Origin of the sequence: Simplicispira hankyongi (genome assembly GCF_003570885.1) — a bacterium.
Classification (GTDB): domain Bacteria; phylum Pseudomonadota; class Gammaproteobacteria; order Burkholderiales; family Burkholderiaceae_C; genus Simplicispira; species Simplicispira hankyongi.
In genome coordinates, this window is sequence record NZ_QXJC01000001.1 from 1 (window position 1) to 57,186 (window position 57,186).

47 protein-coding genes (1 of these 47 only partly in view) are annotated in these 57,186 nt (G+C 65.2%); 23 read left to right on the forward strand and 24 right to left on the reverse strand.

Going from position 1 to position 57,186, the window contains the following annotated elements; all coding sequences use genetic code 11:
• Positions 1 to 310: 310 nt before the first annotated feature.
• From D3F03_RS00005 to D3F03_RS00040, 8 genes are all read right to left on the reverse strand, one after another.
• Positions 311 to 991, reverse strand: a complete 681-nt coding sequence (locus tag D3F03_RS00005) for a GntR family transcriptional regulator (protein WP_245960439.1) — start codon at positions 989 to 991, stop codon at positions 311 to 313.
• On the reverse strand, positions 988 to 2,049 hold the full coding sequence (locus D3F03_RS00010) for an Ldh family oxidoreductase (protein WP_119107344.1): 1,062 nt from the start codon (positions 2,047 to 2,049) through the stop codon (positions 988 to 990). The genes D3F03_RS00005 and D3F03_RS00010 overlap by 4 nt, the downstream gene beginning before the upstream one ends.
• The gene (locus D3F03_RS00015) at positions 2,046 to 3,356 is read right to left on the reverse strand and encodes an FAD-dependent oxidoreductase (protein WP_119107345.1); all 1,311 of its coding nucleotides are present in this window, start codon (positions 3,354 to 3,356) and stop codon (positions 2,046 to 2,048) included. Before D3F03_RS00015 ends, D3F03_RS00010 begins: the two co-directional genes overlap by 4 nt.
• Complete coding sequence (locus tag D3F03_RS00020) at positions 3,353 to 3,634, reverse strand: 2Fe-2S iron-sulfur cluster-binding protein (protein WP_119107346.1); 282 nt, start codon at positions 3,632 to 3,634, stop codon at positions 3,353 to 3,355. Before D3F03_RS00020 ends, D3F03_RS00015 begins: the two co-directional genes overlap by 4 nt.
• On the reverse strand, positions 3,631 to 4,749 hold the full coding sequence (locus D3F03_RS00025; protein ID WP_119107347.1) for an NAD(P)/FAD-dependent oxidoreductase: 1,119 nt from the start codon (positions 4,747 to 4,749) through the stop codon (positions 3,631 to 3,633). The genes D3F03_RS00020 and D3F03_RS00025 overlap by 4 nt, the downstream gene beginning before the upstream one ends.
• A gap of 7 nt (positions 4,750 to 4,756) precedes the next feature.
• Positions 4,757 to 5,689 carry a 4-hydroxyproline epimerase gene (locus D3F03_RS00030; protein WP_119107348.1) on the reverse strand — a complete coding sequence of 311 codons (933 nt, stop codon included), beginning with the start codon at positions 5,687 to 5,689 and terminating at the stop codon, positions 4,757 to 4,759.
• A gap of 107 nt (positions 5,690 to 5,796) precedes the next feature.
• Positions 5,797 to 6,924: a branched-chain amino acid ABC transporter substrate-binding protein gene (locus D3F03_RS00035; RefSeq protein WP_119107349.1), complete on the reverse strand. Its 1,128-nt coding sequence runs from the start codon at positions 6,922 to 6,924 to the stop codon at positions 5,797 to 5,799.
• A gap of 117 nt (positions 6,925 to 7,041) precedes the next feature.
• The gene (locus D3F03_RS00040) at positions 7,042 to 7,956 is read right to left on the reverse strand and encodes a dihydrodipicolinate synthase family protein (RefSeq protein ID WP_119107350.1); all 915 of its coding nucleotides are present in this window, start codon (positions 7,954 to 7,956) and stop codon (positions 7,042 to 7,044) included.
• Positions 7,957 to 8,214: 258 nt separating this feature from the next.
• Between D3F03_RS00040 and alaS the strand changes: the two genes are divergently transcribed.
• Positions 8,215 to 10,836 (forward strand): alanine--tRNA ligase, encoded by a 2,622-nt coding sequence (gene alaS / locus D3F03_RS00045; protein ID WP_119107351.1) that lies wholly within the window; start codon positions 8,215 to 8,217, stop codon positions 10,834 to 10,836.
• A gap of 153 nt (positions 10,837 to 10,989) precedes the next feature.
• On the opposite strand, the gene D3F03_RS00050 is transcribed toward alaS, so the two are convergent.
• The 6 genes from D3F03_RS00050 to D3F03_RS00075 all read right to left on the reverse strand — a co-directional run bounded on the left by D3F03_RS00050 (position 10,990) and on the right by D3F03_RS00075 (position 16,807).
• On the reverse strand, positions 10,990 to 12,039 hold the full coding sequence (locus tag D3F03_RS00050) for a GGDEF domain-containing protein (protein ID WP_119108468.1): 1,050 nt from the start codon (positions 12,037 to 12,039) through the stop codon (positions 10,990 to 10,992).
• Positions 12,040 to 12,063: 24 nt separating this feature from the next.
• Positions 12,064 to 12,786, reverse strand: a complete 723-nt coding sequence (gene trmB / locus D3F03_RS00055) for a tRNA (guanosine(46)-N7)-methyltransferase TrmB (RefSeq protein ID WP_245960440.1) — start codon at positions 12,784 to 12,786, stop codon at positions 12,064 to 12,066.
• Complete coding sequence (gene gluQRS / locus D3F03_RS00060) at positions 12,783 to 13,733, reverse strand: tRNA glutamyl-Q(34) synthetase GluQRS (RefSeq protein ID WP_119107352.1); 951 nt, start codon at positions 13,731 to 13,733, stop codon at positions 12,783 to 12,785. The genes trmB and gluQRS overlap by 4 nt, the downstream gene beginning before the upstream one ends.
• Before the next feature lie 61 nt (positions 13,734 to 13,794).
• A complete protein-coding gene (locus D3F03_RS00065) occupies positions 13,795 to 14,898 on the reverse strand; it encodes an NAD(P)/FAD-dependent oxidoreductase (RefSeq protein ID WP_245960441.1) in 1,104 nt (367 codons plus the stop codon).
• A gap of 112 nt (positions 14,899 to 15,010) precedes the next feature.
• Complete coding sequence (locus D3F03_RS00070; protein WP_119107354.1) at positions 15,011 to 15,850, reverse strand: MinD/ParA family protein; 840 nt, start codon at positions 15,848 to 15,850, stop codon at positions 15,011 to 15,013.
• Positions 15,851 to 16,033: 183 nt separating this feature from the next.
• A complete protein-coding gene (locus D3F03_RS00075; protein WP_119107355.1) occupies positions 16,034 to 16,807 on the reverse strand; it encodes a GGDEF domain-containing protein in 774 nt (257 codons plus the stop codon).
• A 209-nt stretch (positions 16,808 to 17,016) separates the two neighbouring features.
• On the opposite strand from D3F03_RS00075, the gene D3F03_RS00080 reads away from it, so the two are divergent.
• The 3 genes from D3F03_RS00080 (at position 17,017) to D3F03_RS00090 (ending at position 19,792) form a co-directional block, all read left to right on the forward strand.
• On the forward strand, positions 17,017 to 17,532 hold the full coding sequence (locus tag D3F03_RS00080) for a BON domain-containing protein (protein WP_119107356.1): 516 nt from the start codon (positions 17,017 to 17,019) through the stop codon (positions 17,530 to 17,532).
• A gap of 36 nt (positions 17,533 to 17,568) precedes the next feature.
• The gene (locus tag D3F03_RS00085) at positions 17,569 to 18,816 is read left to right on the forward strand and encodes a PLP-dependent transferase (protein ID WP_119107357.1); all 1,248 of its coding nucleotides are present in this window, start codon (positions 17,569 to 17,571) and stop codon (positions 18,814 to 18,816) included.
• 178 nt (positions 18,817 to 18,994) lie between these two features.
• Positions 18,995 to 19,792: a DUF2189 domain-containing protein gene (locus D3F03_RS00090; protein WP_119107358.1), complete on the forward strand. Its 798-nt coding sequence runs from the start codon at positions 18,995 to 18,997 to the stop codon at positions 19,790 to 19,792.
• Positions 19,793 to 20,022: 230 nt separating this feature from the next.
• Here D3F03_RS00090 and D3F03_RS00095 read toward each other — a convergent pair whose 3' ends face one another.
• Positions 20,023 to 20,667, reverse strand: a complete 645-nt coding sequence (locus D3F03_RS00095) for an arylesterase (RefSeq protein WP_119107359.1) — start codon at positions 20,665 to 20,667, stop codon at positions 20,023 to 20,025.
• Between the two features lie 27 nt (positions 20,668 to 20,694).
• Between D3F03_RS00095 and D3F03_RS00100 the strand changes: the two genes are divergently transcribed.
• The 6 genes from D3F03_RS00100 (at position 20,695) to D3F03_RS00120 (ending at position 27,978) form a co-directional block, all read left to right on the forward strand.
• Positions 20,695 to 21,387 carry an ABC transporter ATP-binding protein gene (locus D3F03_RS00100; RefSeq protein ID WP_119107360.1) on the forward strand — a complete coding sequence of 231 codons (693 nt, stop codon included), beginning with the start codon at positions 20,695 to 20,697 and terminating at the stop codon, positions 21,385 to 21,387.
• A gap of 84 nt (positions 21,388 to 21,471) precedes the next feature.
• The gene (gene rlmB / locus D3F03_RS00105; protein ID WP_119107361.1) at positions 21,472 to 22,218 is read left to right on the forward strand and encodes a 23S rRNA (guanosine(2251)-2'-O)-methyltransferase RlmB; all 747 of its coding nucleotides are present in this window, start codon (positions 21,472 to 21,474) and stop codon (positions 22,216 to 22,218) included.
• A gap of 99 nt (positions 22,219 to 22,317) precedes the next feature.
• Positions 22,318 to 22,710 (forward strand): glutaredoxin family protein, encoded by a 393-nt coding sequence (locus D3F03_RS00110; RefSeq protein ID WP_119107362.1) that lies wholly within the window; start codon positions 22,318 to 22,320, stop codon positions 22,708 to 22,710.
• 79 nt (positions 22,711 to 22,789) lie between these two features.
• Positions 22,790 to 22,921, forward strand: coding sequence for a hypothetical protein (locus D3F03_RS17465; RefSeq protein WP_281271404.1), 132 nt, complete (start codon positions 22,790 to 22,792; stop codon positions 22,919 to 22,921).
• Positions 22,918 to 23,364, forward strand: coding sequence for a PaaI family thioesterase (locus tag D3F03_RS00115; RefSeq protein ID WP_245960442.1), 447 nt, complete (start codon positions 22,918 to 22,920; stop codon positions 23,362 to 23,364). The genes D3F03_RS17465 and D3F03_RS00115 overlap by 4 nt, the downstream gene beginning before the upstream one ends.
• Positions 23,365 to 23,622: 258 nt before the next feature.
• Entirely contained in the window at positions 23,623 to 27,978 is a 4,356-nt protein-coding gene (locus D3F03_RS00120; RefSeq protein ID WP_119107363.1) for a PAS domain S-box protein, read from the forward strand.
• A gap of 166 nt (positions 27,979 to 28,144) precedes the next feature.
• On the opposite strand, the gene D3F03_RS00125 is transcribed toward D3F03_RS00120, so the two are convergent.
• The 4 genes from D3F03_RS00125 to D3F03_RS00140 form a co-directional block, all read right to left on the reverse strand.
• Positions 28,145 to 29,053: a diguanylate cyclase domain-containing protein gene (locus D3F03_RS00125; protein ID WP_199665387.1), complete on the reverse strand. Its 909-nt coding sequence runs from the start codon at positions 29,051 to 29,053 to the stop codon at positions 28,145 to 28,147.
• A 203-nt stretch (positions 29,054 to 29,256) separates the two neighbouring features.
• Positions 29,257 to 29,859: a chromate transporter gene (locus D3F03_RS00130; protein ID WP_119107365.1), complete on the reverse strand. Its 603-nt coding sequence runs from the start codon at positions 29,857 to 29,859 to the stop codon at positions 29,257 to 29,259.
• Entirely contained in the window at positions 29,856 to 30,434 is a 579-nt protein-coding gene (locus tag D3F03_RS00135; RefSeq protein WP_119107366.1) for a chromate transporter, read from the reverse strand. Before D3F03_RS00135 ends, D3F03_RS00130 begins: the two co-directional genes overlap by 4 nt.
• Positions 30,435 to 30,546: 112 nt before the next feature.
• Positions 30,547 to 31,596 (reverse strand): AI-2E family transporter, encoded by a 1,050-nt coding sequence (locus D3F03_RS00140; protein ID WP_119108471.1) that lies wholly within the window; start codon positions 31,594 to 31,596, stop codon positions 30,547 to 30,549.
• A gap of 235 nt (positions 31,597 to 31,831) precedes the next feature.
• Between D3F03_RS00140 and D3F03_RS00145 the strand changes: the two genes are divergently transcribed.
• The 5 genes from D3F03_RS00145 (at position 31,832) to D3F03_RS00165 (ending at position 39,328) form a co-directional block, all read left to right on the forward strand.
• The gene (locus D3F03_RS00145) at positions 31,832 to 34,708 is read left to right on the forward strand and encodes a 2-oxoglutarate dehydrogenase E1 component (protein ID WP_119107367.1); all 2,877 of its coding nucleotides are present in this window, start codon (positions 31,832 to 31,834) and stop codon (positions 34,706 to 34,708) included.
• 51 nt (positions 34,709 to 34,759) lie between these two features.
• A complete protein-coding gene (gene odhB, locus D3F03_RS00150) occupies positions 34,760 to 36,034 on the forward strand; it encodes a 2-oxoglutarate dehydrogenase complex dihydrolipoyllysine-residue succinyltransferase (protein WP_119107368.1) in 1,275 nt (424 codons plus the stop codon).
• Between the two features lie 85 nt (positions 36,035 to 36,119).
• Entirely contained in the window at positions 36,120 to 37,547 is a 1,428-nt protein-coding gene (lpdA, locus tag D3F03_RS00155; protein WP_119107369.1) for a dihydrolipoyl dehydrogenase, read from the forward strand.
• A gap of 81 nt (positions 37,548 to 37,628) precedes the next feature.
• Positions 37,629 to 38,732, forward strand: coding sequence for a cell division protein ZapE (zapE, locus tag D3F03_RS00160; protein ID WP_119107370.1), 1,104 nt, complete (start codon positions 37,629 to 37,631; stop codon positions 38,730 to 38,732).
• Positions 38,732 to 39,328, forward strand: a complete 597-nt coding sequence (locus D3F03_RS00165; protein ID WP_119107371.1) for a hypothetical protein — start codon at positions 38,732 to 38,734, stop codon at positions 39,326 to 39,328. Before zapE ends, D3F03_RS00165 begins: the two co-directional genes overlap by 1 nt.
• 45 nt (positions 39,329 to 39,373) lie before the next feature.
• Here D3F03_RS00165 and D3F03_RS00170 read toward each other — a convergent pair whose 3' ends face one another.
• Positions 39,374 to 40,174 (reverse strand): PP2C family protein-serine/threonine phosphatase, encoded by an 801-nt coding sequence (locus D3F03_RS00170; RefSeq protein WP_119107372.1) that lies wholly within the window; start codon positions 40,172 to 40,174, stop codon positions 39,374 to 39,376.
• Between the two features lie 105 nt (positions 40,175 to 40,279).
• Here D3F03_RS00170 and yoaA point away from each other — a divergent pair, with 105 nt between their 5' ends.
• Positions 40,280 to 42,406, forward strand: coding sequence for a DNA repair helicase YoaA (gene yoaA / locus D3F03_RS00175; RefSeq protein WP_199665388.1), 2,127 nt, complete (start codon positions 40,280 to 40,282; stop codon positions 42,404 to 42,406).
• On the opposite strand, the gene D3F03_RS00180 is transcribed toward yoaA, so the two are convergent.
• Complete coding sequence (locus D3F03_RS00180) at positions 42,369 to 43,169, reverse strand: outer membrane protein assembly factor BamD (RefSeq protein WP_119107373.1); 801 nt, start codon at positions 43,167 to 43,169, stop codon at positions 42,369 to 42,371. The two genes, yoaA and D3F03_RS00180, sit on opposite strands and share 38 nt — an antisense overlap.
• Before the next feature lie 138 nt (positions 43,170 to 43,307).
• On the opposite strand from D3F03_RS00180, the gene dnaE reads away from it, so the two are divergent.
• The 3 genes from dnaE to clpA all read left to right on the forward strand — a co-directional run bounded on the left by dnaE (position 43,308) and on the right by clpA (position 49,681).
• On the forward strand, positions 43,308 to 46,805 hold the full coding sequence (gene dnaE / locus D3F03_RS00185) for a DNA polymerase III subunit alpha (protein ID WP_119107374.1): 3,498 nt from the start codon (positions 43,308 to 43,310) through the stop codon (positions 46,803 to 46,805).
• A gap of 101 nt (positions 46,806 to 46,906) precedes the next feature.
• Entirely contained in the window at positions 46,907 to 47,275 is a 369-nt protein-coding gene (clpS, locus tag D3F03_RS00190; protein ID WP_119107375.1) for an ATP-dependent Clp protease adapter ClpS, read from the forward strand.
• A gap of 57 nt (positions 47,276 to 47,332) precedes the next feature.
• On the forward strand, positions 47,333 to 49,681 hold the full coding sequence (clpA, locus tag D3F03_RS00195; protein WP_119107376.1) for an ATP-dependent Clp protease ATP-binding subunit ClpA: 2,349 nt from the start codon (positions 47,333 to 47,335) through the stop codon (positions 49,679 to 49,681).
• A gap of 606 nt (positions 49,682 to 50,287) precedes the next feature.
• Here the strand turns inward: clpA and D3F03_RS00200 are convergent.
• Entirely contained in the window at positions 50,288 to 50,998 is a 711-nt protein-coding gene (locus tag D3F03_RS00200) for a VIT1/CCC1 transporter family protein (protein WP_119107377.1), read from the reverse strand.
• A gap of 251 nt (positions 50,999 to 51,249) precedes the next feature.
• On the opposite strand from D3F03_RS00200, the gene D3F03_RS00205 reads away from it, so the two are divergent.
• The 4 genes from D3F03_RS00205 to D3F03_RS00220 are packed head-to-tail and all read left to right on the forward strand — an operon-like array spanning position 51,250 to position 54,699.
• The gene (locus D3F03_RS00205) at positions 51,250 to 51,483 is read left to right on the forward strand and encodes an antitoxin (protein WP_119108473.1); all 234 of its coding nucleotides are present in this window, start codon (positions 51,250 to 51,252) and stop codon (positions 51,481 to 51,483) included.
• On the forward strand, positions 51,480 to 51,878 hold the full coding sequence (gene vapC / locus D3F03_RS00210; RefSeq protein WP_245960444.1) for a type II toxin-antitoxin system tRNA(fMet)-specific endonuclease VapC: 399 nt from the start codon (positions 51,480 to 51,482) through the stop codon (positions 51,876 to 51,878). The genes D3F03_RS00205 and vapC overlap by 4 nt, the downstream gene beginning before the upstream one ends.
• Positions 51,879 to 51,928: 50 nt before the next feature.
• The gene (gene sbcB / locus D3F03_RS00215) at positions 51,929 to 53,380 is read left to right on the forward strand and encodes an exodeoxyribonuclease I (RefSeq protein WP_119107378.1); all 1,452 of its coding nucleotides are present in this window, start codon (positions 51,929 to 51,931) and stop codon (positions 53,378 to 53,380) included.
• A gap of 2 nt (positions 53,381 to 53,382) precedes the next feature.
• Positions 53,383 to 54,699 (forward strand): protein kinase domain-containing protein, encoded by a 1,317-nt coding sequence (locus D3F03_RS00220; RefSeq protein WP_119107379.1) that lies wholly within the window; start codon positions 53,383 to 53,385, stop codon positions 54,697 to 54,699.
• A gap of 39 nt (positions 54,700 to 54,738) precedes the next feature.
• On the opposite strand, the gene D3F03_RS00225 is transcribed toward D3F03_RS00220, so the two are convergent.
• Positions 54,739 to 56,085, reverse strand: a complete 1,347-nt coding sequence (locus D3F03_RS00225) for an ABC transporter substrate-binding protein (RefSeq protein ID WP_119107380.1) — start codon at positions 56,083 to 56,085, stop codon at positions 54,739 to 54,741.
• Between the two features lie 23 nt (positions 56,086 to 56,108).
• Positions 56,109 to 57,186, reverse strand: partial view of a methyl-accepting chemotaxis protein gene (locus tag D3F03_RS00230; protein WP_158606117.1) — the 3' portion only. It continues 614 nt past the right edge of the window; the window shows 1,078 of its 1,692 coding nt (coding positions 615-1,692); its start codon lies beyond the right edge, outside the window; its stop codon occupies positions 56,109 to 56,111.

Consider the following 57,186-nt stretch of genomic DNA (forward strand, 5'->3'; position numbering starts at 1 on the left):
ACGAGCTTGGCGCCGGTGGCGGGGTCATGGACGGCGAAGCGGCTGGCGCCGGCGATCCACTCTCCGTTGATGAGGGCGTCGGTCTTGAGGAGGCTGGGGTCTTTGAGGGTGGCGAGGGGCGAGGTCATGGGGGTTTCACTCCGGGGAAAAATGCAAACGGTAAAGACAAAGAGCGCAGGCGGGTGTCACGCAGGCGGTCTTTGCCAAGAGGGTAGAAGTTCTGAATGAATTTTGGTTCTAGCGCTTGACTGGAAAGCGCTGATAGCTATCAAAAATATAGCTTTCTGTGGCGTGAAAACGCGGTGTACGGTCATTGATCAATGATGCGCCGGGCAAAGTGTTCCAAGTAGTCCATCAACTGGTTGGCCCCGTCCATGGCGTGGGCTTCGTTCCCGGTGGCAATGCCTTGTGCCAGGTGCATGTGGGCACGCGCGCCTTCGGCCACATCGCCCTCGTGCTGGTAGGCGTACCAGAAGCGGCGGCATTGCACGATGAGCGGGGCCACGCACTTCACGGCGGAATGGTTCTGGCTGGCCTGGTGTACGACGATGTCGAGCTGGTGGTCGGCCAGCATGTAGTCGTCCAGGTCGCCGCGCTCGGCAGCCTGCACCATGGCCTCGCCGCAGCGCAGGATGGCAGCGCGCTGGGGTGCGGTGGCGCGGCGGGCTGCGCAGGAGGCGATCAGGCGTTCGAGCGCGCGGCGTGTCTGGATCACATCCAGATGGTCGGCCAAGTCGATGTTGGATACCTGTAGCCCTCGGCGTGGCAACTGCACGATCAGCCCGATAGACACCATGCGCAAGAGCGCCTCGCGCACTGGTGTGCGGCCCAGGCCGGTGTGTTCGGTGATGTCGGCTTCCACCACCGGGCTGCCGGGTTGAAGCGCGAGCGTGGAGATCATTGCTTCGATGGTGTCGTAGGCCACGTCGGCGGCACGCCGTTTGGGCAGCAGGGCGCTTGGGATCGATGTGGGCATGTCGGCGATGTTCATCGTGGTGTTCCCTGGTCGGATGGTAGGTCTGCCAAGGCCATGATGTCATGCCACAGCTCAACCGGGACTGCTATGCCCTGGCGTGCACTGGCCTCCCGGGCGGCAAAGCGCCGCTGCGAAGGCAGGCGCGCGCCCTGCGCGGTGATGGAATCCAGCAGCTGTTCCGCGCGCGCCGTTTGCGTCGCCTGATCCCCGTCGGCAAAGGCGGCGGGATCGAAGGCCAGCACCAGTTCCCCGTGGCACGGCGCCACGCCGGCGCCGTCGTCAAACGTGAGCGACTCGCGGCTGGTCCAGTCGCCAATCAGGGCGCCCGCCATCAGCTCCACCATGGTGGACAGCGCCGATCCCTTGTGCCCGCCAAAGGCGAGCATCGCCCCGCGCGCCACGGCGACAGGGTCGGTGCTGGGCTCGCCGTCGGCATCCACGCCGCAGCCTTCGGGCAGCGGCTGGCCAGCCCGGCGATGCAGTTCCAGGTCGCCGCGTGCGATGGCGCTGGTGGCAAAGTCGAATACGTAGGGATTGGGGCCGGGGCGGGGCCAACCGAAGGCGATGGGGTTGGTGCCAAAAAGCGGTTGGCTACCGCCCGCGGGCGCCACCCAGGCATGGCTGGGCGTGAGGGCCAGGGCCGCGAGGCCGTGCGCGGTAATGGCTTCGATCTCGGGCCACAGGGCCGAGAAGTGAAAGCAATGGCGAATGACGAGGGCGCCCAGGCCGTGGCGGCGCGTGGCCTCGACCAACGCCGGCAGGCCGCGCTCGAAGGCGAGCGGTGAAAAGCCGAACTGCGCATCCACCTGGACGATGGGGCTGCCGGTAGCGCGCACGGTGGGCTCTGCATCGAGCCGTACCTTGCCCGCGCGCACAGCATCGGCACAGGTGATCAGGCGGTACACCCCGTGCGACTGGCAGGCGTCGCGCTGGCCGGCCACGATGACCTTGGCGATGGCTTGGACATGGGCATCACTCAGGCCCATGCGGGCCAGGGCGCGCTGGACGATGCTTGTCAGTTCCGCTTCGGGAACCTGCACCATGGCGGGGAAATCGGCGGACGCAGAGGTCATATCCGAGGAACACTTTCGTGAGTGGGTTCGCTGCCGGCGTCGGCCAGCGTGGCGATGCGTGCGGGGGAAAGCAGGTGCCGCGCGGGCTGCGGCGCCCAGCCGTACAGCACCTGCGCGGCCGCGCCGCAAATGCGGCCTTGGCAGGCGCCCATGCCGCAGCGCGTGTGCAGCTTGGCGTCGATCCAACTGCTGCGTGCTTGCAGCGCGCCGTGTGCCACGTCTTCGCAGCGGCAGACGAACGTGTCGGGCCGGGGCAGGGCAGCGAGGGCCTCGGCGCGTAGCGGAAAGTGGCGGTGCAGGGCATCGGCAAACGCATTCCAGTGCGCGAGCGGGCGTTGCAGGGCTTGCGCAGCCTCGGAGTCGCCCGCAGCGGCGTGGCCCGCCATGGCGCCTTGCACCAGCGCACGTTCGCTGCCGCCAAAGCCCGTGCACTCGCCAGCGGCGTAGATGCCGGGCACGGTGGTCTGCATCAGTGCATCGACCTGCAGGCCGCTACGTTCTCCCAGGGCACAGCCCAGCATTTGCCCCAGATGCGTGTTGGGCACCAGGCCAAAGCCGCAGGCAATGCGCTCGCACGCCAACTGCTCCACGGTGTTGCCGCGCTGCAGGCGCACGGCTTCCACCTGGGTGCTTCCCAGTGCTTCCAGTACATGGGCGTTGGCGCGCAGGCCGGGGTGCAGCAGCGTGGGTGCCTGCCAGGCCTTGGCAGGCCAGCGAACCAGTTGCGCAGCGAAGACGCAGAGGGCAGCCCAGGACGTCATTTCGGCCACGCGCAGCACCTGCGCGCCGGCCTTGCGCGCCGTGCTCGCTGCCGCCAGCAGCAGCGGGCCGGTGCCTGCAACGACGATGCGCTGGCCGCGCACATTCAGCCCTGCCTTGATGAGCGCTTGCAGGCCGCCCGCGCCGGTGACGCCGGGCAGCGTCCAGCCGGGGAAGGGCAGCAGCAGTTCGCGCGCGCCGGTGCACAGGATCAGGCGGCTGGCGTGATGGGTCCAGCCGCGCGTGGCGCTCTCCAGAATCAAGGACGCTGCGTCGCCCGCGCTTGCGCGGTCGCCCAGGCCCACCACGCGGGTGCCGCTCAGGATCTCGATGTTGGTGTGGCGCGCCAAAGCCTGGCGGTGCTGGCGTGCCAGCGGCGGCAGTTGCACGTCCGGGCCATCGCGCCAGATCTGCCCGCCGGGTGCGGGGTTGTCGTCCACGACGGCGATGCGCATGCCGCTCGGCGCCGCCGCCAGCGCCGCCGCCATGCCGGCCGGGCCAGCGCCAACGATGAGCAGGTCGCAGCGTGTGGGTGTTGTCATGGTCATGCGGCACCTGCGGGTTGTGAGGAGCTGGTGGTGATGTGCATGCCGTCCTCGCAGACCGTCTGGCACGCCAGGCGCTCGCGGCCGTTGATGAGCACGCGGCATTCGTGGCACACGCCCATGCCACACAGCGGCGCACGCCATTGACCGCTGACGGACAGGCGCGTGCAGCCCGGTGGTTGCTGCGCGAGGGCGGCGGCCACGCTGCTGCCTGCGGGCACGCGCACAAGCACACGCGCCGCACCCACCTGCACTTCGACCATCGCTGCGGTGTTTTTCATGCGGCGCACTCCTGCACAAACCGGGTGGCTGCGTAGGGCGCCGGGTCTATGGGCGCCGCCATGCCCAGCATGCTCGATGCCATCAAACTGGCCGTGGCGGGGGCCGTGGTCACGCCCAGGCCTTCGTGTCCTACCGCCAGCCACAGGTGCTCGCGCTCTGGGTGCCGGCCGATGATGGGCAAGCCGTCCGGCGTGGCGGCGCGAAAACCCGTCCAGGTGCGGATCGCGTTGCGCTCGGCCAGCGACGGCACATACTCGATAGCGCGCCGCAGCATGCGTGCCAGCACGGCGTTGTCGACGGCCGGCTCCAGCGTGTCGAACTGGCGCGATGATCCCAGCAGCCACTGGCCCGTGGGGCGGGGCTGCAGGTTGAAGGCGACGGAGGTGCCCTCGGTCTGGTGGGCGTTCTTGACGTAACCCAGCTCGACGAGCTGGTGGCGCACGGTGGCGCTGCCCCGGTCGGTAATCGCCAGGTGCCCTTTCTTGGGGCGTATGGGCAGCTCGGGGCAAAACTGCGTGGCGTGGATGCCGGCTGCCAGCAGCACGGCACCGCCTTCCCTGATGCTGCCGCCCGCGCAGTGCACGCGACGGCCTTCAATGCGGCTGGCGCGCAGATTTTCGACCTGGATAGGGATCGAGGCATGGCCCAGCAGCCATTCGGCAGCGTTGGGCGCGTAGACCATGCTGTCGCCGCCCACGCGCAGCGCGCCGTGCAGGCCGGGGCGCAGCACGGGCTCCAGCGCGGCCAATTCGCGGGCACTGAGCAGTTCGCAGGCAATGCTATGGGCCTGCAGGCGTGCGCGCTTGTGTTCGGCCTCTTGCATTTCCTCTGCATCGGCCGCGACCCACAGGGTGCCGCATTGTGTGAAAGCAGTGCTTGGCGCCTCGGCCGCCATGCGCGGCGCCCAGGTGTGCCACTGGGCGAGCGAGGCCTGGCTGAGCGCCAGTTCGGCCGGGTTGTCGTCCATCACCACCAGGTGGCCCATGCCGGCGTTGGTGGCGCCGCCCAGGCGCGCGTCGAGCACCAGCACGCGCTGGCCCGCATTGGCCAGGGCATGGGCGCAGGCCGCGCCGACCATGCCGGCGCCGATGACGATCACGTCGTAAGTGGTCATGCGGGCTTTAGAGCTGAATGCCCCAGCCAAACGGGTCGTCCCGCTCGATCAGCAGCGTGGCCTCGGCGCTCATGAAGGCGCGGCCGCGCAGCGTGGGGATGAGCTGGTCGCCCTCCATGGCATAGCTGGCTTCGAACTGGCTGCCGATGATGCTGGCCTGGCGCCACACCTGGCCGGGCTGCAGCTTGCCGTCAGCGGCCAGGCAGGCAAGCTTGGCGCTGGTGCCGGTGCCACAGGGTGAGCGGTCGTAGGCGCCGCCGGGGCAGAGCACGAAGTTGCGGCTGTCGGCCTCTGCGTCGTCGGCGAACAGCTCGATGTGGTCAATCAGGCCACCGTCGCTGCCGCGCACACCTTGCACCTCCAGCGCCTTTTGTACGGCGAGGGCAAAGGTGGTAAGCGCGGCGAGGTTGTTGCTCTCCACGCGCTGCTGGTGCGCCGTGACCAGGAAGAACCAGTTGCCGCCCCAGGCCACGTCGCCGGTCACCGGGCCATAGCCCGGCACTTGCAATGTCATATGGTGGTGCAGGCGGCGGGCCGGCACGTTGCGCACGCTGACCGAGCCGTCGTCGTGCAGCGTGGTCTGCACCGTGCCCACGGGTGTCTCGATGCCGTGCACACCCGGCTGGATGCGGCCCAGATAAGCCAGCGACGCCACGAGGCCAATGGTGCCGTGCCCGCACATGCCCAAGTAGCCGCTGTTGTTGAAGAACACCACGCCGGCGGCATTGCGCGCATCCACGGGCGGGCACAGCAGGGCGCCCACGATCACGTCATTGCCACGAGGCTCCAACACGGTGGCGGTGCGCCACTGGTCGTGCTGCGCCGCCAGCAGAGCGCGGCGCTCGGCCATGCTGCCATTCCCCAGGTCGGGGAAGCCGTCCACCACCAGCCGCGTGGGTTCGCCGCCGGTATGGGAGTCGATGATCTTGATGCGTTGCATGGAAACAATCCAAAAAAATGGCCTGCAGATCGTGCAGGCCATGAAACCCCGTGGAGCACGGGGGTTGGAGACGACCGTTTACCTGCAGTATTTTTAACCTGCAGTATTCAATAGCTGGCGAGCGGCACGGGCACTGCGTTGCGGAAGGTGCTGACGGTGATGGGGGCCTGCTTCAGATTGCCCTTGGCATCGTACGCGTAGGTTCCCGCAACGCCCTTGTAGCTGTTGGCATACATGTATGCACCGACCTTTTGGGGATCAATCGAATCGGCCTTTTCCATGGCGTTGCCGATCAGCATGGTCTGGTCGTAGTACGAGGCGGCGTAGGCATCAGGATCGCGCTTGAAGTGCGCCTTGTACTTGGCCTTGAAGGCTGCGCCAGCGTCGATTTTGTCCAGCATGGTGCCGCCCTGGGCGCAGAACACGGTGTCGTTCACGGCATCGCCGCCGAGCTTGCCCACTTCGGGGCTGCACAGCGTGTCGCCGCCGAGCAGCTTGGCTTTCATGCCCAACTGCTTCATCTGGCGTGCCATGGGGGCTGCCTGCGGAGCGTAGCCACCGAAGAAGATGGCTTCGGGCTGCTTGGCCTTCAGGTTGGTCAGGATGGCGAGGAAGTCGGTCGACTTGTCGGTGGTGAATTCCTGGCCGACGATGTTGAGGCCCAGCTTCTTGGCTTCCTTGGAGAATTCGTCGGCAACGCCCTGGCCAAAGGCCGTGCGGTCGTCGATGACGGCGACGTTCTTCACCTTCATCACGTTGGCGGCGTAGGTGGCCATGTTCGAGCCGATCTGCGTGTCGCTGGCGATGATGCGGAACAGGTTCTTGTAGCCGTTGTCGGTCACCTTGGGGTTGGTGCCCACGGTGGACACCATGGTGCCGCCCTGGCTGTAGACACGCGATGCCGGAATGGCCACGCCGGAGCAGTAGGGGCCCATGACGAATTTCACGCCATCGTCGACGAACTTCTGTGCCACGCTGACGCCCGAGCGTGCGTCGCACTGGTCGTCTTCGGAGTCGAGTTTGAACTCAAGGGTCTTGCCGCCGACCTTGATCTTCTTGGCGTTGAGTTCTTCCACCGCCATGCGCACGCCGTTCTCGTTGTCCTTGCCAGCAAAGGCGTTGGCGCCAGAGAGCGGACCGCTGTGGCCGATGGTGACGACCTGGGTCTGCGCTTGGGCCGGACCGGCGAAGGCGAGGGCGACGAGGACCGCGGTACTGGAAATGGCAAATTTCATCGGAAATCCTTTCGTTGAGAATCTTTCAGGATACAGACAGTATTCGGTCAACATTCATTTTTAGAGCTTTCATTAGAAATGCTTTTACTGGTGAAGCGCTGATCACCCCGCCGAGCTTCAGGCGATGGACTGGTACTTGGCCGGGCGCGTCTCCAGCGCTCTTTTCACGATGCGTTCGATGGATGCACGCTCCTCGCCCACCAGGGGCATGCGGGGAAGGCGCATGTGCTCAGTGCCCGTGCCCGCCAGAAGGTCAATCAGCTTGAGGTTTTGCACCAGCTTGGCGGATACGTCCAGGTGCAACAGCGGTGTCATCCACTGGTAGAGCTTGAGGGCTTCGCCGTACTGGCCGGCCTTCATCAGGTCGTACAAGGCCACGGTTTCACGGGGGAAAGTGCAGCCCACGCCTGCCAGCAAGCCGTCACAGCCCAGCGCCAGACCTTCAAACGCCAGGTCGTCCACGCCCAGGAACAGCTGGAAGCGGTCGCCCAGCGCCAGACGCAGGTCGGTGATGCGGCGAATGTCGCCACAGCTTTCCTTGATGGCAACGACCCATTCGCAATCGGCCAGCTCGGCGAAGTGCTCGGGTTTGAGGTCGACGCGGTAAGCGATGGGGTTGTTGTAGACCATGACGGGCTTCTTCGCCGCCTCGGCGATGGCGCGGACGTTGGCGATGGCTTCGCGCGCATCGGCCACGTAGATGACCGAGGGCATGACCATGTAACCGTCTACACCCAGAGCATTGGCGCCCTGGACAAAACGCAGAGCTTCGCGGGTGGAGGTTTCCGACACATTGGCCAGCACGGGGATACGGCCCTTGGAAGTTTCTATGGCAATGCGCGTGACTTCGAGCTTTTCTTCCAGCGTCAGCGTGCTGAACTCGCCCAGCGAGCCGCAGGTGACGAGGCCATGGATGCCGTTGCGGATCTGGAAATCGATGTGGCGGGCCGTGCCTTGCGCATCAATGCTCTCGTCGGCGTGGAACTTGGTGGTGACGGCGGGGAAGATGCCTTGCCAGCGGGGATTGCTCATGAGGACTCCGGGACTGAAGAATTTGGGGGAGGAAAAACGGCGCTTGCGTGCGCAGGAGGAAATCACGTATGCATCTAATATATTAGAAAGATATCAAAATGCATACAAGGGTTCTCCCTGGATGGTGGCCGTGTGTGCCGTTGCCCACCGTGACAGACCGAAAAGTCGGCATCGCCTGGCATCGCTTTAAAATTACGGGTTGTCTCGCCTGCGCGCAGCGCGCGTCGCCCCCTTGATCCTTCCGCCGAGAACCACCCCATGACACGCCCCGCTTCCGTTGCCGACATTCGCAAGAGCTTTTTGGATTTTTTTGTGTCCAAGGGCCACACCATCGTGCCTTCCAGCTCGCTGGTGCCCGGCAACGACCCGACGCTGATGTTCACCAATTCGGGCATGGTGCAGTTCAAGGATGTGTTCCTGGGCACCGACAGCCGGCCCTACAAACGGGCGGTATCGGTCCAGGCCTGCCTGCGCGCTGGCGGCAAGCACAACGACCTGGAGAACGTGGGCTACACCGCGCGCCACCACACTTTCTTCGAGATGCTCGGCAACTGGAGCTTTGGCGACTACTTCAAGCGGGAATCGCTGAAATGGGCCTGGGAGCTGCTGACCGAGGTCTACAAGCTGCCGCCCGAGCGCCTGCTGGCCACGGTGTACCAGGAGGACGACGAGGCCTACGACATCTGGACCAAGGAGATCGGCCTGCCGCCCGAGCGCGTCATCCGCATTGGCGACAACAAGGGCGGGCGCTACAAGTCCGACAACTTCTGGATGATGGCCGACACCGGCCCCTGCGGCCCGTGCAGCGAAATCTTCTACGACCACGGCGACCACATCCCCGGTGGCCCTCCGGGCAGCCCGGACGAAGACGGCGACCGATTCATCGAAATCTGGAACAACGTGTTCATGCAGTTCGACATGGCCGAAGACGGCTCGGTCACGCCGCTGCCCGCGCCTTGTGTGGACACCGGCATGGGCCTGGAGCGCCTGGCCGCCATCTTGCAGCATGTGCACAGCAACTACGAAATCGACCTGTTCGACGCCCTCATCAAGGCTGCCGCGCGCGAGACGGGTTGCGGCGACCTCGCCAACCCCTCGCTCAAGGTGATAGCCGACCACATCCGCGCCACGGCCTTCCTGGTGGCCGACGGCGTCATTCCCGGCAGCGAAGGGCGCGGCTACGTGCAGCGGCGCATCGTCCGCCGCGCCATCCGCCACGGATACAAGCTGGGCAAGAAGACGCCGTTCTTCCACAAGCTGGTGGCCGACCTGGTAATTCTGATGGGCGATGCCTACCCCAAGCTGCGCGAGCAGGAGGCTCGCATCACCGAGGTGCTCAAGGCCGAGGAAGAGCGCTTCTTTGAAACGCTGGCCACGGGCATGGACATCCTGGATGCGGCCTTGCAAGGCGGGGTGCGGCAATTGCCGGGCGACGTGGCCTTCAAGCTGCACGACACCTATGGCTTTCCGCTCGACCTCTCGGCCGACGTGTGCCGCGAGCGCGGCCTCACGGTGGACGAGGCCGGCTTTCACGCCGCCATGGACCGCCAAAAAGCCCAGGCCCGCGCCGCCGGCAAGTTCAAGATGGACAAGGCGCTCGACTATGCCGGTGAGCTGAACCAGTTCACCGGCTATGAGCAGCTTTCGGAAACTGCAAAAATCGTAGCTATCTACGTAGATGGGACAAGCGCTGCAGCCCTGAAAACAGGTCAAAACGGCGTGGTGGTGCTCAGCAGCACGCCCTTCTATGCCGAGAGCGGCGGCCAGGTGGGCGACCAGGGCGTGCTCACCAGCGGCTCGGCCCGCTTTGCGGTGGACGATACGCAGAAGATCCGCGCCGACGTTTTTGGCCACCACGGCACGCTCGCCGAAGGCAGCCTGAACGTCGGCGACAGCGTCGATGCGCAGGTGAACGCGCAAGTGCGCGCCGCCACCATGCGCAACCACTCGGTCACCCACCTCATGCACAAGGCGCTGCGCGAAGTGCTGGGCGGCCATGTGCAGCAAAAGGGCAGCCTGGTCAACGCCGAGCGCACGCGCTTCGACTTTGCGCACAACGCGCCTGTGACGCCCGCGCAGATCCGCGACATCGAGCAGCGCGTGAACCAGGAAATTCTGGCCAACCAGGCGACGCAGGCGCGGGTGATGGACATTGAATCGGCGCAGAAGACCGGCGCCACCATGCTGTTTGGCGAAAAATACGGCGAAACGGTGCGTGTGCTCGACATCGGCAGCAGCCGCGAACTGTGCGGCGGCACCCACGTGCAGCGCACCGGCGACATCGGCCTGTTCAAGGTGGTGGGCGAGAGCGGTGTCGCCGCTGGCGTGCGCCGCATCGAGGCGGTGACGGGCAGCAACGCGCTGGCCTACCTGCAAAGCCTGGAAGACACCGTGAACCAGGCCGCCGGCGTGCTGAAGTCGCCCGTGGCCGAACTCACCGGCCGCATTGGCCAAGCGCTGGAGCATGCGCGCGCGCTGGAAAAGGAAGTCGCCGCGCTCAAGGGCAAGCTCGCTTCCAGCCAGGGCGACGAATTGCTCGGCCAGGCGGTGGAGGTCAAGGGCCTCAAGGTGCTGGCGGCCGTGCTGCCCGGCGCCGACGCCAAGACGCTGCGCGACACCATGGACAAGCTCAAGGACAAGCTGAAGACGGCCGCCATCGTGCTCGCAGCCGTCGAGGGCGGCAAGGTGCAGATCGCCGCTGGCGTGACGCCGGACGCGATGGGCCGCGTCAAAGCCGGCGAGCTGGTGAACTTTGTCGCCAGCCAAGTCGGCGGCAAAGGCGGCGGCAAGCCCGACATGGCCATGGCGGGCGGTACAGATGCGGCGGGCGTGCCTGCTGCGCTGGCATCGGTGGCGGGCTGGGTCGAGGCGCGCCTGTAAAACGGCGTGGCGCCGGCTTGGCCGCCGGCTTGGCCGCCGGCTTGGCCGCCGGCTTGGCCGCCGGCTGCGGGCGGTGTTGGAAGGCGCTATTTAAAATATAGCGCTTGACGCAGCATGGATAAGCGCTGAGGGCCAAAAACCCTAAAAATCAGCTTAGAAAAGCTCGACGTCTTCGTTGCTCACCTTGGCCGTCAGTTGGCCGCCGCTGATCAGGTCGTCGTAGTAGCACACGCGGTTGCGGCCATTTTCCTTGGCGTAGTACAGCGCCTGGTCGGCCTTGCCCAATATTTCCACGGGGGCACCGGTGTCGGTGGAAACGAAGCCCAGGCTCACCGTGATCCGGCCTACCTGGGGGAACGGGTACGACTCCACCGAGGTGCGAAAGCGATTGAAGACGCGGTGCGCTGTCTCCAGCGTGGTCGAGCGCAGCAGCACCACGAACTCTTCGCCACCGAAGCGGAAGATGCGGTCGTGGCTGCGAAAAGAGTTGCGCAGAATGTTGGCCACCAGGATCAGCACCTCGTCGCCGTACAAGTGGCCAAAGCGGTCGTTGACCAATTTGAAGTGATCGATGTCCACCACCGCCAGCCAATGCTGGGTGCCTGCCGTTGGACTCGCGCGGGGGTCCATGGTGCCATCGGGGCGCAGATGGGGCCGCGTCTCGGACGGCGCACTACCGGCTTGCCGGGCAAACTGCTCATCAAAAGTCTTGCGGTTGAGCAAGCCGGTCAGCGCGTCGCGCTCGCTGTAGTCGAGCAGGCTCTGGTAATTTTGGTAGACCTGAAGAATCCCGGTAATGACATGGAGCTTTTGTGCCGAGAACGGGCGCGACTGGGTAATTTCGAGGCAACCTGTAACCTTGTCTTGCATCCAGATCGGTAGCCACAGCCGGTGGCGCCCCTTGCCCAGGGTCGATTGCGCGCTGCCCTCATGCCGGGCAATGCACTCTTGCAGCTCGGGCAGTTCACTGAGTGGCACCCGGTGCGGGTCGTGTGCAGCGTCCATGGTGGCCGACAACCAGCGCCCGTTCTCCAGCCAGGTGCGCGGGCGCACGTGCAGTGCGTCATTGCAGGAAAACACCTCCAGCGCGCGCACGTCCAGAATTCCAGCCAACTCTTGCAGCGTGGACAGCACCGAAACTTCGAGCCGCAAGTGGTCGCGGTGCCCGGTCATTTCCACCAGGTTTTGCAGGATCGGGGACATGGTCAAGGCAAGAGCTCCTTTGCGTCAGGCGTGGCGCAAAAATACCAAATCCCACACCCCATGCCCCAATTTCAGGCCGCGGTTCTCGAACTTGGTGAGCGGCCGATAGGCCGGTTGCGGCGCGTAGCCTGGTGCGGTGTTGGTCAGCAGCGGCTCGGCAGAGAGCACTTGCAGCATTTGCTCGGCATAAGGCTGCCAGTCGGTGGCGCAGTGCAAATAGCCGCCAGGCGCCAGACGCGAGGCCAGCCGCGCCACCAAAGCGGTCTGGATGAGGCGGCGTTTGTGGTGCTTTTTCTTGTGCCAGGGGTCGGGAAAGAAAATGTGCACGCCGGCCAGGCTGCCGGGCGCGACCATGTGCTCCAGCACCTCGACGGCGTCGTGCTGGACGATGCGGATATTGGTCTGCCCCTGCTCGGCAATGCGCTTGAGCAGGGCCCCCACACCGGCCTCGTGCACTTCGCAGCAGAGGAAATTGTCTTGCGGCCGCACGCTGGCAATGTGGGCCGTGGCTTCGCCCATGCCAAAGCCGATCTCCAAGATGAGCGGGGCACTGCGCCCAAACACGGCGGCCGGCTCCAGCGTTGATTCCTGGTAGGGCACCAGCAGTTGCGGGCCCAGGCTCTCAAAGGCCCGCGCCTGCGCCGCTGTGGTGCGGCCAGCACGGCGCACAAAGCTCTTGATGGTTTTGGGATAGGCAACGCCAGGCGGAGCGCCGACGATTGCAGTATCTGGAACGTGTGGTGTCACGGGGTGGGATTGTAGAGAGCGCGCCAAGCCATCACCCAGTGTGCCAGTGCATCCGCGACGCGGGTTTGCGTTGGAACAGGGGGCAAGTCCAAGGTTTCCGCTGCGCGTTGCAGCGCATTCAGCGGTGCAGAGGTGTCCAGCGGTGGCGCGCCATGTTGCTTGGAGAGTTTCTCGCCGTCGGCACCGCGCACCAGCGGCGTGTGCAGATAGCGCGGGGTGGGGAGGCCGAGCGCCGCCTGCAGCAGCATCTGGCGCGGCGTGTTGTCGGCCAGGTCTTCGCCGCGCACCACATGGGTGATGCCCTGGGCGGCGTCGTCCACCACCACGGCCAGCTGGTAGGCCCACAGGCCGTCGGCGCGCTGGAGGACGAAGTCGCCCACCTCGGTGGGTACGTTCTGCGTTTGCATGCCCAGGCGGCGGTCGATCCAGGTCAGCAGGTTGTTTGCTATTGAAAAACTAGCTATTCGCGCTTTTCCACATTGCGTTAACTGCCATTTTGACCAATATTTTTCACAGGCAAAGCGCCAGGCGCGCGGTGCACGGCCCTGCAGGCCGATGCGGCATGTACCGGGGTAGGGCAGGGGGTGGTGGCGCGTCGGGATGCGACCCGCCGCCGCGTGCGCCGCAGCAATGTCGGCGCGCGAACAAGCGCAAGGGTAGGCCAGGCCCGAGCGCACCAGTGCGTCGAGCGCTTGTTGGTAGGCGGCGGTGTGCTGCGACTGCCACAGCGGCGCCTCGTCGGCCTGCAGGCCGAGGTCGGCGAGCTGGCGCAACAGGGTCTCACCCGCTTGTGGGCTACAGCGGGGGGTGTCCACGTCTTCGATGCGCACCAGCCAGCGGCCGCCAGCCGCGCGCGCATCAAGCCAGCTGGCCAGCGCCGCCACCAGGGAACCTGCGTGCAGCACGCCGGTGGGGGATGGGGCAAAGCGGCCCACGTAGGCGACCATGCTCAGAGATGGCAATGGTTTTCGTGATCGATGCGTGCGTGCAGACTTCGTCGGCGCTCTTTTACGCCACGGCAAGCGCCAGCTCCAGCCCGGAGATAAACGCGTCTTCCACGCGGTGGCCTAGGCACCAGTCGCCGCACATGCCCAGCGCTTCGGCGGCGTTCCAGACATGGCTGCAACCGAGCGGCTCCAGTGTTTGCGCCTGTTCCCAGCACACGGCGTGGGCGTAGTCGGGTTCGGCGTGGATGCCGGTGATTTCGGCAAACGCCTTGAGCAGCTTGCCTTTGACGCGCTGCTCATCGTCGTGCAGGTGCTCGCGCGACCATTCGGGGCTGGCCTGCACCGTCCAGCGTTCGACTTCGCTGCGGCGTGGCTTGGACGATTCGCGCGCCAGCCAGGCCACGCGGTGGTGGGTGCTGCGCGCGGCGCTCCATTGCGGCCCCAGCGTGGTGAGCCCCGGGCGCACGGCCTGGGGGTAGGCGAGCATCAAAGTCCAGCAAGGGGCGGTGCGCACGTCGGCCACCGCGGCGGCCAGGCCGGCATCGAGGTTGCTGGCGCGCAGCAAGGCGGCGGCGTGCTCGGCTGGCTGGGCCAGCAGCACGGCGTCAAAACCAGCGAACACCTGCGCTCCACCGTCGCTCGTGCTGGTGCGCACTTGCCAGCCGCGCGCCTGTACGCGGTCGTGCTCGATGCTGTTGACGCGTTGCTCGGTGTGCAGACGTCCGGCCTGCACCAGTGGCTGCGCCCAGGCGGTCACCAGGTCTTCCATACCGGGGCAGGCTACCCAGTGCGGCTCTGACACCGGCAGACTGGCTGCCGCCACGCGGCCTGCGGCGTCGAGCACCCGGATGGCGTTGGCGCCCCAGGGGCGGCATACCTGGGGTACGGTGGCCAACACCTCTTCGAACCGCGCATCACGCACGGTAAAGTATTGCGCGCCGGCATCAAAACTGCCAAACGGTGTTTGCAAGCTGGCCATGCGTCCGCCGGGACGGGCCGCTTTTTCAAACAGCGACACCTCGTGGCCAGCTTGCACCAGCGTGCGAGCGCAGACCACGCCTGCCATCCCGGCACCCACGATTGCAAAATGGCGCGGAGCTGTTGCCGGTGCTGTTGGGTGGGCGCTGCGTTTGGGGCGAGATGCGGAAGTAGATTGGGTGCGCATGCGGTTCCTTGGTGCGGTATGGGGTAAAGCCACTCTAACGCAGCGCAGAGGCGCTGAATGCAATGCTTGCGTAGAGCCTGTGCGTGGTGTAGGTTCGGCGCACAGAAGCGCACTATGGCGCGCGGTGCAGCAGCGCTTCTTCGACCTTGCCTGCCAGTTGCGAGATGGCCAGCGCCGCGGGGCAGCCCGGCATTTGCAGCAACAGCAACTGGCGCCGCATGACGGCCTCGCGCACACTGGGGTCCACCGGAATGTCGCTCAGGTGCATCAGCCGCATGGGCTTGCCCGATTCGGTGGTGACGAAGCGGTCCAGCACCTGCTGCAACTGGCTGGCAATGGCACGGCCATCGCCGGGGCGGGCCGCCTGGTTGACGATGAGGCGCACATGCTGGCGCTTTTGCTGCATCGCCAGCACCTTGATGGCAGCGTAGGCGTCGGTGAGGGAGGTCGGCTCAGGCGTGGCCACGATCAGCACTTCGGATGCCAGCGACACGGAAAACAGCACCACGTCGGAAATGCCGGCGCCGGTGTCGAGCAGGATCACGTCGTAGCGCGGCGCGAGCGTCTGGATGACGCTCAGAAACTGGTTGCGCACCTCGGGGGTGAGGCGCGAATACTCGACCATGCCGGAGCCCGCCAGCAGCACCGAGAAGCCGCCGGGGGCGGTGATGACGGCGTCGTCCAGGTTGGCTTTGCCGGTGAACACGTCGTGCAGCGTGATCTTGGGGTACAGGTTGAGCACCACGTCAAGGTTCGCCAGGCCCAGGTCGGCATCGAGTACCAGCACGCGCTGGCCGCGGCGGGTGAGCGCCGCCGCCAGATTGGCGGAGACAAAGGTCTTGCCAACGCCGCCCTTGCCGCTGGTGATCGCAATGATGCGCGCACCCGGCGTGCTGTTGGCGCCGGGCGCCGGGCCTGCGGCAGACGAAGGGGAGGATGGCGCTTCGCTCATCGTGAGCTTTCAGTGATCGATTGTGGCGTGCGCTTGCAGGAGCATGGCAATCTGCTGCAACCTGGCCCAGGGCCGCCGCGCACGGGCCGCCCTGCTGCACCGGCGGCGCCACCCTTCCCGCCGCGCGCAGCGATGCGGGAGAAGGTTGAAGTGGCGAGGCCGCTCAGGGGGGTGTCTGTCATTTCAGTAGGCGCTGTCGCTGGAGTTCATCGGGGGCAACTCGCCCCATCCCGAAGGAGTGTAGAGCGGCGCGAACAGCAGGTTTTTTTCTTCTGCGCTGACGGTACTGCTGGGTTGTTCTTCAATGCAGACGCGGTTGCGGCCTTCGGATTTGGCGCGGTAGAGCTGAGAATCTGCCCGATTCGTCCACAGGCCGGTGGTGGAGCGTATCCATTGCAGCGCAAAGGCGCCGCCAATGCTCAGCGTGACATGCAAAGTCGTGTTGGGGCCCAGTTTGATGGGTGTGGCCGCCACGACCCGGCGAATGCGTTCGGCGACGGCACGGCCAAATTCCGCCTGGCAGGCGGGCAGCACAATGGCAAATTCCTCGCCGCCGTAGCGCGCCAAGGTGTCCATCGGGCGGACGCAACTGGCCAATGTGCGCGCGACCACTTGCAATACCCGGTCGCCCGCCACATGGCCATAGGTGTCGTTGACGCGCTTGAAATGGTCGATGTCGAGCATCATCAGCAAGGCCGCTTCCCCGGAGCGGGCCACGCGGTCCACCTCGCGCTCGAGTGCGGCGTGGAAGTGGCGGCGGTTGGCCAGGCCGGAGAGAGGGTCGCGCAAGGAGAGCTCGCACAAGGAGTCGACCACCGTCTGAAGGTAAGCGGTCGGGCTCGCGGCAGCATGCGGCAGAGGCGCTGGCTGGTCAGTACCTTGCCCGATCAACGCCAAGGCCGTATCCAAACGCAATGCGCGCAGGTCAACGAGGGAGGGGGGCGCAGTATCGGACACGGAAGATAGGGAAGGGGCTGGTCCGAAGTGTAACGTGGGCGATCTGCTGCAAGGGCCGCTTCTTTGCGCCAGCCGGCGGTGCAGCGAAAGCGCGCCACTGGAAGGCCTTGCTGCGGCCTGGTCCTACAGCGCATTGGGCCGTCGCTGACGCGGCCGTGTCGCCAGCGTGCCTACAGTACGCAGCATCTGTAGGCATTGAGGACATCCCCATGACGAAAAATACTCCCTCTTCCAGCGCGCTGGCACGTCTTTCCGCCATCATTGCTGTCACCGCATTCTCTTTCGGGCTGGCGGCATGCGACAAGGCGCAAGAGTCCCCTACCGTGGGGCAGAAGCTCGACTCAGCCGTGCAAAAGGCCGATCAAGCCTCCGAGGACGCCAAGGCCAAGGCAGACCAGGCGCTCAAAGCCACCGAAAACAAGCTGGAGCAAGGCGCCAGCAAGGTTGAAAGTGCTGCCAACCAGGCCGGTGACGCGATGAAAGATGCCGCTCACTCGGCAGGCGCCTTGGCCGAGGACGCCTCTATTACGGCGAAAGTTTCCGCCGAACTGGCCAAGGATTCGGAACTGAGCGCCATCAAGATCGACGTGGACACCAAGGGCGGCGCGGTTCGCTTGAGCGGTCCGGCGCCCAGCCAGGCCGCCAAGGATCGGGCGAGCACCTTGGCCCAGAGTGTCGAAGGCGTCAAATCGGTTGACAACGAATTGGTGGTTGGCAAAAGCTGAGCGGCGCTGCCATGCAGTGCGCGCTAGGATGCGCGCATGAACCCTACCGCCTCCCCCGACACACCAGAATCGGCGCTCGACACCCGGCTCATTCACCACGCCTACCAGCCGCCCGGCGGCTTTGTGGCGCCGCAGCCGGCGGTGCACAAAGCCTCCACCGTCATTTTTCCGAACGTCGCCGCCATGCGCGCGCGCGAATGGAAGGACAAGAGCGGCTACACCTACGGGCTGCATGGCACGCCCACCACCTTTCTTCTCGAAGAGCGCTTGTGCGCCTTGGAGGGTGGTGCGCAGTGCCTGCTCGTTCCGAGCGGATTGGCGGCGATCAGCACGGTGTCGCTCGCGCTGCTGCGCACAGGGGACGAGGTCCTGTTGCCCGACAACGCCTACGGCCCCAATCGCGCGCTGACCGAGTCCTTGCTGGCCCAGTTTGGCGTGCGCCACGCGGTGTACGACCCCATGGATTTGGCCGACTTGGCGCAGCGCATCGGGCCGACCACACGGCTGGTCTGGCTGGAAGCGCCGGGCTCGGTCACGCTGGAGTTTCCTGATCTCGTGGGCCTGGTGCGCCTGTGCCGGGAGCGTGGCGTGCTGACGGCGCTCGACAACACCTGGGGTGCGGGCCTGGCGTTTTCGCCTTTCGATTTGCTGCGGGATGCCAGCGGCACTCTGGCGGTGGATGTCAGCGCGCACGCATTGACCAAATACCCCAGCGGCGGTGGCGACGTGCTCATGGGCAGCATCGTGACGCGCGAGCCGGCTGTGCATCTCAGGCTCAAATTGGCGCACATGCACCTGGGCCTGGGGGTGGGCGCCAACGACGTGGAAACCATTTTGCGAGCACTCCCCAGCATGGGCCTGCGTTACCGGGCGCACGACAAGGCGGCGCGCACGTTGGCGCGGTGGCTGGCAGAACAGCCGGCGATCGTGCAGGTGCTCCACCCCGCATTGGCAGGTTCGCCCGGCCATGCCCATTGGCAATCGCTGTGCGGTGCTGCCCATGCTGGCGAGGGCGCTGCGGCGGGTATTTTCAGTGTGGTGCTGGATGCGCGCTACAGCCAGGCGCAGGTGGATATGTTTTGCGATGCCTTGCGCTTGTTCAAGCTGGGGTACAGCTGGGGCGGCCCGATCAGCCTGGTGGTGCCCTACGACATCGCGAGCATGCGCAAGCGTGCGCCAGCGCACCTTGCTGCGGGAACGGTGGTGCGCTTTTCCGTGGGGCTGGAAGATGTGGCCGACTTGCGCGCCGACCTCGCGCAGGCGCTGCAGACGCTGGACCGCTAGCCAGACTGGCTCTTGCGGGGGGTGGTAGCAGGAGGGAGTGGGCAGAGGGGAGTGGCAAGGGGCAGTGTTTTCCACGATGCCTTGGCGCCGGTTTTGCAGGAGGATGCAAATTCCCTACTTAATTTGTGGTTTTGAATCCGCAGGCGCTTGGCCTCGTGGGTTTCGACCCCCCCGCCTGATGCCTCCTGCTCCTTTGCCTGCCGCGCCGTCCGAAGTCGCGGCGCCTGTTGTCGTCCTCCAGCCCTTGCATTTTTCCGATCCGTTGCGCTGGCTGCGTGCCGCTGGCCGCGACCTGTGGGCGGCGCCTGGCATTGCAGCGTTCTACGGCATCTGCTTCTGGCTCATGGCGCTGCTGCTGGGCTGGGTGTTTCGCACGCGGCCGGAGTACGCCATGTCGCTTGCCAGCGGCTGCCTGTTGGTGGGGCCGTTCATGGCGATGGGCCTGTACGACACCAGCCGCCGGCGCGAGGCGGGTCTTGCGGTCGGCCTGTCGCATTCGCTGACCTGCTGGGACCGGCATCTGGGCAGCATGGGCATGCTGGTGTTGGTGCTGATCGTGCTGGAACTGCTGTGGGGGCGCGCTTCGCTGGTGGTGTTTGCTGTATTTTTCAATACCGGCATGCCCTCGACCACGGGTGTCGTGCAGGCCGTTTTCAATCCACAGAACTGGACGTTTGTCGCTGTGTACACCGCGGTGGGTGGGGCATTCGCTGCTCTGGTGTTTGCTACCAGCGTGGTGTCTATCCCCATGGTTCTGGATCGGGACATTGACGCGCTCAACGCTGCCATCACCAGTATCCGTGTGGTCGTGGAAAACCCCGGCATCATGCTGTGGTGGGGCTTTTTGATCACCGCGCTGGTGGTGCTCTCCCTGATGGCTTGGGGCGCAGGCCTTGTTCTGGTGGGGCCGCTGCTCGGCCACGCCAGCTGGCACGCCTACCGCGCAGCCGTTGCGCGGCTGCCTACCCCGGCGTGAAAGTAAGGTCATGCAGGCCGCCTGTTACAGTGGCCGTTCATTTAAGAGGCACACACATTGGCAACACCCAACTACGGATACGAGAAGCGCCAGCGCGAGCTTGCAAAAAAGAAGAAAAAGGAAGACAAATTGCGTGCTAAGGCCACGGGAGCGCGGCAGGGTGGCGCAGATGCGCCGTACTCCCATGGAGATGCGCCAGCGCCAGCCGACAACCAGAACCCCACAGCTTCCTAACGCAGCAGTGGCTCCAGCGTTGGCCAGACGTTCTCCAGCATGCGGGGGTGCGCCTCTGCGCGCGGGTGGATGCGGTCGGCCTGGAACTGGCTGCTGGCATCGGGCCCGTCGGCAATGCCCTTGAGCAGGAACGGCACCAGCGCCGTCTGCTGCTCGCGCGAAACGTCCACGAACACGTCAGCGAACTTGCGCGCATAGCTTTGCCCATAGTTCGGCGGTACCTGCATGCCCAGCAACAGCACGCGGGCTCCGCTCGCCTTGGCGGCTTGCACCATGGCGCGCAGGTTGTCCGCGGTGCTCTGTAGCGGCAGGCCGCGCAAAGCGTCGTTCCCTCCGAGTTCAATCACTACGACTGTCGGTTGGTGCTGGCGCAGCAGTGCGGCCATGCGCGAGCGCCCGCCTGCCGTGGTGTCGCCGCTGATGCTGGCGTTCACCACTTTCCAGGGGGTTTTCCCCTTCGCCAGGCGCGCTTCCAGCAGTGCGACCCAGCCGCTGCCTCGGGCAATGCCGTATTCGGCGCTGAGCGAATCGCCCACCACCAGCACAGTGCGTGCCTGAACGCCGGCTGCGGCGTGTGCGGGCAGCCAAAGCCCCGCAGCGGCGCTTGCGAGCGCAGCCGAGATAAAGTCGCGTCGATGCATGCTGCAATTCAAAACCCGGGGCCTTTCATGTCTGAACCCTCCGCACTCTCCACACCCATTATTGCCGTGGAGAAGCTGTGCAAGTCGGTGACCGACTCCACCGGCACGCTGCAGATCCTGCGCGACATCGATTTCACCGTGGCACCGCGTGCCACCGTGGCCATCGTCGGGGCCTCGGGCTCGGGCAAGAGCACACTGCTGTCCCTCATCGCCGGGCTCGATACGCCCACCAGCGGAACGGTGCGCCTGGCCGGGCAGGATCTGTTTGCCCTGGACGAAGACGAGCGCGCCGCGCTGCGCGCCCGGCAGGTGGGCTTCGTGTTCCAGAGCTTCCAGCTCATGGCCAACCTCACAGCGCTGGAGAATGTCATGCTGCCGCTGGAACTGGCCAACCGGCCGGGTGCCCGCCGTGCGGCGCAGGAGATGCTGGCGCACGTGGGCCTGGCGCAGCGGTTGAACCACTATCCCAAGGTGCTCTCGGGCGGCGAACAGCAGCGGGTGGCGCTGGCGCGCGCCTTTGTCGTGCAGCCCTCGGTGCTGCTGGCCGATGAGCCCACCGGCAGCCTCGACTTCGCCACCGGCGAGACCATCATGGAACTGATGTTCCGCCTCAACCGCGAGCAGGGGACGACGCTGGTGCTGGTCACCCACGACCGCGGCATTGCCGAGCGCTGTGACACCAGCATCACCATTGAAGCCGGAGCAGTGGTAAAAACTTAAAGTCTTTTTGGCCTCTAGCGCTTATGGGGTAAGCGCTTGCAGCTATGAAAAATGTAGTTTATCCGCCGCCCGGATAATCTCCCCATGTCCAGCCCCAAAGTTCTCTTCGGCTTTCACGCCGTCGGTGTGCGCCTCAAGACGGCGCCGCAATCCATCGTCGAAATTTATTACGAGGCCACGCGGCGCGATGCCCGCATGCGCCAGTTTCTCGACCGGGCGCGCGAGGCGGGGGCCCGCCTGATCGAAGCCGACAGCCTGCGTATCGCCAAGCTGGCCGGCAGCCACGGCCACCAGGGCGTGGCCGCGCGCGTGCAGCCTCTGGCGCAGATCACATCGCTCGACGAACTGCTCGAAGACCTGGAGGCCAAGGGCACGGTCAACCCCTTGCTGCTGGTGCTCGACGGCGTGACCGACCCGCACAACCTGGGAGCCTGCCTGCGCGTGGCCGATGGCGCCGGCGCCCACGCGGTGATCGCCCCCAAGGACCACGCCGCCGGCATCAACGCCACGGTGGCCAAGGTGGCCAGCGGCGCCGCCGAGACCATGCCGTACTTCATGGTCACCAACCTGGCGCGCACGCTGGGCGAGCTCAAGGAGCGCAACATCTGGATCATTGGCACCAGCGACGATGCGCCGCGCACGCTCTACCAGGCGGACCTCAAAGGCCCGGTGGCGCTGGTGCTCGGCGCCGAGGGCGAAGGCATGCGCCAGCTCACGCGCAAGACGTGCGACGAGCTGGTGAGCATTCCCATGCGCGGCGTGGTAGAGAGTTTGAACGTTTCGGTGGCAAGCGGTGTCTGTCTGTACGAGGCGTTGCGCCAGCGGTCCTGATCGCCATTGCCTGGGGGCGCTGCGGCTGCCCCAGTCCCGATGGCTTCCCTGTCCTGCCGCTGCCCGTCCAGGGTACCGGCCATCCACTGAAATCCCACGATGAAATCTGTTGTCCGTTATTTTTTTAGAACCTTGCGCGTCTTGCTGGGCCCCGTCATGCTGCTCAAGGAAGCGCTCACGCGGCCGCAAGGCGTCGTGCGCACAAGCGCCGAGCAGGCGTCGGTGGATGCCGCGTGCCGTAGGCTGGCGCTCTACCAGTACAAGACCTGTCCTTTCTGTATCAAGACCCGCCAGGAGATGCGGCGCTTGTCGCTTGACATCACCAAGGTGGATGCGCAGCACGCCGGCCCGGCCCGAACCGAGCTGCTCCAGGGCGGCGGCCAGACCAAGGTGCCTTGCCTCAAGATCACCGACGCTGCGGGTTCCAGCCGCTGGCTCTACGATTCCGAAAAAATCATGGCCTACCTGCGCAGCCGCTTTGCTCCCGCTTGAGCTTCGTGGAGGCCGCTTGGGCAGGGCGATGGCACCTCGGGGACAGCCGCTGACAAGCGCCTTCACCGACACTTTCCGAATGACAGGCCAGCCTTCAGCGCCAGAGCAGATGACCGAAGACTTTCGCCGGCTCTCTGGCGAGCCGATGCGCGGGGCCATTGCGCAGGCGCCGGCCGATTTTCAGAAAGACATCGAGAGGGAGGCCTGGTGAGCGCTGAAGTACAGATTCCGGTGGGGTTCAGCCCCATCGAGGCGGGCGGCCCGTTCATGGACAGCAACGGGCCGCTCTATTTGCTGCACCAGGGCGACGTGGTGAAGTTCGGCTTTCGGGTGGAGCGCCGCCACGTCAACCCCATGAACAACCTGCACGGCGGCATGATGGCGAGCTTTTGCGACATGCTGCTGCCGCTCTCGGTGCACCGCAAGGACAGCACGGTGGGCATGCGCTTTTTGCCCACCATCAGCCTGCAGATCGACTACCTGGCCCCGGCGCCGCTTGGCTGTTGGGTGGAGGGCGAAGCCGAGCTGCTGCGCGCCACCCGTTCATTGGTGTTTGCACAGGGCCTGGTGCGCGCCGATGGCGTGCCCTGCGCGCGGGTCAGCGGGGTGTTCAAGATCGGGCCGGAGTTCACCCTGGAGACGGCGAAACCCTGAAGGCTGTTGATCCGTTTCACAAGGTGACGGCACGCCCGTGCCGGGCAGGCATTCGCCATTTGCTGCCGGCGCAACTGTGCTGACCGCGCGCAGCAAATTGGCGTCTCTTGCGCTGGCTCAAACAGACTCCGTATCCAGTGCGCCGCAAGCGCGCACCGCGTTGACGCCACCCATGGTGGCTGTCGATACTGGCTGTTGACCGCTGGCGGGGTTTGGGCCGTTTGGGCGCCTTTCCTGCTGCATGCAACAGGAGAGGCCATGGAGCAAGAACCAGGGGCAGGGGCGCAGTCTGCACTGCGACAGGACATCGAAGCGCTGGAGCGGGAGAACCGGGCCCTGACGGCGGCGCTGCAGAGCAGCGAAAACGCGCTCCAAGAGGCGCGCGCTACCTTGGTGCGCAGCGCGGCGTACAACAAGCGCGTTTATCAGGATTCTCCGGTGCCCATCGTCATCATCGACCCGGCCATCGGCATCGTCGATTGCAACCTGGCAGCGGTGCGCATCTACGGTTTTTCCTCGCGCGACGAGGTGCTGGGCAAGATGCCGCTGGATTTCTCGGCGCCCATCCAGTACGACGGCACCGACACGCAGTCTGCGGGAGAGGAGATCACACGTACCATCTTCGAGCACGGCATTGCCAATTTCCTCTGGCGTGCGCGCCGGGCCAATGGCGAGATCTTCGACGCTGAGGTCAACCTCATGGCCTTTGACTGTGGCGGGCGCATTTTGCTGCGTTTCACGGTGGACGATGTTTCGGAAAAGCGCCGCGCCCGGCAGGAGATTGACCGCCAGCAGGCCGAGATCGCCAAGCTGCTGCAGGAGCAGCAGGTGATCTTCGAGAACACCCCCAACGGGATTTGCTATTCGGCCGATGGCATCGTGCTGCGGGTGAACAAGCGTCTGTGCGAAAACTTAGGCATTGCGCGCGGCGATGTGCTGGGTCAGCCGGTGGCGCGCACGCTTTTCTCCAGTGAAGAAAACTACCAGGCTTTTGCCGCCATGGCGGCGCCGCTGCTCAGTGCCGGGAAAGAGGTCCGTACCGAGTGGGAGTTTCGCCGCAGCGATGGCACTTCTTTCTTGGCCATGGTCTCGGGCCAGGGCATCAACATTCCCGGCCACGAGCGCTCCGCCGTGTGGATCTACGAAGACATCACCGAGCGCAAGAAGCTTGAACTTGAGCGCCAGGACAACGAGGGCCGCCTGCTGCGCATTCTGGAGAACAGCCCCGTGGGCGTGGTGATTGGCACGCAGGAAGGGCGGCTGGTGTTTGCCAACCGCCAGCATGCCGCCATGATGGGGGTGCCTGCTGAGGATGTGCCGTCGTACAACACCTACCGTTCCTGGCGCAACCCGGCGGACCGCGACACCTTCATGGAGCAGCTGCGCCGGGACGGCAGCGTGAAGGCCTACCAAGCCGAACTGGTGCGCACCGATGGCACACCCATCACCGTGCTGCTGTCGTCCATGCTGCTGGATTTTTCGGATGGGCGCTACCTTATCTCGTGGCTCTACGACATCACCGAGCGCCAGATCGTGGAGCAGCGCATCGCGCGCAGCGAGGAGCGCCTGAACCTCGCCTTGCGCGGTGCCCACCTGGGCCTATACGACTGCAGCATCGATGCCCAGGGGCGTATCAGCGACGTGACGGTGAACGACATCTGGGCCGAAATGCTGGGCTACGAGAAAGAGAGCCTGCTGGCCCGCTACCCCGACCACCTGTCGTGCTGGCAAGACCTGATCCACCCCGATGATTTGCCGGAAGTACAGCAACGCTTGCAGCTTTTTCTGGACAACAAGGTGCAGGAGCACCAGGCCACCTTTCGCATGTGCACCCACTCCGGGCAGTGGCGCTGGATTCAGGACACCGGCGACGCCGCCCTGCGTGGCCCAGACGGCCGGCCGCGCCGCCTGGTCGGTATCAACCAGGACATCACCGACCAGAAAATGGCCGAGGCCAGCCTGCGCGACAGCGAGGCCAACAACCGCAAGCTGCTCGATGAGCAGCAAACGATCTTCGACAATGCCCCGAACGGCATCATTTACACCGCCGATGGGGTGATCCTGCGGGTCAACCAGCGCATGGGGGAATACCTCGGCTACGAGGCAAAGGATCTGATCGGTCAGCCGGGCAGCATCATTCACCACTCTGCCGAAAAATATGCCGAATTCGGCGCTCTGGTGGGGCCTTTGCTTGGTGCGGGCCGGGACGTGAATGAGGAATGGGAGTTTGCGCGCAAAGATGGGGGCACGTTCGTGGCCCAGGTGTCGGGGCGGGCCATCCACTCTTCTGACCACCGCAAAGTGACCATCTGGGTGTTCGAGGACATCGCCGAGCGCAAGGCGGCCGAACGTGCCATGGCCGAGGCGCGCCGCGTGGCCGAAGAAGCTACCCGAGCGAAAAGCGATTTTCTGGCCAACATGAGCCATGAAATCCGCACCCCCATGAACGCCATCATCGGGATGTCGCATCTGGCGCTGCAAACGCCGCTGGACGACCGCCAGCGCAACTATGTGGAGAAGGCGCACCGCTCGGCGGTGGGCTTGCTGGGCCTGATCAACGATGTGCTCGATTTTTCCAAGATCGAGGCGGGCAAGATGGTGATTGAGCAGACCGGGTTTCAGCTTGATGAGGTGATGGACCATCTCGCCAACCTGATTGGCCTCAAGACCGAAGACAAGGGGCTGGAGCTGCTCTTCCACGTGGCCCCGGACATTCCGGCGGGCCTGGTGGGCGACCCGCTGCGCCTGGGGCAGATTCTGGTCAACCTGGGCAACAACGCCGTCAAGTTCACCGAACACGGCGAGGTGGTGATCTCCATTGAAAAAACGGCTGAGGACGCGCAGGGGGTCGAGCTGTATTTCCGGGTGCGTGACACCGGCATTGGCATGACGCCGGAACAATGCGCCAAGCTGTTCCAGCCCTTCAGCCAGGCCGACAGCTCCACCACGCGCCGCTACGGCGGTACAGGTCTGGGCCTGGCCATCTCCCGCAATCTGGCCGAGCAGATGGGCGGGCGCATCTGGGTGGTCAGCACGTCGGGGCAGGGCTCTGAATTCCATTTCACCGCGCGGTTTGGTCTCCAGGACATCGCCACGACGGCACCCCGCCTGGGCCGCGAAGCACTTCAGGCCATGCGGGTTCTTGTGGTGGACGACAACGCCTGCGCCCGCGAGATCACGGCCAGCATTGCCCTCAGCCTGGGCCTGCAGGTGGATACGGCGATGGATGGCGCGGCTGCCCTGGCCGCCGTGGCCAGCGCCGAGCAGCAGCACCAGCCCTACAACCTGGTGCTGATCGACTGGAAGATGCCGCAGATGGATGGCATCGAAACCCTGCGGCGGCTGCACGAGCATGCGCTCCTGCAGGTGCCTGCCACCATCATGGTCACCGCCTATGGCCGTGAAGAGGCGCTGGGCGAAGCCGAGCGCTGCGGTGTCGCACTGCGCTCGGTGCTGACCAAACCGGTCATGGCCAACCAGTTGCTGGACGCGATTGGCCGCACGCTGGACCATATCGGGCTGGTCGAGCACCAATCGGGCCTGATGGGCCAGGATGCCCAGGCTGCCATGCACCAGTTGGCCGGCGCCCGCTTGCTGCTGGTGGAAGACAACGAGCTGAACCAGGAGCTGGCGCTGGAGCTGCTGCGCCATGCCGGTATGCAGGCCGTGCTGGCCACCAACGGCCAGGAGGCGCTGGATCTGCTCGCGCGCGATGCGCAATTCGACTGCGTACTGATGGACTGCCAAATGCCGGTGATGGACGGCTATGAGGCCACGCGGCGAATTCGTGCCCATCCGGCGCTGCGCCATCTCCCCGTGATTGCCATGACGGCCAACGCGATGGCCGGCGACCGCCAACGCGCTCTGGCCACGGGCATGAACGACTACATCGCCAAGCCGCTGGATGTGGGCAGCATGTTCCGCACCATCGCCCGCTGGGTAGGGGCGCGCTGCGCTGTGTCGGGCGCTACTGCACCAGCGGTGCCGGTGCAGGGACCGTTGCCGCCACCTGCCGCATCGGGCCTGCCGCAACTGCCGGGCATCGACACCCGGTCCGGACTGGCAACCACGATGCACAACGAGGGGCTGTACCGCTCGCTGCTGGGCAAATTCCACGCGGGCCAGGGCGCATTTGTGTCGTCCTTTCGGACTGCGCAAGGGTCTGGCGATGCGGGTGCCCCGGAGCGGCTGGCCCATACCCTTAAATCGGTGGCGGGCAGCATTGGCGCGCGGGGCGTGCAGGCGGCAGCCGCAGCGCTGGAAGGTGCCTGCAGACAGGGCGATGCGGCCTCGTGCATCGACACCTTGCTGGATACGCTGGCTGCTGAATTGGCCCCGGTTCTTGAAGGCCTGGACGCCCTGGGGGTGCGAGCCGTGGTGCCCGCCGCTCCTGCAGCCGCCCCCGCAGACCCGCAGCAGGTGCGTGCATTCCTGCACGGGTTGCAGGAGCTTTTGGCAGCGGGAGATTCCAGTTCGCTCGATTGGGTGGCCGCGCAGGCCGGGCTGCTGCAGGCGGCTTGCCCGCAGGCGCACCAGGCGATCGCCGCGGCGATCGAGGGCTTTGATTTCGAGTCCGCGCTGGCCCTGCTGCAGGAGAGCGCACCGGTGCAGTGAGTTAGGGCCATGCTGAACAAGTCCCTCACGCGCCGCGCATCCGTCCCTCGGGCGGTCTGCGGCGTTGCAAATCCTCGTCATTGCTGCGGCTATGGCTGCGGCTTGCGCTTTGCATCCCATCCCAAGGCACGGCGCGCGTCATCGCGGTGACTTATTCAGCATCGCCTTAGCGAATGCGTGCCACGAAGCGGTTGCGTCCCGCGCTTTTGGCCTCGTACAGGGCGGCGTCTGCCATGTCCACCAGGGCCTGCGCGGGCTCGTCCGTCTGGGGTATGGCCGTGGTCACGCCCAGGCTGATGGTGACATGGCCGTGCGTGGGCGACTGGGCGTGCTCCAGGCACAGCGCCTCAACGGCCGCGCGCATCTGCTCGGTCAGGCGGCTGGCGCCGCAGCTGTCGGTGGAGGGCAGCAGGCAGGCAAACTCTTCGCCGCCGCAACGCGCCACCAGGTCGGTGGGCCGCGTCACGCAGGCCGCCAGCGCTTGGGCGACCTGGATCAGGCACTGGTCGCCTCCGGGGTGGCCGTAGTGGTCGTTGTAGGCCTTGAAATGGTCGATGTCGATGGCAATGAGCGACATCGGTGTCTGCGCGCGCGCTGCGCGCTGCCACTCCAGATGCAAACGGTCGTCAAAGCGGCGCCGGTTGCTGATGCCGGTGAGGTGGTCTTGCGTGGTCAGGCGCTCCAGCAGGTCGCGGCTGCGCTTGAGTTCGATGTGGTTGCGCACCCGGGCCTGCACGATGGAAGGGCGTATGGGCTTGACGATGTAGTCGATCGCGCCCAGCGACAGGCCGCGGGCTTCATCTTCCTCGTCGTCGCGGGACGATACGAACAGCACGGGAATCCCCGCCGTGGCAGGGTTCTGCTTGAGCCGGGCGCAGACCTCGTAGCCATCCATGTCGGGCATCATCACGTCCAGCAAAATCAAGTCGGGCGGTTCCGCCGCAGAGGCCAGTGCCAGGGCGCGTTCGCCATTGATGGCCACCTTGACCTTGTAATCCTGCTTGAGCACGGCAGAGATCACCTGCAGGTTCTCGGGGGAGTCGTCCACCACCAGAATGGTTGCCTGTGCTTGCATCAGCGGACCCATGTTGCGTTGACGGACGGAAAAAACGGTTACAGAACGTATTTGCCGCCGAAAAGCATAGGGTGTTTCAGAGGAACTGGTGCCAGAAATCGGTCTCTGGCTGCGCTGGATCAAGGCAGGGAGTGCCCGTGGGCGATTTTGACCATAAGCCACCAGGCAGTCAGCCCCCAGTTGCCGGCGCGAAACGCCAGGCGCTACACCCAGCCCATCGCCCCCAGCACGGCGCCCGCGGCCAGCAGCCACAACAGGTGCAGCTGGGTGCGCCAGACCAGCAGGCCGCAGACCCCGCTCAGCAGCCACAGCGGCCAGTCGGTGGCAGCCACGCCGTTCGCGCGCCCCAGCACCCAGGTGGTGGCGCAGACCAGCCCGACCACAATGGGCGCCATGCCCAGCCGAAAGGCCCGCACGCTGCGGCGCTCGCGATTGCGTTGGGCCCAGCGCGTGGCCAGCAAGGTCAAGGTGGTGCTCGGCAGCATGATGCCCGCCATGCAGACCACTGCGCCCATCAGCGCCCAGGCCCAGGTCGCTGCCGGGCCGCTGCCCGCCTGCGCTGCAGCGTTGAGTCCCACATTCCAGCCCAGCAGGGCGATGAACAGCACGTTGGGACCTGGGGCGGCCTGCGCAAGCGCAATGCTGGCGCCAAACTGCGGGTCGCTGATCCAGCCGTGCTCAGCCACCAGGATGCGGTGCATGTCAGGCGCCGTGCTGATGGCACCGCCCACCGCCATCAGCGACAGTGCGAGGTAGTAGCCAAACAGATGCAGCCAGCTTGGCCAGTCCAGCGCCATTGCCGTCATGGCCGGCCCAACCTGTGCCAGCTGAGCACGCAGGCTGCGCCGCCCACGACCAGCAGCACCCAGGGAAGGGGAATGTGCAAGCCAGCGATGGCCAGGGCCGTGATCAAGGCCAGCGCGCAGGCCGTGCGCCAGCCCAGTGGGTGCTGGCGCAGCGCGGCGCCCAGCTTGATGGCCATGCCACCAATCAGCCCCGCCGCCACGGCGCCCATGCCGCGCAGGGCTCCCGCCATGGCGGGGTGGCCAGAAAACCGTGCATACACGGTGGCAACGACGAGCAGCAGTACCGTAGGCAACGCCAGCATTCCGGCAAGTGCCGCCAGTGCGCCGCGCAGCCCGAAGTAGCGGTCGCCCATCATCACGGCGAGGTTCACCACGTTGGGCCCTGGCATGACCTGGGCGACGGCCCAGTCCTCAATGAATTCCTCGTTCGTCAGCCAGTGCCGGCGCTCGACCAGTTCGCGCTGCACCACGGCCAGCACGCCGCCAAAGCCCTGCAGTGCCAGGGTGGTAAAGGCGAGAAACAAGGCACGGGGATTGTCCGGGCGGGAAGCCGGGGGCTGAGATGTTGTGGGCATCAGAAATCAAGTAAAAATGGCCTCTAGCGCTTATCTGTCTTGCGTGAGCAGCTATACATTTTGGGGTATTCAAGCGCGAGGGCGGATGTCAGGGGCGAACGTAGCCTCGCACCTACAAACCGTCTCCTGGCGCAAACAGGTCCCAGCAGGCCATGAAGAGCGCGGCAATCACGGGCCCGATGACGAAGCCGTTGAGGCCCAGCAGGGTCATGCCGCCCAGGGTTGAAATGAGAATCACATAGTCGGGCATTTTGGTATCGCGCCCGACCAGAATCGGGCGCAGCACGTTGTCCACCATGCCGATGACGGCGATGCCAAATACAGCCAACACCACCGCCTGCCATACAGCACCGGTGGCAAAAAAGTAGATGGCTACCGGCCCCCAGATGAGTCCTGCGCCGATGGCCGGCAGCAGGGACAAAAATGCCATCAGCACGCCCCACAAAATCGGTCCCTGCAACCCCAACACCCAGAAAATCAGGCCGCCCAGCAGGCCCTGCGTGGCCGCTACCATGAGGTTGCCTTTAAGCGTGGCGCGAATCACGGTGGTGAATTTGCTGCTGAGCCGCGTCTTGTGCCCCTCGTCGAGCGGAACCGCGCTTCTGATGCGTGCGGCCAGGGTGCGGCCATCGCGCAGCAGAAAAAACAGCAGGTACAGCATGACACCGAGGCTGACGACGAACTGCAAGGTGTTCTGGCCGATGTTGAACGCACGCGTTGCGATCAGCTGGCTGGCTTGCACGGATACTGAAGACAGCTTGTTCTGCAAAGACGGAATGTTGGTCAACTCCATGCGGTCCAGCCAGCCAACGGCCCAACTGGGCAGTGCTGCCATGACCTGCTGGAAGTAGGTGCCGAAGTTCAGTTGCCCCGAGCGCGTGCGCTCATACAGGTACGTGGCTTCTTGCACCAGCGAAATCGTCAGCAGGGTCATTGGCAAAATGACCAATACCAGGCACAGGATCAGCGTGGAGAGGGCCGCCAGATTGTGCCTGCCAGGCATGCGCGCGAGCAGCTTGCGGTGCAGCGGTGCAAACAAAATTGCCAGCGCGACGCCCCAGAACACGGCTTCGTAATAGGGCCACAAGATCGCCAGAAAGGCGATGGAGACGAGGATCAGGAGCAGCAAAAAAGTGCGGTCCTGCAGCTTGGAATGCGTCATGAGGCTCATGGTGGGACTGTAACGGTGCAGTCGGGATGGGTGGCATGGGCGGGCCAGGCCAAGAATGTACGCGAGAGCGTCCGCAAGCGCGCTGAAAGCCTATCGGTGGCACAATACCGCCCGTACCAAGGCCCTTCCCCAGCCACAGTCGCATCCGCCAATCGGTTCAGCCGTGTCGCGGAAGGTTTCTTAAACCACCTAATGCTTTCTGGAGAAAGCGAAAGGCCCGCGGAATATGAACGAGACGCCGTCCGTTTACCAAGCCTACCAAGGCAACACCTACCTCTTTGGCGGGAACGCGCCGTATGTCGAGGAGATGTACGAAAACTACCTCGCCAACCCAGGCAGCGTCCCCGACAACTGGCGCGATTACTTCGACGCCCTCCAGCATGTGCCCGCTGCGGACGGCAGCGATGCCCGCGATGTGCCGCACTTGCCCGTGGTCAACGCGTTTGCCGAGCGTGCCAAGCAGGGCGGCACCAAGGTGGTGGTCGCCAGCACGGATGCAGACATGGGCCGCAAGCGCACGGCAGTGCAGCAGCTCATTGCCGCGTACCGCAACGTGGGGCAGCGCTGGGCCGACCTCGACCCGCTCAAGCGCACCGAGCGCCCTGAAATTCCTGAACTCGAGCCAGCGTTCTACGAGTTCAAGGATGCCGACCAGGAAACGGTTTTCGACGCCAGCAACACGTTTTTCGGCAAGGAAAGCATGCCGCTGCGCGAGCTTATCAATGCGCTGCGCGAAACCTACTGCGGCACCATCGGTGCCGAGTACATGTATGCCACTGACCAGAACCAGAAGCGCTGGTGGCAGCAAAAGCTCGAAAGCATCCGCAGCAAGCCGGCGTTCAACGCCGAGCAGAAAAAGCACATTCTTGAGCGTCTCACGGCTGCCGAAGGCCTGGAGCGCTTCCTGCACACCAAGTATGTGGGGCAGAAGCGTTTCTCGCTCGAAGGCGGTGAGAGCTTCATCGTCGCCATGGACGAATTGATCCAGGTTGCCGGTGAGACGGGCGTGCAGGAAATCGTCATCGGCATGGCGCACCGTGGTCGTCTGAACGTGCTGGTCAACACCCTGGGCAAGATGCCCAAGGACCTGTTCGCCGAGTTCGATCACACGGCTCCGGAAGATCTGCCGTCGGGCGACGTCAAGTACCACCAGGGCTTTAGCTCCGACGTGAGCACGCGCGGCGGCCCGGTGCACCTCTCGCTGGCGTTCAACCCCTCGCACCTGGAAATCGTCAACCCGGTGGTCGAAGGTTCGGTGCGCGCCCGCATGGACCGGCGCGATGACCCGCACGGCAAGCAGGTCCTGCCCGTGCTGGTGCATGGCGATGCCGCCTTTGCCGGCCAGGGCGTGATCCAGGAAACGCTGGCACTGGCGCAAACGCGCGGTTACACCACCGGCGGTACGGTGCACATCGTCATCAACAACCAGATCGGCTTTACCACCAGCGACCCGCGCGACAGCCGCTCCACGCTGTACTGCACCGACGTGGTCAAGATGATCGAGTCGCCCGTGCTGCACGTGAACGGCGACGATCCGGAAGCCGTGGCGCTCGCCATGCAACTGGCCCTGCAGTTCCGCATGGAGTTCCGCAAGGATGTGGTGGTCGACATCATCTGCTTCCGCAAGCTCGGCCACAACGAGCAGGACACGCCCAGCCTGACCCAGCCGCTGATGTACAAGAAAATCGGCCAGCACCCCGGCACGCGCAAGCTCTATGCAGACCGCCTTGCCGCGCAGGGGCTTGGTGAAGGCCTGGGCGACGAAATGGCGCGCGACTACCGCGCCGCCATGGACGCCGGCCGCCACACGGCCGAGCGTGTGCTGACCAACTTCAAGAGCAAGTACGCCGTCGATTGGAGCCCCTTCCTGGGGAACAAGTGGACCGACGCGGGCGACACGGCCATCCCGCTCACGGAGTGGAAGCGCCTGGCCGAGCGCATCACCACCATTCCAGAGTCCGTCACGCCGCACCAATTGGTGAAGAAGGTGTACGACGACCGCGCCGCCATGGGCCGCGGCGAGCACCCGGTGGATTGGGGCATGGGCGAGCACATGGCCTTTGCCTCGCTGGTCGCCAGTGGTTACCCGGTTCGCCTGTCGGGCGAAGATTGCGGCCGCGGCACGTTTACCCACCGCCACGCCGTGGTTCACGACCAGAAGCGCGAAAAGTGGGACGTGGGCAGCTATACCCCGCTGCAGAACGTGGCCGAGAACCAGGCGCCGTTCACCGTCATCGACTCCATCCTGTCGGAAGAGGCCGTGCTGGCCTTTGAATACGGCTATGCGTCGAACGACCCGAATACCCTGGTCATCTGGGAAGCGCAGTTTGGCGATTTCGCCAACGGCGCGCAGGTGGTCATCGACCAGTTCATCGCCTCGGGCGAAGTGAAATGGGGCCGCGTCAACGGCATCACGCTGATGCTGCCGCACGGCTACGAAGGCCAGGGGCCGGAGCACAGCTCGGCGCGCCTGGAGCGCTTCATGCAGCTGTCGGCTGACACCAACATGCAGGTGGTGCAGCCGACGACGGCCAGCCAGATCTTCCACGTGCTGCGCCGCCAGATGGTGCGCAACCTCCGCAAGCCCCTGATCATCATGACGCCCAAGTCGCTCCTGCGGAACAAGGACGCGGCCTCGCCGCTGTCCGAGTTCACCAAGGGCGCCTTCCAGACGGTGATACCGGAACAGAACCAGGACGTGGTGAAGAACGCTGCCAAGGTCAAGCGCGTCATCGCCTGCTCGGGCAAGGTGTACTACGACCTGGTCAAGCGCCGCACCGAAATGGAAAGCCTGGACGTTGCCATCGTGCGTGTTGAGCAGCTCTACCCGTTCCCGCACAAGGCCTTTGCCGCGGAACTCAAGCGCTTCCCCAAAGCGACAGAGATCGTGTGGTGCCAGGACGAGCCGCAAAACCAGGGTGCCTGGTTCTTTGTGCAGCACTACATCCACGAAAACATGGTCGACGGCCAGAAGCTCGGCTACTCGGGCCGCGCCGCCTCGGCTTCGCCAGCGGTGGGCTATTCGCACCTGCACCAGGAGCAGCAAAAGTCCCTGGTGGACGGTGCATTCGGCAAGCTCAAGGGGTTTGTGCTGACCAAGTAAGTCAGCGATCCGACTCCCCCACAAACCCCCAAAATTTCCCGAAAGATTGATATGGCTATCGTAGAAGTCAAAGTCCCGCAGCTGTCCGAGTCCGTGGCGGAAGCCACGCTGCTCGCCTGGAAGAAGAAGGTCGGCGAGGCCGTCGCCATCGATGAAATCCTGATCGAAGTCGAAACCGACAAAGTGGTCTTGGAAGTGCCCGCTCCCGCAGCAGGCGTGCTCACCGAGATCGTGCAAGGCGACGGCGCCACCGTGGCGGCCGAGCAGCTGATTGCCCGCATCGACACGGCAGCGGTCGCAGGGGCGTCAGCGCCAGCGGCGTCAGCACCGGCTGCCGCGGCAGCACCCGTCGCTGCGGCGTCGGCCCCCGCCACTGCCGGCTCCGGCAAGGGCGACGTTGCCATGCCTGCGGCGGCCAAGCTGCTGGCCGACAACAACCTGTCGACGGCCAGCGTCGCCGGCACCGGCCGCGACGGCCGCGTCACCAAGGGCGACGTGCTGGGCGCCCTGGCCTCCGGCACAGCGAAGGCCGCGCCCGCCGCTGCGCCGAGCAGCATTCCAACGGGGGCGCCAACCAAGTCCCTGCCGCAGGTGGCGGCGCCCGCCAGCAAGACGAACCTGGGTGAGCGCCCGGAGCAGCGCGTGCCCATGAGCCGTCTGCGCGCGCGCATTGCCGAGCGCCTGCTGCAGTCGCAAGCGACGAATGCCATCCTGACCACGTTCAACGAAGTGAACATGGCTCCCGTGATGGAGATGCGCAAGAAGTTCCAGGACGCGTTCACCAAGGAGCACGGCGTCAAGATTGGCTTCATGAGCTTCTTCGTCAAAGCGGCGGTGCACGCGCTCAAGAAGTACCCGGTCATCAACGCCAGCATCGATGGCAACGATGTGGTGTACCACGGCTATTTCGACATCGGTATTGCCGTGGGCAGCCCGCGCGGCCTGGTGGTGCCGATTTTGCGCAACGCCGACCAGATGAGCTTTGCCGACATCGAGAAGAAGATCGCCGAGTTTGGCCAGAAGGCCAAGGATGGCAAGCTGGGTATCGAAGAGATGACTGGCGGCACCTTCTCGATCAGCAATGGCGGCACCTTTGGCTCCATGCTTTCGACGCCCATCATCAACCCGCCGCAATCGGCCATCCTGGGCGTGCACGCCACCAAGGACCGCGCGGTGGTGGAGAACGGGCAGATCGTCATCCGTCCGATGAACTACCTGGCCCTGTCTTACGACCACCGCATCATCGACGGCCGCGAAGCCGTGCTCGGTCTGGTGGCGATGAAGGACGCGCTGGAAGACCCGTCACGCCTTCTCTTTGACATCTAGCCGCTGTGCGTGGCCAGCCCACCCGCGCCGTGCCTTGGAGGCGCTGCGCCCGGTGGGTTTTTTACCCTATTGAACGAGGTTTCTTATGAGCAAACAATTCGACGTCATCGTCATCGGCGGTGGCCCCGGCGGCTACATTGGCGCCATTCGCGCGGCGCAACTCGGCTTCAACGTGGCCTGCATCGACGAGTGGAAGAACGGCGTGGGCGGCCCTGCACCCGGTGGCACTTGCACCAACGTGGGCTGCATTCCCTCCAAGGCGCTGCTGCAGTCGTCCGAGCATTTCGAACACGCCAACAAGCACTTTGCCGAGCACGGCATCACGGCCACCGGCGTGAAGATGGACGTGGCGAAAATGGTCGGCCGCAAGGATGCGGTGGTCAAGCAGAACAACGATGGCATCCTGTACCTGTTCAAGAAGAACAAGGTCAGCTTTTTCCATGGTCGCGGCTCATTCGTCAAGGCGGTCGATGGCGGCTACGAGATCAAAGTGGCCGGCAGCACCGAAGAGACGCTGATGGCCAAGCAGGTCATCGTCGCCACGGGGTCCAACGCCCGTGCCTTGCCCGGCGTGGAGTTTGACGAAGAGCGCATCCTGTCGAACGACGGCGCGCTGCGCATCGGTGCCGTTCCCAAGAAGCTTGGCGTGATTGGTTCGGGCGTCATTGGCCTGGAAATGGGTTCGGTCTGGCGCCGCCTGGGCGCCGACGTGACCATCCTCGAAGGCCTGCCGACCTTTCTGGGCGCGGTGGATGAGCAAATTGCCAAAGAGGCCAAAAAAGCCTTCGACAAGCAAGGTCTCAAGGTCGAGCTGGGCGTGAAGATCGGCGAGGTGAAATCTGGCAAGAAGGGCGTCAGCATCGCCTACACCAGCGCCAAGGGCGAGGCCCAGACGCTGGACGTGGACAAGCTCATCGTCTCCATCGGCCGCGTGCCCAACACCATCGGCCTGAACGCCGAGGCTGTGGGCCTGCAACTGGGCGACCGTGGCGAGATCGTGGTCGATGCCGATTGCAAGACCAACCTGCCCGGTGTCTGGGCCGTGGGCGACGTGGTCCGCGGTCCCATGCTGGCACACAAGGCCGAGGAAGAGGGCGTGGCCGTGGCCGAACGCATGGCGGGCCAGCATGGCCACGTCAACTTCAACACCATTCCCTGGGTCATCTACACCAGCCCCGAGATCGCCTGGGTGGGCCGCACCGAGCAGCAGCTCAAAGCGGATGGCGTCAAGTACAAGGCCGGCACCTTCCCGTTCCTGGCCAACGGCCGCGCGCGCGCCCTGGGCGACACGACCGGCATGGTCAAGTTCCTGGCCGATGCGGCGACCGATGAAATTCTGGGCGTGCACATCGTCGGCCCGATGGCCAGCGAACTGATTGCCGAAGCCGTGGTCGCCATGGAGTTCAAGGCCAGCAGCGAAGACATCGCCCGCATCTGCCATGCGCACCCCTCGCTCTCCGAATCCGTGAAGGAAGCGGCCCTGGCAGTGGACAAGCGCACGCTGAATTTCTAACTTGAAATTTGTAGTGAAATAGGGCGCTAGCGCTTACTGGATAAGCGCTGGCAGCTATAAGTTTAGTAACAAAGGCGTTGTCTGTCTGATTCTGTAGTCACGGCCTACCGCGCCGAATTGGCGAGCAAGGGCTACCAGAGCGATCCGGCACAGGAGCGCGCGGTCGCGGCCCTGCAGCGTTGCGCGGACGATTGGGCCCAATACAAAACCAAGCGCTCCAGTGCGCTGAAAAAGCTCGTCAACCACCCGGACATCCCGCGTGGCGTGTACATGTACGGCGGGGTGGGGCGCGGCAAAAGCTTCCTGATGGACTGCTTCTTCAACGCCGTGCCGCTCAAGCGCAAGGTGCGCCTGCATTTTCATGAATTCATGCGTGAGGTGCACCGCGAGCTCGCCAGCCTGCAGGGCACGGCCGACCCGCTCGATGTGCTGGGTGCGCGCATTGCCAAGCGCTACAAGCTCATCTGTTTTGATGAATTCCATGTGGCGGACATCACCGACGCGATGATCCTGCACCGCTTGCTGGCGGCGATGTTTGCCAATGGCGTGGGTTTTGTCACCACGTCGAATTTCAAGCCCGATGAGCTCTACCCCAACGGCCTGCACCGCGACCGCATCCTGCCGGCGATCGCCTTGCTGAACGACCGGCTCGAAGTCATCAATGTGGACAACGGCACCGACTACCGGGGCCGCACCATGGAGCAAGTGCAGCTCTACCACACGCCGCTCGGCCCCCAGGCCGATGCCGCCATGTCGGCCGCGTTTGACCGGCTCGCCGAGGTGCGCGACGAAGACCCGGTGCTGCACATCGAATCGCGCGAAATCGTGGCGCGGCGCAAGGCGGGCGGAGTGGTCTGGTTCGACTTCAGGACGCTGTGCGGCGGCCCGCGCTCGCAGAACGACTACCTGGAGATCGCCACGCAGTTCCACACGGTCCTGCTCTCCGACGTGCCGCACATGCCCGTCAGCATGGCGTCGCCCGCTCGGCGCTTCACCTGGCTGATCGACGTGCTGTACGACCGGCGCGTCAAGCTCATCCTGTCGGCCGCCGTGCCGCCCGAGGCGCTGTATACGGAAGGGCCGCTGGTGCATGAATTTCCCCGTACCGTCTCGCGCCTCAACGAGATGCAGTCCAAGGAGTTCCTTGCGCTGGAGCGGCGCGATGTGGACACAGGTTTGACCTAATGCGCCACAACAAGCTTTTCCTCGTGCTGTGCAGTCTGCTGGTGGTGGCGGGCGCTGTTTCGGCCAAAGAGACCGACGAGGCGCAGCTGAAACAGGAACGCAGCGCCATTGACAAGCGCCTGGCGGCAGCGGAGGCAGCGTGCTACCAGAAGTTCGCTGTCAATGGCTGCCTGCGCAGCGCCCGTCAGCAGGCGCGCAGCGAGCGGGCAGCAGTGCAACAGCGGGAAAACGACCTGAAGGATGCAGCCCGGCGCGAGCGCACCGATGCGCACCGCCAGGAATTGCAGGACAAACAGGCCGCCGCAGCAGAAAAAGCGGCTCTTGGTGGCGCGCACCCAGCACCCACTGGCCCCCGGACGCACCGCCCCAATCCGCCGGCGCCCAGCGCACACCGCAGCCCGGCGAACCAGAGTGCATCTGTTGGCAACGCCGAGCAAGCGCGTGCGCGGCGCGCCCAGGATGCGGCGCAGGCCCGCCAGCGCCTGCTCGACAAGCAAAGCGCCGCAGCCGAGCGTGCACAGGCCCTGCGGCGCCACCAGGCACAGCGCGAGGCAAGCGGCCACCCGCAGGCTGCGCCGCTGCCAGATCCGCCCTGAAGCTGTCTTGCGAGGAAGGCCTGGCAGGCCTTCACCAGCGAACGCTCAGGTTTGGATGGGAAACGCCTTGAGCGGTGGCGGTGGTTGGTCGGCCAGCGCTTCCACCTTGACGATGGCGAGCGAGAGGTTGTCGCCGCCGCCGCGTGCACGCATGCGCGCCTTGTCGATCAAAAACTCCGTTGCTTCGCGTGGCGAGAGCGATTCCACCACCGAGGCCAGCTCGGACGGGGAAAAATAGTGCCAGACCCCGTCGCTGCAGGCGAGCAACACGTCGCCCGGTTGCAACTGCGGGATGAAATGCGTGGTCAGCGGTGGATCGCTTTCGGTGCCCAGGCAGCCCACCAGAATGTTGGAGTGCGGGTGCACGTTTGCTTCGGCTTCCGTGATCTCGCCACGATCGACCAGCGCCTGCACGTAGGAGTGATCGCTGGTGCGCTTGACGAGCAGTCCGCCACGGAAATGGTAGATACGGGAGTCCCCCGCGTGGACCCAATGGCAGTCGCCCCGCGGGTTGATCAGGAAGGCGGCAATCGTGCTGTGCGGTTCCTGCTCCGCCGTAATGGCGGTCAGCCGGATGACGATGTGCGCTTCCTGCACCATGTTGGCCAGCATGGCGGCCGCATCGTCTGAATCCGGTGCGTAGCGGTCGAACAGCTGCTGCGCCGACATCATGACCTGGTCGGAGGCTTTGCGTCCGCCGCTGCGGCCTCCCATGCCATCGGCCAGCACGGCCAGCACGCAGCCGTTGAAGCGCGGATGCGCCAGCAGCAGCACCTGGTCTTGCTGGTAGTCGCGGTCACCCTTGTGGATGCCAGTCGAGGCAATGAGGCGAAACGCTTTGGCCATGCGGGGGATTGTCGCGCAGTGTGGGTGCGCTGCACCGCTTGTGGTGCAGCCGCGCCTGTATTATCTGGCGCCGTGTGGGATTTTCGCCATGCCTGCGGCGCCTGCATGTCCACTCAAGCTTCGTCCTTGCCACCCAATCCCCCCTCGCTGACGGCGTCAGCGGCCACATCTGCGCTGTCCGAATGGGAGCAGGAGGTGGCCGATGCGTTTTCCGAAGTGGGTGTTTTGGCGCAAGCCCACACGGGCTTTCTCTTGCGCGCCGGCCAGACCGAGATGGCGCTCGCCGTCGCCAGCGCCATCTCGCAGGGCCGTGCACTGGTGGTCGAGGCCGGCACCGGGGTGGGCAAGACCTATGCCTACCTGGTGCCCGCCTTGCTCAGCGGTGAGCGTGTGCTGCTCTCCACCGCCACCAAAGCCTTGCAGGATCAGCTCTATGGCCGCGATCTGCCGCGTGTGCTGCAGGCGCTTGGCCTGCCCAAGCGCACGGCGCTGCTCAAGGGCCGTTCGAGCTACCTGTGCTGGCACCGACTGGTCAGTGCCCGCCAGCAGGCAATGGACAACGCCTTGGCATGCAGCCTGGGCGAAGTGGAGCAATGGGCGCAGGCCACGCAAACCGGTGACTTGGTGGAGCTGCCGCATCTCGACGAGCGCAGCAGTATCGCTACCTTGGTTACGTCCACGCGCGACAACTGCCTCGGCGCGGCCTGTGCCTACGCGCGGGACTGCCATGTCAACCTGGCGCGCCGCAATGCCCTTGCAGCCGATGTGGTGGTGGTCAATCACCACCTGCTATTTGCCGACATGGCGGTACGCGAGTCGGATATTGCGCCGTTGCTGCCGAGCGTGCGTGTGGTGGTGGTGGACGAAGCGCACCAGCTCAACGACATCGGCGTGCAGTTCCTGGGTGCGCAGCTGGGCAGTGCGCGCCTGCAGGATTTCGCGCGCGAATTGTTGGCCACGGGCCGCCAATCGGCGCTCGGCCTGGCCGATTGGCATGCGCTTGCCGCTGCACTCGATACTGCGGCGCGCAGCTTGCGCACGCTGCCCGGCGGCGATGGCGCTGCTGGGCGCCGGGCGTGGGAGGGCGGCGCACCGCAAGGGTACGAGGCCAGGGCCTGGACGGAAATGTTTGACAGCCTTCTGCTGCAGCTCGAAGGTATTTCGGCTGCGCTGACACACGCATCGGCTTACGCGCCTGAGCTTGACCGTTTGCTGGAGCGTGCCGAGGACTTGCTGGCTCTGGCACGGCGCTTTGCGGCGCCGGCTGCGGGTGAGCACGTGCGCTGGCTGGAGGTCTCGGCGAGTGAACTGCGTCTGATGGAATCGCCGCACGACGTGGCGCAGGCCCTGCGCTCGCGCCTGATGGGGCTGCCCGACCCAGAAGCGGAAGCCGTGCCCGCGCCCGCCCCCGCCGTGCAGGAAGGCCTTTCGGTGCCGCGCACCTGGATTTTCACCTCCGCCACCCTGGGTGACGATGAGCGCCTGTCGTGGTTCACCGAGCCTTGTGGCCTGCAAAACGCCCGTGTGCTGCGCGTCGCAAGCCCGTTTGACTACGCGGCGCAGGCTGCGCTCTATGTGCCGCAGCATTTGCCGGCACCGGGCGACGAAGCGCACAGCAGCGCTTTGGCCGTATGGCTGGCCCCCGCCGTGCAGCGCCTGGGCGGGCGCACTCTGGTACTGACCACCAGCCTGCGCGCCTTGCGTGCGATTGGCGCCGGGCTGCGTGAGGGCTTGCCTGCCCAAGCGGGTGTGGAGGTTCTGGTGCAGGGTGAATCGCCCAAGCGCTGGTTGATGGAGCGTTTTCGCTCCGGCAGCTCACGGGGGCAGGGCGGCTGCGTGCTGGTGGCCTCTGCCAGCTTCTGGGAGGGTTTCGATGTTCCCGGCGACACTTTGCAGCTGGTGGTGATCGACAAGCTGCCCTTTCCCCCGCCAGGCGATCCGCTGGCGCGGGCCCGCGGACAGCGCATGGAGGCGCTCGGCCGCAGCGCGTTTGCCCACTATGCGGTGCCTGAGGCCGCTGTTGCGCTCAAGCAAGGCGCAGGGCGTTTGATTCGCAGCGAAACCGATCGCGGCATCCTGGTCGTGTGCGACCGGCGCCTCACCGATAGGGGCTACGGCAAGCGATTGCTGCGTGCCCTGCCGCCCATGCGCCGCCTGCTGGACGCTCAGGCGTTTGACGAGGCTCTGGCCGAGCTCACCACAACACCCACCACGGTTTCGACGCCCCCTTGAAACCGTTGGCGATGAAGGTGCTGTTGGGATAGTTCTTGTCCAGCACGCGTCGCGCGTCGTCGCGCAACTGGGTCAAACCCAGGGCATCGTACGACTTGACCAGGATGTAGAGCGCCTCTTCGGTTGCCGGCACCGCATCGTAGTCGGCCACTGCGCGCTGTGCGCGTGCGATGGCGGCCACATAGGCGCCTCGGTCGTAGTAGTAGCGCGCCACATGCACTTCGTATTGGGCGAGCGAGTTGACGATGTACGTCATGCGCTGGCGCGCGTCCTGCGCGTAGCGCGAGTTGGGAAAGCGCGTGGTCAGCTCGCGGAAGGTTTCGAACGAATCCTTGGCCGCCTTTTGGTCGCGCTCTGAGAGGTCTTGCCGCGACAGCCAGGAGAACATTCCCAGGTCGTCGTTAAAGTTGATCAGACCTTTGAGGTAGAGCGCGTAATCGAGCGCTGGGCTGGCAGGGTGCAACTTGATGAAGCGCTCCAGTGTCGCCAGGGCCTGCGCTTTTTCCTGGCCTTTGTACTGGGCGTAGGCCTTGTCGAGCTGGGCCTGCTGGGCTTGGGGCGTGCCAGCGGCACGGCCTTCGAGCTTTTCCAGCAGGGGCACGGCCTTGTCGTAGCTGCCACCGTTCATCTCGTCGCGTGCCTCGGCGGCAATCTTTTCGGTCGACCAGTTGGCCGTCTTGTCTTCGACACTGCTCGCACAGCCCGCCACGAGCGCGGCGGCAGCCAGCAGGGCAGGAAGGAGGGCACGGGGCGCACGCAGCATGGCGAATGGCTTTCTGAGGAGCAGAGGTTGGGGCAGGGCAGTGGCAGTGGCCAGCGCCCTGTCGGCAAAAAAAGCATTCTAGCGGCCCGATACGAGCGGGCCGGCACTGGGCTGCAAGCGGCTTTCTACAATGACGGGATGTTTGTTCATTTGCGCCTGCACACCGAGTTTTCCGTCGTCGATGGAACCAACCGAATCGACGAGGCTGTGGCCAGCGCAGCGGCCGATCAACAGCCGGCACTTGCCATTACCGACCTGAGCAACCTCTTTGGCGCCGTCAAGTTTTACAAGGCAGCACGTGCCAAGGGGGTCAAGCCTTTGCTGGGCGCCGAGCTGCCATTGGAGGGTCTCGACGGCGCCGCGCCGTCGCGTCTGGTGCTGCTGGTGCAGGGCACGCAGGGGTACCTGAACCTGTCGGAAATCCTGGCGCGCGCCTGGACGCGCAGCGCCTCCAAAACCCAGGCGCTGGCGCGTTGGGAGTGGCTGGAGGAACTGGGCGAAGGGCTGATTGCGCTCTCGGGCGCGCAGGCTGGCCCAGTGGGTGCGGCGCTGGTGCGGGGTGATGAGACAGCCGCCGCCGATTGCGCGCTGCGCCTGGCACGCGTATTTCCCCACCGTTTTTACCTGGAAGTCCAGCGCGCCGGCCGGGCCGACGACGAAGTGCACGTGGTTGCCGCAGCACGCCTTGCCGCACGGCTCGAACTGCCGCTGGTGGCCACGCACCCGGTGCAGTTCGCCAGCCCCGACGATTACGAGGCGCATGAGGCGCGTGTCTGCATTGCCGAGGGTGAAATCCTCGGCAATGCCCGGCGCGTGCGGCGCTTCACGCGCGAGCAGTATTTCAAGACGGCTGCTGAAATGCAGGCGCTGTTTGCCGACCTGCCCAGCGCGCTGGCCAATACGGTGGAAATCGCCAAGCGCTGCAACCTCTCGCTGGTGCTGGGCAAGCCCCAACTGCCCGATTTCCCCACCCCAGGCGGCATCCCGATTGATGAATTCTTTCGAATTTCGTCCTTCGAGGGCCTGGAGCAGCGCCTGGCGCACTTGTACCCGGATGCGCAAGAGCGCGAGCGCCAGCGGCCTCGCTATGTCGAGCGCCTTGAGTTTGAGCTTAAAACCATCCTCAAGATGGGGTTTCCGGGCTACTTCCTGATCGTTGGTGACTTCATCAACTGGGCCAAGAAAAACGGCTGCCCTGTGGGCCCGGGGCGCGGCTCGGGCGCCGGCTCGCTGGTGGCGTACGCGCTCAAGATCACCGACCTGGACCCGCTGGAATACAAGCTGCTGTTCGAGCGCTTTCTGAACCCCGAGCGGGTGTCGATGCCAGACTTCGACATCGACTTCTGCCAGGCCAACCGCGACCGCGTCATTGACTATGTCAAGGAAAAATACGGTAAGGACGCGGTCAGCCAGATCGCCACCTTCGGCACCATGGCCGCCCGCGCCGCCATCCGCGATGTGGGCCGCGTGCTCGACATGAGCTACACCTTTTGCGACGGCATCAGCAAGCTCATTCCCAACAAGCCAGGCCAGCACATCACCATTGCCGGGGCCATCGAGGCCGAGCCTATTCTGGCCGAGCGCCTGGCCCGCGAAGACGAGGTGAAAACCTTGCTGGCGCTGGCGCAAAAGTTGGAGGGTATGACGCGCAACGTCGGCATGCACGCGGGCGGCGTGCTGATTGCGCCGGGCAAGCTGACCGATTTTTGCCCGCTCTATCAGCAGCCGGGCAGCGAGTCCGCCGTGAGCCAGTACGACAAGGACGACGTCGAGGCCGTCGGTCTCGTCAAGTTCGACTTTCTGGGCCTGGCCACGCTCACCATCCTGGAAATCGCGCGCGAATTCATCATGCGCCGGCACAAGGGCCAGCAGGACTTTGCCTTTGAGAACATTCCCTTGGACGATGCGCCCACGTACCGCTTGTTCCAGCAGGGCAAGACCGAAGCGGTGTTCCAGTTTGAAAGCCGTGGCATGCAGGGCATGCTCAAGGAGGCCAAGCCGACGCGGCTCGAAGACCTGATTGCCCTTAACGCCTTGTACCGGCCGGGGCCCATGGACCTGATCCCCAGCTTCGTCGCGCGCAAGCACGGGCGCGAGCCGGTCGAATACCCGCACCCGCTGGTAGAAGAAATGCTGTCGGAGACCTACGGCATCATGGTCTACCAGGAGCAGGTGATGCAGACCGCGCAGATTCTGGGCGGCTACAGCCTGGGCGGCGCCGATCTGCTGCGCCGCGCCATGGGCAAGAAAAAGGCCGAGGAGATGGCGCAGCACCGCGGCATCTTCCGTGAGGGCGCGGCCAAGAATGGCCTCTCCATCGAAAAGGCCGACGAAGTTTTCGACCTGATGGAGAAGTTTGCCGGCTACGGCTTCAACAAGTCGCACGCCGCCGCCTACTCGCTGCTGGCCTACCACACCGGCTGGCTCAAGGTGCACTACACCGCCGAGTTCTTCTGCGCCAATATGACCGTGGAAATGGACGACACCGACAAGCTCAAGGTGCTGTTCGAGGACGCGCGCAAGAACTTTGGCCTCTCCTTCGAACCGCCAGACGTGAACCGCGGCCGTTACCGCTTCGAACCTGTATCCGACACCGTCGTTCGCTATGGCCTGGGTGCGGTGAAAGGCACTGGGCAGCAGGCTATCGAGGCCATTGTCGCGGCGCGTGAGGGGCGCGGAGAGGGCGCCCACGGCAGCCGTTCAGGGCCATTTACCAGCCTGTTCGACTTTTGCCTGCGCGTCGACCGCACGCGCCTCAACAAGCGCACGGTGGACGCGCTCATCAAGGCCGGTGCCTTCGATGCGCTGGAGCGCAACCGCGCGGCGCTCAGTGCGTCTATCGACCGGGCGTTCGATTTCGCCGCAGCGGCGCAGGCCAACGAGCACCAGGGTGGCTTGTTCGACATGGACGACGGCGACGCCCATGGCTCTAGCACCCAAGAGCCAGATTTGGTCGCGGTAACGCCCTGGGGCGTGCGCGAGCAACTCACGTATGAGAAAACGGCGCTGGGTTTCTACCTCTCCGGCCATTTGTTTGACGAGGTGGCACGGGAAGTGCGCCGCTTTGTGCGCAGCGGCATTGACGAGCTCAAGGACAGCCGCGAGCCGCAGACCGTGGCTGGTATCGTCAGCGACTTTCGCGTCATCAACGGCCAGCGCGGCCGCCAGGCCATCTTCGTGCTGGAAGACGGCGTTGGCCGGGTCGAGGCCACCGCGAGCGACGCGCTGGTGCAGCAGCACCGCGAGCTGTTCAAGGACGATGAACTCTTGATTGCCACCGGCCGCTTGCAGCCGGGGCGCAACGGATTCGAGGCGCGCTTCGTCGTCCAGCAGGCGGGTGACCTGGCCCAGGCACGCTGCCGTTTTGGCAAATACCTGCGCGTGGACGTGGGCGACAAGCCCCCGCAAGTGGCGCGGCTGTTGCAGGAGTACGCAGCGCGCAAGGAACCTACCGAGCATGGCGACCTGGTGCACGGCCTGCGTGTGCGCCTGGGCCTGCGCTGCTGCAGTGCAGAAGGCGCCGCCAGTGCAGAGTTGCAATTGGGCGACGCCCACCGCATGTACCCCAGTGATGCGGCGCTCGCGGCCTGGTCAACCGAGGCTGAACTTGGACGCGCCGTAGTGGTCTACGAATGAGGACCTTCGGGCTTGAAAAGCCCCTGGGCGCACTCAGTTACTTTCCCTGGCGTGCGAAGGCATGCCTTTTCCACCAGCAGGCTGTTTGCACCCTCGCTAGAATGAATTTCATGGCAACCCAACCTCCAGCACCCCCGCGCACGCCCCGCGTCACCCGGCCCAGGCCGGACGACGGCGACTCGGTCGTGCTCGAACGGCGCCCGCAAAAGACCCAGCCGCCGCAGATGTACCGGGTGCTGATGCTCAACGACGATTTCACCCCCATGGAATTTGTCATTGTGGTGCTGCAGGAGTTCTTTAGCAAAGACCGCGAAACGGCCACGCAGATCATGCTCAAGATCCACCTCGACGGCAAAGGCGTCTGCGGCGTGTATTCGCGCGACGTGGCAGCCACCAAGGTCGATCAGGTGCTCGATGCGGCGCACAGCGCGGGCCATCCGCTTCAATGCATTAGTGAACCGGTTGAATAACCATTCGGTCACCCCAAATACCGCTTATTCTTTTTCTGCAAGCACAAAGGAGTTCACATGATTGCCCAAGAACTGGAAGTCAGCTTGCACATGGCCTTTGTCGAGGCCCGGCAGCAACGCCATGAATTCATCACCGTCGAGCATTTGTTGCTCGCGCTGCTCGATAACCCCAGCGCCGCCGAGGTGCTGCGCGCATGCTCGGCCAATATTGACGATCTGCGCGCATCGCTGGCTAATTTCATCAAAGACAACACCCCGCAGGTCGCGGGAACCGATGAAGTCGACACCCAGCCCACGCTCGGTTTCCAGCGCGTGATTCAACGCGCCATCATGCACGTGCAGTCCACGGGCAATGGCAAGAAGGAAGTCAATGGCGCCAACGTGCTCGTCGCCATTTTTGGCGAGAAAGACTCGCACGCCGTGTACTACCTGCACCAGCAGGGTGTGACGCGGCTCGACGTCGTCAACTTCATTGCCCACGGCATCAAGAAGGGTGAGCCGCCCGAGGTGCCCAAGAGCGGGGAAGGCGCTGCCGAAGCCGAAGAGGGCAGCAGCGAGAAGAGCGAAAAGGCCTCGCCGCTGGAGCAATTCACGGTGAACCTGAACCAGCTCGCCAAGGAGGGCAAGATCGACCCACTGATCGGCCGCCACTACGAAGTCGAGCGCACCATCCAGATCCTGTGCCGCCGCCGCAAGAACAACCCACTGCTCGTCGGCGAAGCGGGCGTGGGCAAGACGGCGATTGCCGAGGGCCTGGCCTGGCGCATCACCCAGGGCGACGTGCCCGAGATTCTGAGCGAAGGCATTGTCTATTCGCTCGACATGGGCGCGCTGCTGGCGGGCACCAAGTACCGTGGCGACTTCGAGCAGCGCTTGAAGGGCGTGCTCAAGTCGCTCAAGGACAAGCCCAACGCCATCCTGTTCATCGACGAGATCCACACGCTGATCGGCGCGGGCGCGGCCTCGGGCGGCACGCTGGATGCGTCCAACCTGCTCAAGCCAGCGCTCTCGAACGGCGCGCTCAAGTGCATTGGCGCCACCACCTTCGCCGAATACCGCGGCATCTTCGAAAAAGACGCCGCCCTGTCGCGGCGCTTCCAGAAGGTCGATGTGGTGGAACCGACGGTGCAGGAAACCGTCGACATTCTCAAGGGCCTCAAGAGCCGCTTTGAAGAGCACCACAGCGTCAAGTACGCCGCCGCCGCATTGCAGGCTGCTGCCGAACTGAGCGCCAAGTACATCAACGACCGCCACCTGCCCGACAAGGCCATCGACGTGATCGACGAGGCCGGTGCCGCGCAGCGCATCCTGGTGCCCTCCAAGCGCAAGAAGACCATCGGCAAGACCGAGATCGAAGAGATCGTGGCCAAAATCGCCCGCATTCCCCCGGCCAACGTCTCCAACGACGACCGTGGCAAGCTGCAGGTGCTCGAACGCGACCTCAAAAGCGTGGTCTTCGGGCAAGACAAGGCGCTTGATGTGCTGGCGTCCGCCGTCAAGATGGCGCGCTCCGGCCTGGGCAAGGGCGACAAGCCCATTGGCGCCTTCCTGTTCAGCGGCCCCACGGGCGTCGGCAAGACCGAAGCGGCCAAGCAACTGGCCTACATCATGGGCATCGAGCTGATCCGCTTCGACATGTCGGAGTACATGGAGCGCCACGCCGTCAGCCGCCTCATCGGCGCGCCTCCGGGCTACGTGGGCTTTGACCAGGGCGGGCTGTTGACCGAGGCCATCACCAAGAAGCCGCACTGCGTGCTGCTGCTCGACGAAATCGAAAAGGCGCACCCCGACATCTTCAACGTGCTGCTGCAGGTGATGGACCACGGGAGCCTGACAGACAACAACGGGCGCAAGGCCGACTTCCGCAACGTCATCATCATCATGACGACGAACGCGGGCGCCGAGACCATGAACAAGGCCACCATCGGCTTCAACAACGCCCGGCAGGCGGGCGACGAGATGGTCGACATCAAGCGCTTGTTCACGCCCGAGTTCCGCAACCGCCTGGACGCCATCGTCAGCTTCAAGGCGCTTGATGAAAACGTCATCCTGCGCGTGGTCGACAAGTTCTTGCTGCAGCTCGAAACCCAGCTCGCCGAGAAAAAGGTCGAGGTCACCTTCACCGACAACCTGCGCAAGCACCTGGCCAAGAAGGGGTTCGACCCGCTGATGGGCGCGCGGCCGATGCAGCGCCTCATCCAGGACACCATTCGCCGCGCCCTGGCCGACGAACTCCTGTTCGGCCGCCTGCAGGACGGTGGTCGCCTGACGGTGGACGTCGAGACCAAAACCGACGAGCAGGGCGTGGAAACGTCCGAGGTCAAGCTGGACATCCAGCCGCTGCCCAAGAAGGAGCGCGCCACCAAGTCCGAGCCAGCGGAGCCGGAAGAGGCCACGGCAGACTGAGCGAGCGCAGCGCTCCCTAACAAAGGCCAGCAGGGCGACTTGCTGGCCTTTGTTGTTGGCAGGCGCAGCGAAATCGCGATCCAACCCCAATCCCCGACAGGGCCGTGCGCGCTGGCCGCGACCTGAGTTTCAGAATCCGGAAAAAATAACTCAAAAACAGGAGCTGCTAGCGCATGAGCAACGAGCGCTAGAGGCCGATTTTGATACTGAAAAACCGCTATCAAAAACAGAGTCTTCTAAATCACGGCAACACCCCTGGCCAGCCACCCTCCCCGAGCAGGTCCGCGCCGTAGCCGAAGCCCTGGCCCGCAGCCCCGCACCGCTCACACCGCCCGCGCTGGAAGCACACTTCAAAGGCCGTGGCCCCTGGAAGAAGGGCTTGCCCACGCTGCCGCAAACGCTGGAAGCCCTGGGCCGCGCGCAGGCGGTAGCGGTGGAAGGCGCGGCCGCGTGGTGGGGGTGAGCATTTTCGGGCTCCAGCAAGGCCGATCTGAACGTGACCGCCAAGCGTTACCGCAATCTGTTGAAGGATCCGTCTGAGAAGTGCGATTCGACCCAGGCATGTCACCCATCGGGCGTCTGGGCCCGCCTTTTGATCGCGTCGCCTCACCCCACCGGCGCCCCGAACAGCGCCCCCACGCCCGCGGTGATGGCCATGGCCAGCGCACCCCAGAACGTCACGCGCCAGGCGCCTACCAATAGGCCGGCGCCGCCGGTGCGCGCGGCCAGGGCGCCGAGCAGGGCCAGAAAAACCAGCGCGGTCCCCGGCACCCAGGCCAGCAAGCTGCCTGCGGGCGCAACGACCGCCACCAGCAGGGGCAAAGCGGCGCCGACGGCAAAGCTGGCGGCGGAGGTGAGTGCGGCCTGCACCGGGCGGGCGGCCAGGGTCTGCGAGACTTCGAGTTCGTCGCGCGCGTGCGCGCCCAGCGCATCGTGCGCCATGAGCTGCTGGGCCACCTGCTGCGCCAGCCCGGGGGCGAGGCCCCGGCCTTCGTAGATGGTGGCCAGCTCGCGCTCTTCGGCCTGCGGGTCGGCCGCCAGCTCGCGCCGTTCGCGGTCGAGGTCGGCTTTTTCGGTGTCGGCCTGCGAGTGCACCGACACGTATTCGCCCGCCGCCATCGACATGGCACCGGCCACCAGGCCCGCCACCGCCGTCATGACGATGGCCGACGGGCTGGCCTGCGCGGCCGCCACGCCCACCACCAGGCTGGCGGTGGAGACGATGCCGTCGTTGGCGCCCAGCACGGCGGCGCGCAGCCAGCCAATGCGCTCGCCCCGGTGGCGTTCAAGGTGCAGGCGGCGGGTGGCAGAGGTCATGGTGTGCTTTGGGGTGGCGGAGCCTGGCAGGGTAAACTCTTTTTGCTCTGTGTGGCATCTACTCCCGGGAGCTAATGACCGGTTCCGTTCTGGACGTTTTGGTAGGGGAACACAGGGCACCTGTTCTTCATGGCCGTTCGCGCCGCATGGCATCCCAATACCCTGGTTCCGCACACCTTTGGCAACAGCCTCTTGCGCAAGCGAGAAGGGTAGCTATCATTGATAGCTATCCATTGCAAAAGGAGCCCGACATGGACACTGCACGTATCTTTCAGTCTGGCCGCAGCCAAGCGGTTCGACTCCCCAAGGAGTTCCGCTTTGCGGGCTCTGAAGTCAGCGTGCAGCACTTCGGCGCAGGCGTTCTGCTGCTGCCGATAGACAACCCCTGGGCCATGTTAGACGCCGCGCTCGCAAGCTTCGAGCCCGGCTTCACGCTGGAGCGCGCGCAGCCCGATGTGCAGGAGCGCGAGGACATCGCGCCGTGATCCTGCTCGACACCAACATCTGCATCTACGTCATCAACATGCGCCCGCCGCAGGTGCTGGCCCGTTTTCGGGAGTACCGGCTGGGCGAGATCGGCATTTGCAGTGTGGTGGCGGCGGAACTGGCCTACGGCGTGGCCAAGAGTCGATCCGCCCGTAACCGCAGCGCGCTGGAGATGTTTCTCGCACCGCTGGAGGTGTTGCCATTCGACCAAGCCGCGGTCTGGGCCTATGGGGACCTGCGCGCGAGTTTGGAGCGCGAGGGGCAACCGATCGGTGCGTTGGACACCATGATTGCCGCGCACGCGCTGAGCGTGGATGCGCCCCTGGTTACCCACAACACACGCGAATTTGCGCTTGTGCCGGGATTGCGATTGGAGAATTGGGTCACCGTCTGAAGGGCCGCTACCATCCCAGCGTTCCGGCTTCAGACGACGCACCGCCCGCCATGCTCCCCCACACCTTCCTCTGGCACGACTACGAAACCTTTGGCTCCGACCCGCGCCGCGACCGGCCGGCGCAGTTTGCCGCCATCCGCACCGACGCCGACCTGAACGAGATCGGCGAGCCGCTGATGCTGTACTGCCAGCCGCCCAACGACTATCTGCCCGAGCCCGAGGCCTGTTTGATCACCGGCATCACGCCGCAGATCGCATTCGAGCGCGGCGTGAGCGAGCGCGAATTTGCCGCGCGCATCCACGAGGCCATGGCCCAGCCGGGCACCATTGGCGTGGGCTACAACACGATTCGCTTTGACGACGAGGTCACGCGCCACATGTTCTGGCGCAACCTCATCGACCCCTATGGCCGCGAGTGGCAGAACCAGTGCGGCCGCTGGGATCTGCTCGACGTGGTGCGCCTGGCCTATGCGCTGCGGCCCGATGGGCTGATCGTGTGGCCCAAGAAGGAAGACGGCTCGCCCAGCTTCAAATTGGGCGACTTGGCCAAGGCCAACGGCCTGCTGCACGAGGCAGCGCACGACGCGCTCTCGGACGTGCGCGCCACCATTGCCCTGGCGCGGCTCTTGCGCCAGCACAACGCCAAGCTGTTTGACTTTGCCCTCGGCCTGCACAAAAAAGAGCGCGTGGCGGCCGAGCTGCGCCTGCCGACCGATGTGCAGAACGCGCGGCCCTTCCTGCATGTCTCGGGCATGTTCCCCGCCGAACGTGGGTGTCTGGCGGTGATGTTCCCGCTCGCCACGCACCCGACCAACAAGAACGAACTCCTGGCCTGGGACTTGGCGCACGACCCGTCCGAGCTGGCAACGCAAAGCGTGGAAGAGCTGCGCCTGCGGCTGTTCACGCGCAGTGCCGACCTGCCTGAAGGCGTCAAGCGCCTGCCGGTCAAGGGCGTGCACCTGAACAAGTCGCCCATGGTGGTGGGCAACGTCAACACGCTCACGCCCGAACTGGCGGCGCGCTGGGGCATCGATTTGGGGCAGATTGCGGCGCACGCGGCGCGCGCGCGTTTGCTGCCCGACATGAGCGCCATTTGGGCGGCGGTGTACCAGCGGCCCAAGGCCGAGGGCCCGGCGCCGGACGTGGAGCAGGATTTGTACGGCGGTTTTGTCGGCAATGGCGACCGGCGCCGGCTCGACGAACTGCGCGCCATGACCGGCGCACAACTGGCCAGCGCGCGCACCGGCTTTGACGACGCCCGCCTCACCGAACTGCTGTTTCGCTACCGCGCGCGCAATTTCGCGGCCACCCTCACGCCTGAGGAGCAGGCCCGCTGGCTGCAGCACCGCACCGATTGCCTGCTGCATGGGCAGGGCGGGGCGCTGACCGCGCAGGCGCTGTTCGAGCGCATCGACGCGCTTTCCGAGACGGCCGATGAGCGCGCCGAAGAGATTCTGGGCGCGCTGTACGACTGGGCCGAAACCGTGGTGCCGGAGCAATAGCCATGGCCAATGCCGTCCCCGCCACCATCGGCAAATACCGCATCGAGCGCGAGCTGGGCCGGGGTGCCAGTGGCGTGGTGTACCTGGGGCTCGACGGCCTGCGCGGTCGCAAGGTGGCGGTGAAACAAATGCACGCGCACCTGCTGGCCGAACCGGCGCAGGCCGCGCGCCACCGGCGCCAACTGCGCCAGGAAGCCGCGCTGGCCGCGCAACTGCGCCACCCCAACATCGTGCGCCTGCTCGACGCCGACGAAGAGGCCGAGCCGCCGTACCTGGTGTTTGAATACGTCGATGGGCAGCCGCTCTCGCACCACGCCCGCCCGGATGCGCTGCTGCCGCTCTCGCAGGTGCTGGATATCGCCTTCAAATGCGGCCACGCGCTCGCATACGCCGAGCGCCAAGGCCTGGTGCACCGCGACATCAAGCCGGCCAACATCCTGCTAGCGAGCGATGGCGATGTGAAGCTGGTGGATTTCGGCGCCGCGCTCTCCACCCGCAGCGACGCCACGCAGCTCGCCGGCCTGGTCGGTTCGCCGTCGTACATGTCGCCCGAACAGGTGCGGGAGGAATCGCTCACCCACCACAGCGACATGTTCTCGCTCGGCGTCGTGCTGTACGAGCTGCTCACTGGCCGGCGGCCTTTTGACGGCGAAACCGATTTCGCCACGATGTACCGCATCGGCCACGACGAGCCGACCGCCCCCGGCCTGCTGCGCGCGTCCTTGCCGCCCGAGGTGGATGCCTTCGTGCTGCAGGCGCTCGCCAAGGCACCGCAGGATCGCTTCCCGCGCTGGGCCGATTGGTCAGACGCCTTGGGCGCGCTCTCGCGCGCTTTGCCCCGCCAGAAGTCGCAGGACACCGAAACCGAGCGTTTCACCTGTCTGCGTACGCTGCCGTTCTTTGCCGGCTTTCACGACGTTGCGCTCTGGGAGCTGATGCGCCTGGGCAGCTGGCGCCGCGCGCCACGCGGAACGGCCCTCATGACCGAGGGCGCGCCCGGCGATTCGTTTTGCATCCTCATCGAAGGCCAGGTCGGCATTCGCCGCCAGGGCTGGCAGCTCTGCACGCTGGATGCCGGCGTCACCTTCGGCGAAATGACCTACCTGCGCCCCGAATCCCCCCTGCGCACCGCCACCGCCGTGGCCGAGAGCGAGGTGCTGGTGCTCAAAGTGCGCAACCCCGCGCTGCGCGGCGCGTCCGAGACGCTGCAATCGTGTTTCGACAAGGCGTTTATCAAGCTGCTGGTGGGGCGGCTGGTGGCCACCAACGAGCAGGTGGCGGAATGGGATTTGGTGGCGGCGCCGCCGGATGATTCCTGAATTGATAGCTGCTATCGCTTATGAGGTAAGCGCTAGAGGCTATTTTTGTGTAAATTTTGAAATCGCTGCACCCGCTGTGTGTGCTGCCGCCGCCCAGTCGTGCTGGGCCTGCGCTGGGCGGTAAGCGGCGTCGTTCCACAGCCGGTCGATGAGCGACTCCAGAGCCTTGTGCATCGGCTCTGGCAGCGCCATGCGGTGGGCCACCGATGGCACCAGCGTGTTGGCCAGGCGCGCCGCCAGAAAGTAGGCGCTCGACTCTTTGGCGCAGGCATCAAAGGGCGCCATGTCCACCCCGGGGGTGACGGGAATGGAGCCCTTGGCCAGGTTGAAGTTGCGCTGGAAATCCAGGCTGGTCACCGCATGGGCCAGGGCATTTTGCTCGGCGGTGGCCTCGGGGTTGGTCCCTTGGCGAAAGACGGCCAGGCTGTCGACCACATAGTCGTAGACGGTGGCGCCGCCTGGCGTGGAGGCGCACAAAAAATCGCGATCGGGCACCTGTTTCGCGGCCAGGAATTCACCCTTGGCCCAATCGCCCATGACCTGCATGGCCGCCTTGCCTGCAATGACCTGCGCCGTAGCGGCGTTCCAATCCTGGCTGGAGGCGGCGTCAGAGGCCTTGGCAGGCACAGTCAGGGGTTTGAGTGCGACAAAGGTTTGCATGGCGCGCTCCATCGTGGCGCCTCCAATGGCGGCGGGGTCGCCCTGCACCAGGGCGTGCCGGTAAAAATCTGCGCCGCCCGTGCCCAGCACCACGGTCTCGAACAGCGTCAGGTTCTGCCAGGGTTGGTTGCCGTGGGCCAGCGGGGTGATGCCGGCTTGCTGCAGGCGCTCGGCCAGCTGAAAGAACTGTGGCCAGCTCTGCGGCGCGCGCCCCTGCACTTGTGCCAGCAGGTGGCGGTTGATGTACAGCCAGTTCACCCGGTGCACGTTGACCGGCACGGCGACATAGGTGTCCTTGTACTTCACCTGTTCGGCAATCTGGCGCGGAATTTGGTAATCCCAGTGGTCCGATTTCGCCAATGCATTCAGCGATGCCAGCGCCCCCTGGTCGCCCCATTGGGCCAGGTCAGCGGCTTTCATCTGCACCGCATCGGGCGCACGGTGCGCGGCGATGCGCTCGCTCAGGATCTTGGCCAGGGCGTCGGCGTCGCCGGCCACCGTGGGAGTCTTGAGCGTGAGGCCTTGTGTGGCCAGGGTCGCGCGCAGCGATTCCACGGCCCGGGCCTCGCCCCCGGAGGTCCACCAGTGCAGCAACTCCACCTCGGCGGCTGCCGCTGGCGTGAGGGCGGTGGTGAACAGCAGCGCCGCCGCCAGCAGGCTTTTGACGCGGAATGGCCCCGACAGCATCAGGGGGCGCGGGGCAGGCTGGCGAGAGGTGGGGGACATGGTGCGCGCCTCCTGGCGGTTCGTCAGCGGGGTTGAAAACGGATGCCGGGCAGGGCGTGTGAAGGGGCTGCGCGGTGTGGTGCTGGCGATGGCGGCGCGATTTGCACCGCCGCATCGCCTGGCAGGCGGAAGGAGTCCACTGCGTGCGCCAGCGCATCGGCTTGCTGGTCCAGGCTGTGCGCCGCCTGCGCGCTTTGCTCCACGAGATGCATGTTTTGCTGCGTCATCTCGTTCAGCTGGGTCAGCGTGGCACGCGCGTGGTCTGCGTCCAGGGCCTGTTGGTCCATGGCCAGACGAATGTCTGCCGCCAGGGCGGCCGCGGCATTGACTTGCTCCAGCACATCGCCCATGGTGGTCCCTGCGCCGTGCACATGGGCGACACCCCGGTTGACGCAGACCATCGAATCGTCGATCAGGTGCTTGATCTCCTTGGCCGCGCTGGCGCTTCGCTGGGCCAGCGTGCGCACCTCACTGGCGACGACGGCAAAGCCGCGGCCGTGCTCGCCCGCGCGGGCGGCTTCCACGGCTGCGTTGAGCGCCAGGATGTTGGTCTGGAAGGCAATGCCGTCAATGACGGTGGTGATCTCGCCAATCTTGCGGCTTGAGGCCTGGATCGCGTCCATGGCCCCGCGTGCCTGGTCCACCTTGCTGCCGCCTTCGGTGGCCACGGTGGCGGCACTTTGGGCCACGCTGGCGACGCGGGCCACGGCACTTGCCGTCTCGCTCAGGCTTTGTGCCATGTGGTGGATGGCATCGGACGTGTGCTGCAGGTGCTCGCCCTGTTGTTCGGTGCGCCCGGACAGGTGGCCGTTGCCCGTCGCAATTGCATGGCTGGCTGCCTGCACGGTGTGTGCCGACTGGCGGATCGCCCCGACGGTGCTGCTCAGTTGCTGGCGCATGCGCTCTACCATGGCCTGGACCTGTGCAATCTCGCGCGGTGCAAAACGCTGCAGCGTTGCCGTGGAGGCCGAAAGATCGTTCGCGGCCACGGTCTCGATCTCGCCCGCCATGCTGCGCAGCGGTTGCACCAGCCAGCGCCGCGCGCCACCCCACACGGCCAGGCAGGCAGCGGCAAACAGGGCGGTCAGCACCCACAGCCGG

Bases quoted from the DNA above. Each gene is read 5' to 3' on its own strand.
- D3F03_RS00005 (WP_245960439.1), bottom strand. From the start codon at position 991: ATGAACATCGCCGACATGCCCACATCGATCCCAAGCGCCCTGCTGCCC.
- D3F03_RS00010 (WP_119107344.1), bottom strand. From the start codon at position 2,049: ATGACCTCTGCGTCCGCCGATTTCCCCGCCATGGTGCAGGTTCCCGAA.
- D3F03_RS00015 (WP_119107345.1), bottom strand. From the start codon at position 3,356: ATGACCATGACAACACCCACACGCTGCGACCTGCTCATCGTTGGCGCT.
- D3F03_RS00020 (WP_119107346.1), bottom strand. From the start codon at position 3,634: ATGAAAAACACCGCAGCGATGGTCGAAGTGCAGGTGGGTGCGGCGCGT.
- D3F03_RS00025 (WP_119107347.1), bottom strand. From the start codon at position 4,749: ATGACCACTTACGACGTGATCGTCATCGGCGCCGGCATGGTCGGCGCG.
- D3F03_RS00030 (WP_119107348.1), bottom strand. From the start codon at position 5,689: ATGCAACGCATCAAGATCATCGACTCCCATACCGGCGGCGAACCCACG.
- D3F03_RS00035 (WP_119107349.1), bottom strand. From the start codon at position 6,924: ATGAAATTTGCCATTTCCAGTACCGCGGTCCTCGTCGCCCTCGCCTTC.
- D3F03_RS00040 (WP_119107350.1), bottom strand. From the start codon at position 7,956: ATGAGCAATCCCCGCTGGCAAGGCATCTTCCCCGCCGTCACCACCAAG.
- alaS (WP_119107351.1), top strand. From the start codon at position 8,215: ATGACACGCCCCGCTTCCGTTGCCGACATTCGCAAGAGCTTTTTGGAT.
- D3F03_RS00050 (WP_119108468.1), bottom strand. From the start codon at position 12,039: ATGTCCCCGATCCTGCAAAACCTGGTGGAAATGACCGGGCACCGCGAC.
- gluQRS (WP_119107352.1), bottom strand. From the start codon at position 13,733: ATGGTCGCCTACGTGGGCCGCTTTGCCCCATCCCCCACCGGCGTGCTG.
- D3F03_RS00065 (WP_245960441.1), bottom strand. From the start codon at position 14,898: ATGCGCACCCAATCTACTTCCGCATCTCGCCCCAAACGCAGCGCCCAC.
- D3F03_RS00070 (WP_119107354.1), bottom strand. From the start codon at position 15,850: ATGAGCGAAGCGCCATCCTCCCCTTCGTCTGCCGCAGGCCCGGCGCCC.
- D3F03_RS00080 (WP_119107356.1), top strand. From the start codon at position 17,017: ATGACGAAAAATACTCCCTCTTCCAGCGCGCTGGCACGTCTTTCCGCC.
- D3F03_RS00085 (WP_119107357.1), top strand. From the start codon at position 17,569: ATGAACCCTACCGCCTCCCCCGACACACCAGAATCGGCGCTCGACACC.
- D3F03_RS00090 (WP_119107358.1), top strand. From the start codon at position 18,995: ATGCCTCCTGCTCCTTTGCCTGCCGCGCCGTCCGAAGTCGCGGCGCCT.
- D3F03_RS00095 (WP_119107359.1), bottom strand. From the start codon at position 20,667: ATGCATCGACGCGACTTTATCTCGGCTGCGCTCGCAAGCGCCGCTGCG.
- D3F03_RS00100 (WP_119107360.1), top strand. From the start codon at position 20,695: ATGTCTGAACCCTCCGCACTCTCCACACCCATTATTGCCGTGGAGAAG.
- rlmB (WP_119107361.1), top strand. From the start codon at position 21,472: ATGTCCAGCCCCAAAGTTCTCTTCGGCTTTCACGCCGTCGGTGTGCGC.
- D3F03_RS00110 (WP_119107362.1), top strand. From the start codon at position 22,318: ATGAAATCTGTTGTCCGTTATTTTTTTAGAACCTTGCGCGTCTTGCTG.
- D3F03_RS17465 (WP_281271404.1), top strand. From the start codon at position 22,790: ATGACAGGCCAGCCTTCAGCGCCAGAGCAGATGACCGAAGACTTTCGC.
- D3F03_RS00120 (WP_119107363.1), top strand. From the start codon at position 23,623: ATGGAGCAAGAACCAGGGGCAGGGGCGCAGTCTGCACTGCGACAGGAC.
- D3F03_RS00125 (WP_199665387.1), bottom strand. From the start codon at position 29,053: ATGCAAGCACAGGCAACCATTCTGGTGGTGGACGACTCCCCCGAGAAC.
- D3F03_RS00130 (WP_119107365.1), bottom strand. From the start codon at position 29,859: ATGACGGCAATGGCGCTGGACTGGCCAAGCTGGCTGCATCTGTTTGGC.
- D3F03_RS00135 (WP_119107366.1), bottom strand. From the start codon at position 30,434: ATGCCCACAACATCTCAGCCCCCGGCTTCCCGCCCGGACAATCCCCGT.
- D3F03_RS00140 (WP_119108471.1), bottom strand. From the start codon at position 31,596: ATGACGCATTCCAAGCTGCAGGACCGCACTTTTTTGCTGCTCCTGATC.
- D3F03_RS00145 (WP_119107367.1), top strand. From the start codon at position 31,832: ATGAACGAGACGCCGTCCGTTTACCAAGCCTACCAAGGCAACACCTAC.
- odhB (WP_119107368.1), top strand. From the start codon at position 34,760: ATGGCTATCGTAGAAGTCAAAGTCCCGCAGCTGTCCGAGTCCGTGGCG.
- lpdA (WP_119107369.1), top strand. From the start codon at position 36,120: ATGAGCAAACAATTCGACGTCATCGTCATCGGCGGTGGCCCCGGCGGC.
- D3F03_RS00165 (WP_119107371.1), top strand. From the start codon at position 38,732: ATGCGCCACAACAAGCTTTTCCTCGTGCTGTGCAGTCTGCTGGTGGTG.
- D3F03_RS00170 (WP_119107372.1), bottom strand. From the start codon at position 40,174: ATGGCCAAAGCGTTTCGCCTCATTGCCTCGACTGGCATCCACAAGGGT.
- yoaA (WP_199665388.1), top strand. From the start codon at position 40,280: ATGTCCACTCAAGCTTCGTCCTTGCCACCCAATCCCCCCTCGCTGACG.
- D3F03_RS00180 (WP_119107373.1), bottom strand. From the start codon at position 43,169: ATGCTGCGTGCGCCCCGTGCCCTCCTTCCTGCCCTGCTGGCTGCCGCC.
- dnaE (WP_119107374.1), top strand. From the start codon at position 43,308: ATGTTTGTTCATTTGCGCCTGCACACCGAGTTTTCCGTCGTCGATGGA.
- clpS (WP_119107375.1), top strand. From the start codon at position 46,907: ATGAATTTCATGGCAACCCAACCTCCAGCACCCCCGCGCACGCCCCGC.
- clpA (WP_119107376.1), top strand. From the start codon at position 47,333: ATGATTGCCCAAGAACTGGAAGTCAGCTTGCACATGGCCTTTGTCGAG.
- D3F03_RS00200 (WP_119107377.1), bottom strand. From the start codon at position 50,998: ATGACCTCTGCCACCCGCCGCCTGCACCTTGAACGCCACCGGGGCGAG.
- D3F03_RS00205 (WP_119108473.1), top strand. From the start codon at position 51,250: ATGGACACTGCACGTATCTTTCAGTCTGGCCGCAGCCAAGCGGTTCGA.
- sbcB (WP_119107378.1), top strand. From the start codon at position 51,929: ATGCTCCCCCACACCTTCCTCTGGCACGACTACGAAACCTTTGGCTCC.
- D3F03_RS00220 (WP_119107379.1), top strand. From the start codon at position 53,383: ATGGCCAATGCCGTCCCCGCCACCATCGGCAAATACCGCATCGAGCGC.
- D3F03_RS00225 (WP_119107380.1), bottom strand. From the start codon at position 56,085: ATGTCCCCCACCTCTCGCCAGCCTGCCCCGCGCCCCCTGATGCTGTCG.